Below are 57,671 nucleotides of genomic sequence, written 5' to 3'. Positions count from 1 at the left end.
AGCGCTAGTTTTTATAGCGGATGTCTAGCTTTAAGTGGTAGATGAATTTAAGCTATGTATGCTTTAACTGGCTTGCAGTTAATTGAAAATATTTAGGAATTATCATGGCAATTCGAGTGGCAATTAATGGTTATGGTCGTATTGGACGCATGGTGTTGCGTGCAGTGTATGAGTTAGGTCGTAAAGATATTGAAATAGTTGCGATTAATAGCACAGGCGGTGATGCCGAAAGTAATGCACACTTAACGCGTTACGACAGTGCACACGGCAGATTCCCATTTGATGTAGGCGTCGATGGCGATGACATGATTATCAATAGCCAGAAAATTAAAACATTTTCAACGCGTAACCCAGCTGAACTGCCATGGCGTGACCTAGGTATTGATGTTGTACTAGAGTGTACAGGTGCATTTAATAGTAAAGCTAAAGCACAAGTGCATATTGATGCAGGTGCAAAAAAAGTATTGTTATCAGCACCAGGTGATAAAGATGTTGATGCAACCGTGGTATATGGTGTGAACCATGATGTGATTAAAGCAAGCCATACTGTCGTTTCCAATGCTTCATGCACCACCAATGGTCTTGCGCCGATGGTAAAACCTTTGAATGACAAAATTGGTATCGTTAATGGTCTGATGAACACGATACACTCATACACCAATGACCAAGTGTTAACAGACTCACATCACTCAGATATGCGTCGCGCACGCTCTGCCACAACCTCATTGATTCCTACTAAGACTGGTGCAGCAGCAGCAGTTGGTTTGGTGTTGCCAGAGTTGAATGGCAAGCTAGATGGATTCGCGATTCGCGTACCAACTATCAATGTGTCGATTGTTGACTTAACATTTACACCATCACGCCCGACGACTAAGGAAGAAGTAAACCATATCATGCATGAAGCGGCTAATAGCGGCGCGCTTAAAGGCATTTTATCTTACAACGAGGCGCCGTTAGTTTCTGTAGATTACAACCACACCAACTTCTCATCCAATTTTGACGCAACCTTAACTAAGGTAACCAAAGATGGCATGTTAGTTAAAGTGTGTGCATGGTATGACAACGAGTGGGGCTTTAGCTGCCGTATGTTAGATAACGTAACAGCTATGATGGCTGCTGAATAAGGAGATTTGTCATGAACGTGATCAAAATGACAGATCTGGATTTAAACGGTAAGCGTGTGTTAATTCGCGCAGATCTTAACGTGCCTGTGGCTGATGGTAAAGTGACCTCAGATGCGCGTATTACCGCTTCAATGGCGACAATCGAGTTTGCCATTAAAGCCGGTGCTAAAGTGATGGTGACCTCACATCTGGGCCGTCCTGAAGAGGGTGTTTACTCAGAAGAAAACTCATTGCAGCCAGTGGTTGATGTGATTTCAGCAAAACTGGCTAAACCTGTGCGCCTGATTAAAGATTGGGTTGACGGTGGCTTTGATGTGGCTGCTGGCGAATTGGTGGTGTTAGAAAACTGCCGCTTTAACAAAGGCGAGAAGAAAAGTAGCGATGAACTGTCACAAAAATATGCGAAACTATGTGATGTTTTCGTGATGGATGCTTTTGGTACTGCGCATCGTGCTGAAGCAAGCACACATGGTGTTGCAAAATTTGCACCAGTGGCAGCAGCAGGCATATTATTAGTGAACGAGTTAGAAGCGTTGACTAAAGCTTTGTTGAGCCCAGCGCGTCCAATGGTGGCGATTGTTGGCGGTAGCAAAGTGTCAACCAAGCTGACAGTGCTGGAGAGTTTGTCTGAAAAAGTAGATCAGATGGTGGTGGGTGGTGGTATTGCCAATACCTTCCTAAAAGCTTCTGGTTTTGAAGTTGGTAAATCATTGTGTGAAGATGACTTAGTGCCTGTGGCGCGCACCTTAATGGACAAAATGTCCCAAAGAGGCGCAGCGGTACCCGTTGCGGTTGATGTGGTCTGTGCTAAGAAATTTGATGCAAATGAGCCAGCAATCAAGAAAGACGTGGCTGATGTAGCTGCAGATGATATGATTTTTGATATTGGCGCGAAATCTGCTAATGAATTAGTAGAGATCATTAAAAACGCAGGGACTGTGGTTTGGAATGGCCCAGTCGGTGTGTTTGAATTTGATCAGTTTGGCGAAGGCACTAAAACAATCGCTGATGCCATTGCTAATACAAAAGCATTTACTTTAGCGGGTGGTGGCGACACGATTGCAGCTATTCAAAAATACGGCATTGAAAGTAAAGTAGATTACATTTCAACTGCGGGTGGTGCATTTTTAGAGTTCTTAGAGGGTAAGAAGTTACCAGCAGTTGAGATTTTGGAATTACGTGCTAAAAGTTAACTAGCCCGAACCTTTAGTGATAAAAGTAATACTTTAAAAATGGGGCTATTCGCCCCATTTTTATTTTGAATGCGTTATTCTTTCAGAAATAAAGGTAAAAGTTTGACATTACGTAAAACAAAAATTGTGGCAACACTAGGCCCATCCTCCACTAGCGAGGAGATGTTGGCACGTATGATTACCGCAGGCGTTAATGTTGTACGTTTAAATTTCTCACACGGTAGTGTAGAAGATCATATTAAACGTGCACAAATTGTACGTAATATCGCCGTCAAACTCGGTCGTCCTGTTGGTGTGCTGTGCGACTTACAAGGCCCTAAGATTCGAATTGGCAAATTCGAGCTTGGTAAAGTCACCCTAAAAACGGGCGATATCTTTATATTAGATGCAGATTGCGAACTCGGTGATCAGTATCACGTTGGTTTAGACTACAAAACCCTCCCGCAAGAGGTGTCAGAGAACGCGATATTGTTGTTAGATGATGGCCGCATTACCATGCAGGTGGATAGAATCAAAGGTAATCAGATCCATTGTGTCGTGCTGAGCGGTGGTGTTTTATCTAATAATAAGGGGATTAACCGTCAAGGCGGGGGCTTGTCAGCAGAGGCTCTAACTAAAAAAGATAGGGAAGACATCAAAACTGCGGTTGCACTAGAGGCGGATTATATTGCGATCTCATTTCCGAAGTCTGCCTTAGATGTTGAGCTTGCAAGAACCCTAGTGCGTAAGGCTGGTGGCACAGCCAGTATCATTGCGAAAATTGAACGCGCAGAGGCCATTAATGATTTAGAGGCAATTATTGATGCTTCTGACGCCATCATGGTGGCACGGGGTGATTTGGGGGTTGAGGTGGGTGATGCCGCAGTCCCTGGTTTGCAAAAGCGTATGATCCGTATGGCACGCGCGCAAAATAAATTGGTCATCACGGCGACGCAGATGATGGAGTCTATGATTACCAGCCCCATCCCGACGCGTGCTGAAGTTTCTGATGTGGCCAATGCTGTGCTGGATGGCACTGATGCAGTGATGCTTTCTGCTGAGACTGCATCAGGGCAATACCCTTTAGAAACGGTAGAGGCGGTACATCGAGTGGCCATTGAGGCGGAGAAGGAGTATTTTAGTCAGCATCATGCACAAAAGCTTGACCAGGTGTTTATTAAAACGGATGAAGCTGTTGCTGCTGCTGCTATTTATACGGCACAACACTTAAAAGTAAAGGCAATAGCCGCGCTCACGCAGTCTGGCAACGCAGCGCAATGGCTATCACGAGCCGATGCAGAAGTGCCCATTTATGCCTTATCGCCAGATAAATTAGCACGTAGAAAATTAACACTACACCGTGGCGTCTATCCATACCCTATTGAGCAAGCAGGTAAAAATAGGGATGAAATCATTGCTGAGATGGAGCAGGTGCTACTCAGGCAGTGCGTCGTGAGTGACGGTGATACGGTGTTGTTAACTTTTGGTGAACCTATTGGGCATCCTGGGGGCACCAACACATTGAAAATCATTAAGATCGGCGAACATAGAAAAGACACATGATGCCAATCTCACTTAATCAGCACGTTAATTAACCAGCGATTACATGAAGTAGTTTGATGTCGGTATTGACTGATTTATTTCAACTTTTTACGATCAATCGGCCTTTTTAGAATTCATCAAAATTAAAGTGCGTTTATAATACGTGCTTAGCTCAACTTACTCATTAATATAGTCATCATTACACATGAATAATCCATTATTAGAAACCAGCATTAAAAGTCTAAAACGTATACACCAAGGTAAAGTACGTGATATTTATGACATCGATGCTAATACCATGTTGTTAGTGAGTACCGACAGGCTCTCTGCATTTGACGTAATTTTGCCTACAGGTATTGCAAACAAGGGTGCAATGCTCACGCAGATGGCAAACTTCTGGTTTGATAAGCTGCAAAACGTGGTGCCTAACCATTTAACTGGTATTGCACCTGCTAGCGTGGTGAGTGACCCTGCGGAAAAAGCACAGTTAGCAAATCGCTCAGTGGTGGTTAAAAAGTTAAAAGCATTACCGATAGAGGCGATTGTGCGTGGCTACTTGGTCGGTAGCGGTTGGAAAGAATACAAAGCCAAAGGTACGGTCTGTGATATCCCGCTGCCAGACGGTTTGCAAGAGGCATCAAAATTACCAGCACCTTTATTTACGCCATCTAGCAAAGCCGCAGTGGGTGAACATGATGAAAATATCAGTTTAGCGCAATGTGCTGAACTAATTGGTACTGACATGGCTGAGCAGGTGGCAAAAGCCGCGATAGCGCTTTACACGCAAGCTGCTGAATATGCACTTACACGCGGTATTATTATTGCTGATACTAAGTTTGAGTTTGGTTTGGATGAAAATGGCGTGTTGCATGTGATGGATGAGGTGTTAACGCCAGACTCATCACGTTTTTGGCCTGCTGAGAGCTATGTCGTGGGTAAAAATCCACCAAGCTACGATAAACAGTATGTGCGTGATTGGTTAGAAGCTAGTGGCTGGAATAAAACGCCGCCTGCACCAGTTTTGCCAGCAGACGTTGCTAGCAAAACCAGCGAAAAGTACATGGAAGCTTTTGAACGACTAACAGGACAGCCATTAACGCTTGAGTAAGCGCTGAATGAAACGATTGGTGCATTAGCCGTGCTAAATAAACTGAAATCATTGGCTAAGCAGCTCAAAAAAGAGCTTGCTGTCTATCGATTAGTGTTAAAACACCCACAAACACCATGGTTGGCTAAATGCCTGTTATGGCTGGCTGTGGGTTATTTATTGCTCCCGTTTGATCTTATCCCTGACTTTATTCCAATATTAGGTCAGCTAGATGAGGTGATTATTATTCCAGCACTACTTTATTGTGCACTGTTGTTAATTCCTAAAGCAGTGATTCAAGATTGCCGCGAACAAGTGCAACAAGCTGACGTATCAGGAAATATTTAGGCATCCTACACTTTGTTACGACTTTTTTCTGTGCGTTCTTTGTGGGCTTGCTATAATTGCGCCTCAAAATTCATTAGTAGTATTTATATTTAGGAATAGACCATGTCATTAAACCAAGTGCCAACCGGTAAAGATGTCCCTAACGATTTCAATGTGATTATTGAGATTCCAATGCAGGGTGACCCAGTAAAATATGAAGTAGATAAAGAGAGCGGCGCAATTTTTGTTGACCGCTTCATGGGTACTGCAATGCAATACCCAACCAATTACGGTTACGTGCCACACACATTATCGGATGATGGCGACCCTGTTGATGTATTGGTGATGACACCAGTGCCGTTGATTCCTGGTGTGGTTGTGCGTTGCCGCCCACTAGGCGTGCTATTGATGGAAGATGAAGCTGGCCTAGATGCAAAAGTGTTGGCTGTGCCTGTTGATAAAGTGTGTGGTTTATATGGTCACTTGAAAGCACATACTGATGTGTCAGAATGGCGCTTGAACATGATTGCCCACTTCTTTGAGCATTACAAAGATTTAGATAAAGGCAAATGGGTTAAGATCAATGGCTGGGGTGATATCGAAGCAGCTAAACAAGAAATCTTAAACAGTGTAGAGAATTACAATAATGCACAAGTTAAACCAGCGTTCTAAGTAATATAGTACTGGGTAATATAGCACTGGCCGGACAAATAAAAAGGCAGCTTAGGCTGCCTTTTTTGCGTCTAACAGAGATTAAGCGGTGACAACACCAAATAATTTGCCTACGCCTGCAGTCGCAGCCATGGCGATTACGCCCCAGGATGCCACGCGTGCAATACCAACAGTCATATTTGCTCCGCCAGCTTTTGCGGCAAGCCCACCAAGTGCTGCTAAAAAGCCAAGTGATGTGGTGGCCACGTAAGTGGCTGTATTAGACTCTGGCGCAAAGTATGTGACCAATAGCGGCAATGTTGCACCCACCGCAAAGGTGGCTGCAGAGGCAAGTGCCGCTTGTGTTGGTCGAGCGTTCATGGTTTCTGTAATGCCAAGCTCGTCTCTGGCATGAGCACCAAGTGCATCATGCGCTGTGAGCTGAACAGCGACTTCGTGCGCTAGCTCTGCCGTTAGGCCGCGCTGCATATAAATGCCAGTTAATTCTTTCAGTTCGCTCTCGTGGTCATTTGCCAGCTCCAAGCGTTCGCGCGCGAGGTCTGCTGTTTCAGTATCAGCCTGTGAGCTAACCGAAACATATTCACCGGCTGCCATCGACATGGAGCCTGAAACTAAGCAAGCAACACCAGTCATCAGTATGCTGTCATTAGCTGCACCAGCAGCGGCAACGCCGATGATAAGGCTGGCTGTAGAAATAATGCCATCATTGGCACCCAGCACTGCTGCACGTAGCCAGCCAATACGATGTGAGCGATGAAATTCAGAGTGCCGCATGAGAACCTGCATGTAAAGTGAAGTTAAACGTAATGTTACTGCATTACACGAATGCTGGAATTATTTAAATGCATCCTTTGTGCTAGCGGTTCTTAATCATCATAAAAATATGATTGAATGATGAGGTTTAATTTAACGATGCAAAAAGGCGACCTAAGTCGCCTTTTGTGAGTAAGTGCTTATAATAATGGCACTTACAGTAGTGGTACTATCAGTAAAGCTACAATATTAATAATTTTAATGAGCGGGTTTACCGCAGGGCCGGCAGTATCTTTGTACGGGTCACCCACCGTGTCGCCAGTCACCGCGGCTTTATGCGCATCAGACCCTTTGCCGCCGTGGTTGCCATCTTCGATGTATTTCTTAGCGTTATCCCAAGCGCCGCCGCCGGTACACATTGAGATAGCGACAAATAGCCCTGTGACAATCGTCCCCATCAACAGGCCGCCAAGTGCTACCGGGCCTAATAGCAGGCCAACGGCAACAGGTGCTGCCACTGGTAAGAGTGATGGAATCATCATTTCTTTAATGGCCGCGGTAGTGAGCATATCCACCGCTTTGCCGTACTCTGGTTTTGCTGTGCCCTCCATAATGCCTTTGATATCACGGAACTGACGGCGAACTTCTTCAACCACTGCACCAGCGGCACGGCCAACTGCTTCCATTGCCATGGCAGCGAATAAAAATGGAATTAAGCCGCCAATAAATAAGCCAATAATTACCATTGGGTCACTTAAATCAAACTTAACATCAATACCCGCACCTTCAAGTTTGTGCGTGTAGTCTGCAAATAACACTAAAGCGGCTAAACCCGCTGAGCCAATCGCATATCCTTTAGTGACTGCTTTAGTCGTGTTGCCAACAGCGTCCAATGGGTCGGTGACTTCTCGCACGCTGCTTGGTAACTCTGCCATTTCAGCAATGCCACCTGCGTTGTCAGTAATCGGGCCATAAGCATCTAAAGCCACGACGATACCTGCCATACTCAACATCGAAGTTGCCGCAATCGCAATGCCGTATAGGCCACCTAAATGATACGCAGACCAAATGGCAATACAGACTGATATCACTGGCCAAGCGGTAGACTTCATGGAAATGCCAATACCTGCAATAATGTTAGTCGCGTGTCCAGTGGTGGAAGCTTGTGCCACGTGTCTTACTGGTGCGTAGTCTGTACCTGTGTAATATTCTGTAATCCAAACCAAGGCTGCGGTTAACACCAAGCCTACCGCGCATGCGCCAAATAGTTGGTTGGCAGAAATAACTAAGTCACCTGCAGTTAACCCATTAGGGAACATCTTAGTCGTTACAAAGTAAAATGCGCCTAAAGATAGCAGGCCTGCAACAGCTAGTCCTTTGTATAAGGCAGGCATTACGTTTTTCATGCCCGGAGATGCTTTCACAAAGAAGCAACCAATGATAGAGGCAACAATAGAAACGGCGCCTAACATAAGCGGGTAAAGCACACCGCTTGCACCCTCAGTAGTAATGAGTAAGCTACCTAATACCATCGTCGCAATAATCGTCACTGCGTAGGTTTCAAATAAGTCTGCTGCCATGCCGGCACAGTCACCCACGTTATCGCCTACATTGTCTGCAATGACGGCCGGGTTGCGTGGGTCATCTTCTGGGATGCCAGCCTCAACTTTGCCTACTAGGTCAGCGCCTACATCGGCGCCTTTAGTAAAAATACCGCCACCTAAACGCGCAAATATGGAAATAAGAGATGAGCCAAATGCAAGGCCAATCAAAGGATCTAAGTCGGTTGCATTTTCACCACCTAAATAGGCGTAAAAGCTCGTCACACCTAATAAGCCTAAACCTACAACTAGCATGCCTGTAATCGCACCGCCTTTAAAAGCCACATCAAGTGCGGGAGCAATGCCTTTGGTGGCAGCTTGGGCGGTGCGGACGTTTGCCTTCACAGAAACGTTCATGCCAATAAAGCCACACGCGCCAGATAGCACTGCACCTAAAACGAAGCCAATCGCCGTGGGGAGGTTTAGAAACGTACCGATTAAAATGGCTAGTATTACGCCAACGATGGTGATGGTTTTGTATTGACGGGCCAAGTATGCGGCAGCCCCTTGTTGAATTGCACTTGCAATTTCTTGCATACGTGCATTGCCTGCTGGTAAACCTGAAATCCACTTACTCATTACTGCACCATACAGTACCGCCAATATCGCGGCGCCTATGGCAATCATTAGTTCGACTGACATGACTTCTCCCTATCTAAATTTTTATTAAAACTACAAAATAAAACTAGTGTGAAAACGAAACCAAGTGCTAAACATCTGTTGCAGGTAAAGCTTAAGTTGAGGTTTAATGCTCCTTGAAATTTGTAAATAAATTGTAACTTAACCTCATTATTGCATTATTAGGCTAGGCGAACAATAGCGCTAGCCGATAACTTCTATCTTGATAAGAACAAGCTACTTGCCTGCGTTTTTGAGTAATTTAGCTAATGAGTCGCCCAGCGTTGTACCAGAGAGTTTCACCTCTAGTTTATGTAGCTGATTAATGGCCTCGGGGCTGAGCGATTTTGTGGATTTAGGGACAGGGAGCGGGCTAGATTTTGCTTGCACTTTTACCCGAATTGCAGTAACTTCGTACCCTTGCTTTTCTAGCCTAATCAATAAGCTAGGGATTAAAAGTTTAATTTTTGCAGCAACCGCGTTGTTGTTTGCATATACTGTGAATTGATTGTTCTTGATGCTGCTGATATGGCTAAATTGTGCCATGTTCTCAGGTGCGATTTCCGCCCAAAGTTTTTGGGCCGCCTGTGATTCCAGAGTTCGTTGATTGAGCTCATTTAACTCGGGTTGCTTAAGTAATGTATTAAATCTTTGCATAGTGCGATTGTAAAGTGCTTGCAGGGATTAGGGGTAGTATGAATATCATTTTGGTCTCAAATAATATGGCAAAAGCCAGAACGCTCTCAATACTGCAAGTCGGTATGATCGTGTTTGCACTGGTAATGTTGCCAGTGCTCACTGTGCTTATGTTCATTGTGCCACAGGAGTCAGCGCCGCAAAAGGGTGTTAAGTCATTGATCCCACATCATTTGCGTTTTTCTTTTAACAACCCACAAAAGCATCTTGATGCCTATGCAGTGCAGTTGGGCGAAATGCAAGCACGCATGATGCGCTTAGATGCGCAAAGTGAGCGCTTAGCCAAGCTTGCTGGCGACAAAAAGAACATCCGAAATAACAAGGCAGAGCCTTCCACAACGCCTAAGCCAAATTATGGCCCAACATCAAGCCTAGAGCCTGCACTCGCTGCGCCTATCCTTAATGTGACAACAGGTGCCAATCAGGGTGGGCCATTGGTGCAAAGTGCACCGCTGACTGAGGTTGAGCTACAAAATCAGATTGCCGATTTAATGGCACAAATTGAGTTTAAAACAGAATATTTAAGTGAGATAGAAGCAAAACTGCTACAACAGAGTGTGTTAAAAAACACGTTGCCTAATAGTAGCCCGGTGGATGCTGCGTTTAATTCCTCTAGTTTTGGCTGGCGGCTGGATCCTTTTAATGGGCATCGGGCGTTTCATGAAGGATTAGACTTTACTGCGTCCACAGGGACTGCGATTTACGCGGCAGCGGGCGGCATTGTATCAACGTCAGAGCAAACGCCTGATTATGGTAAAATCGTTAAGATTGATCACGGGTCTGGCCTAGAAACACGTTATGCACACGCGTCAACATTGTTGGTTAAAGTGGGTCAGCGCGTGGCAAAAGGGCAAAAGATTGCAGAAGTTGGTAGTACCGGTCGATCTACAGGGCCACATTTGCATTATGAAATCAGATTAAACGGTAACCCTCTGGACCCAAGAAAATATCTTAGTGCATCGCGCTAATGATGAGCCCTTGAAATAATAAAAATAAACCCCATTAAATTCTTTATGACTTATTACCTCGCAGCCATTTCAAGTTTACAATCACACTCTTAATTTCAATTATTACTCAATTAAAGTTGTTTATCCTCTAGCGGAAAGTCTTTCATTTCATGATATCTACGTTGTTCAAAAAATTATTCGGTAGCCGTAACGATAGGCTGGTTAAGCAATATGCACAGAAAGTAGAGCAAATTAATGCATTAGAGCCGGTGATGCAGGCATTAAGTGATGATGAGCTACGCGCGAAAACAGAAGAGTTTAAGCAACGTTATACCAATGGCGAGTCTTTAGAGAAGCTTCTTCCAGAAGCGTTTGCTGTCGTGCGCGAAGGTGGGCGCCGTGCCTTGGGCATGCGTCACTTTGATGTGCAGCTCATCGGCGGCATGGTGCTGAATGCAGGAAAAATCTCAGAGATGCGTACGGGTGAGGGTAAAACCTTGGTGGCGACCTTGCCTACCTACCTAAACGCTATCACAGGTAAGGGCGTACACGTCATTACTGTGAATGATTACCTTGCAAAACGCGATGCGGAATGGATGGGTAAGCTATATAACTTTTTAGGCTTATCAATCGGTATTAATTTATCGCAGATGCCGCATGATGCAAAGCGTGATGCTTATGCCGCAGACATTACTTACGGTACTAATAATGAGTTCGGTTTTGACTACCTGCGCGACAACATGGTGTACAGCCGTGAAGAGCGCGTACAACGTGGTTTGAATTATGCGTTGATTGATGAGGTGGATTCGATTTTGATCGATGAAGCGCGTACACCGTTGATTATTTCAGGCCAGGCGGATGACAGTGTTGCCTTGTATAAACAAATCAACGATGTTGCTGCCAAACTGATTCCACAAACAGAAGAAGAGGGCGAAGGTGACTTCTGGGTAGATGAAAAAGCACAGAATGTAGTGATGTCTGAGCAAGGCCATGAGCACGCTGAGGCGATATTGGCTGAGGCTGGTTTGTTGGCTGAGGGCTCAAGTTTGTATGAGGCTTCTAACATCACGTTAGTGCATCATTTATACGCTTCACTACGTGCGCGTAACCTTTACCATCGTGACCAACACTATGTGGTGCGTGACGGTGAAATCGTGATTGTGGATGAGTTCACTGGCCGTATGATGTCTGGCCGCCGTTGGTCTGATGGTTTGCACCAAGCAGTAGAGGCCAAAGAAGGCGTTGAGATTCAAAAAGAAAATCAGACGTTGGCTTCAATTACTTTCCAAAACTACTTCCGTATGTACAACAAACTGTCTGGTATGACAGGTACCGCAGATACTGAAGCTTATGAGTTTAACCAAATTTACGGTTTAGAAACCGTTGTCATCCCAACACATCGTCCAATGCAACGTAAAGATGCAATGGATAAGGTGTATAGAACGTCTCGCGAAAAATACGAGGCAGTGATTTTAGATATTAAAGATTGCCAAAGTCGCGGACAACCAGTGTTGGTGGGTACCACGTCAATTGAGAACTCAGAGTTGATTTCTAATTTGTTGACCGAGGCGAAGCTAGAACATCAGGTATTGAATGCGAAGCAGCATGAGCGCGAGGCACACATTATTGTGCAGGCTGGTCGTCCAGGCGTGATTACCATCGCGACCAATATGGCTGGTCGTGGTACGGATATTGTGTTGGGCGGTAATCCTGAGCCTGAAATTTCAGCAATCCATGCAGATGAAACATTATCTGATGCACAAAAAGCGAGCAAAGTGGGTGAAATCAAAGCTGCTTGGCAAGTGGTGCATGATGCTGTGTTAGCTTCAGGTGGTTTACATATTGTAGGTACAGAGCGTCATGAATCACGCCGCGTCGACAATCAGTTACGTGGTCGTTCAGGTCGTCAAGGTGATGCAGGTTCTAGCCGCTTCTATTTATCTTTAGAAGACCAATTGTTAAGAATTTTCGCCTCAGACCGCGTTTCAGCGATTATGGGTAAACTTAATATGCCAGATGGTGAGGCGATTGAGCACCCATGGGTCACGCGTGCGATTGAAAATGCACAACGTAAGGTTGAAGGCCGTAACTTTGATATTCGTAAGCAATTACTTGAATTTGATGATGTGTCTAACGACCAGCGTAAAGTGATTTATGAGCAACGTAACGAATTGCTTGAAGCGGTTGATGTCGGTGATACGATTAAAGCGATGCGTGAAGATGTGCTTGCCGCGACGATTTCTACCCACATTCCACCAGATAGCGTTGAAGAGCTATGGGATGTGCCTGCGTTGGAGCGTGAGTTAAAAGCTGATCTTGGTTTAGAGATAGCATTGCAAAAAATGCTGGAAGAAAACCCAGACCTACATGAGGAAACATTGCGTGAGCGTATATTTGCCGCGGCAAATGAGGCTTACCAAGCAAAAGAAGAGCTTGCTAGCCCAGATATCTTACGCCAGTTTGAGCGCTCAGTGATGTTGCAAAGCTTGGATAACCACTGGCGTGAGCATTTAGCCGCGTTAGATCATCTGCGCCAAGGGATTCATTTACGCTCTTATGCGCAAAAGAACCCTAAGCAAGAATACAAACGCGAGGCATTTGAGCTGTTTGAAGGTTTGTTAAATACCATTAAATCAGAAGTCACTAAAGTCACTATGTTGGTACAGGTGAAAACTGAGGCTGATGTAGAGGCAGTAGAAAAACCAGTCGAAGTTGAGAATGTACAGTATCAGCACGCAGATTATCATGAAGCACTTGCTACTGAAGTGCCTACAGATGATGCTGAAGCATCGCAGCAGCCGAATGTGCGTGATGGCGTTAAAGTGGGGCGTAATGACCCATGCCCTTGCGGATCTGGCAAAAAATACAAACAGTGCCACGGCGTATTAAGTTAAGAATAGGGTTAGACATGTCAGAAAATACAGAAGAAATTCAATCCCCTTGTATTGGGGTATGTAGCATCGATGATGCGACAGGTTTTTGCCATGGCTGTTATCGCACGAGAGAAGAAATTAAAGGTTGGTGGAACATGGCGCCAACCGAACAAAAAAACCTGCTATCAGTGATTGAAACGCGACAAAGTGAGACAGTTAGTTTTGATGACTAAGTAGAGTTAGCCCTTTCATGAGATATCATAATTGAGCACCATATTTCTCAGTCACTCCCATGCAGACAAGCCGTTTGCTAGACGACTTGCCGCTGATCTCCGCAAAGCAGGGCACGCCGTATGGATAGATGAGGCTGAAATTAACATAGGTGACTCACTGATCGAGAAAATTCGTGAGGGTCTCGATCAAGTCGATTTTGTCGCAGCAATAATCACTGCAGCTTCTGTTACCAGTAAGTGGGTAACACGTGAGCTCGATATTGCATCAAATAGAGAAATTGAAGAAAACCGGATTGTGGTATTGCCTCTATTGGTTGAGTACGTAGAACTTCCTGGTTTTCTAAAAGGCAAGTTCTATGGTGACTTCACTGACATGTCGCACTACGATGAGGTGTTTGAGTTGCTGCTTCGTAAGCTTGGCTCGACAGCAGCTTCATTAAGTCCACCTATTGATGAACTCACCCAATTAAGAGCTCAACTTAGTGCAGCTAAAGCCGCTGTCACAGAGCATGAGGCAGCATTGCATGTACACGAAACGCTTGCTCTTCGAGGCAAAAGTGAAAAGCTTATTGATACAATTGCTGCTGCAAATAAAAAGTTTCCATTTCATGCACCAATCAATTTCACGCATGCGTTCGAGGTTGGAAACACTCCAGTAACTCTTGATTACCTATTATGGGCAATAGCAAAGTCCGAACGAAAGGGAGCTCATCCTCTTGAAGCTTTACTCACACTTGATAACAAGTGGCCCGAAGTTCATGCAATGCTAAGTGCGTATGAAAGCATCCTGTCTGTACCCTAGGGCTAACCCATCATTCAAGTGGGACGTCTAACGGTGTTCCTTAATTCAAACCTTCGAGCTGGCTTTCTGATTAAAGTTTTGTACCAAGAATCACCCCTTGATCCCTTAAGTCTTCTAAAATCCCCAATCCAAATTGTATGATGAGTTGTGGTTGGGGATGCTTTAACTCCTCTGCAAGCAGTTTAAGCGCTTGCTCTGCTACCATGCCTTCTTGCTGACATAATGTCAGTAATCTAAATGTTATCGGGTTTAGTTCTATAAATTTAATATCGTCCTCGATGTTTCGATACACTAACAGCTGCGTAGGCTCTTTAGCATTAGGTTTGTGCTTTGGAGAAATCTTGTGCACCGCATAATCATATTCCAATAGTTGCATGGCATTGGTAAATACAATCTTGTGCTTAGCTAGGTCGCCATTTGAATCTATATTGATAGCCTCGTCTACCATGTTCGGTAAAGTACTGAGATACAGTTCTATCCATTCGTAATGGCATAGTGCCTCTAAGTAAACAGGAGGTGGCTTAAATGAAGTCAGGTTTTTCTGTTTCAAAAAGCTTAAAAACTCTTGTGGAATCTTGCGAAAGAGTGGAGTATCTGCGGCGTAATCTTTCAAAAAAGTTTGTACTAGTGTTAACCAAATGCGTTTGCCAACTGTTTTGCGTGCAACAGGAAAGCATGCAGAAACAGACTCAAACAGGTTGTTGAATACAATTTCGTCATACACCGCCATGCGCTCGGGTGCCACGCCAGCAGGAATCGGCTGATGTCGTGGGTCACGTATGCGTGCGGTGAAGGCTTGCTGATAGCATTGGAAGTTTAGTAGATTATCTGTCATTGCAAGGTGCCAATCACATTCAAAGTGTAAGCTGTGCTAATGTTTGCGGGTTAGCTCTGACTGTGCCTTTAATGGCCTGATGTTGTAAGTCTGCAATCTTGTCTACTTCTTTCATCAATACCTCTAAGGCAGGAATGTTGCTGTCGCGTTCCAATAGTGTAGGAAACACGCCAAATAAATCATAGGCATTTTCAAGTAGCGCCCAAACTGGGTCGATGACATTTTCGCCATGTGTATCAATGAGTAAATCTGGTGATTGTTGATAATGCCCTGCGATATGGCTATACACAATACGTTCCTGCGGTATTTCGCGCAGGAATGAAAGCGGGTCAAAGTTGAAGTTCACGCTGTTAACGTAAATGTTGTTAATGTCTAAGTGTAAAAGACAATCAGCTTCGCTTAATACTGCGTTAAGAAAAGTCAGTTCGCTCATTTCTGAGATGGGGGCGGCAGCATAGAACGAGGCGTTCTCTATGCCAATGCGGCGACCAAGTATCTCTTGCGTTTGACGGATGCGTTTTGCAACGTAGTGTACCGCTTCTTCGGTAAACGGGATGGGTAACAGGTCATATAAATAACCCTGCTTACCTTGGTAGGCATCCGTGCAATAACTTAAGTGTTCAGTGTAAATGTCGATGTTGTAGTGGTCTAGGAACTGCTTAACCTGATGTAAAAAATTAATATTCAGCGGGCTGATGCCACCTAGGGATAAACACAGGCCGTGACATACGATAGGGTAGCGTGCCGCAAACCAATCTAACTGCTTGGTTGCTTTGTTGCCAGCTTCAATCCAGTTTTCTGGTGCTATTTCAATAAATTGGATATTAGAGATTAATGTTTGATGATAAAGGGATTGAATCTGGGGTATCAGCTCTCGCTTTAACCCCAGACCAGCGCCATGAATTTGACTACGATTGAGCATTCGCAATATTCAGATTTAGCGGTGCTTATTTCTTTTCACCACCACATGAACCTTCTTTAGCTTTTTCACCACCACAGGAGCCTTCTTTCACTTTTTCTGCGCTACCACACTTGCCGGTGCCGCATTTGCCGTCTTTCATTTTCATTGCTTTAGCTTTTTCCTCGGTGCCACATTTGCCAGTACCGCATTTGCCATCGGCTGCTTTTGCATCATGCGCGTCAGCAACTTGGTAGCCGCTTGCGAGTGATTTTAATGCAAACGGATTTTCTGCCGCATTGACTGTGGTAGCTGCAACAGAAAGGGCTAGTGCGCTACCAATAGCAAGAGAAAGTGTTTTGTGTGTTTTGTTCATTATCGTTTCCTTTAGATTAAATAATTACCAACTGTGTTTCAACCAACGAACGTTACTGAGACTGTTGATCAGACCTTACCTTTTCAACGATTCTCGCTTTTGCATCTAATGGGAGATGTATAGCGCTATTATTTTCTATGTTAGTTCTAATCTTACGCAGCCCAATCAATAATAAATTCAGCTGCTTCCTGAATCGATTGCATGCACCGCACATCATAAGATGCAGTCTGAGTTGCATAAGTTCATACCAAGACAAAGGACGGTCTAAAGACTGAGAGATAAGTTGACTGGCTTGTTTGCAGGTAAGCATATGATAAACCTAACCTTTAACCCAATTCATCTCTAAACATTTTCTTAATCCCATCCTAGCTCTATATAACATTACCCAAGCATTGGTCGGGGTAATATCCAGCTCCTTACAAATATTTTCATTCTCCATTTCATGCACGTCGCGTAACATGAAAATAGCTTTCAGCTTCTTAGGTAGCTTTTGCATGCATGCATCCAATACGCTTAGAAATTGACTTTGTTCTAACGCATGGTCGGGCATGTCAAAGGATTGCGGTTTATCTAGCCAATGGCCAGTTTTATCAAAGAAGTCGTCCATGCTTTCATCAGACGCATCTAAGTCGATAATGTCAGAGATGGGCTGTTCGCGTATGAGTTTGCGCTGAATATCAATGATTTTATGTTTGAGTATGCCGGTGAGCCATGTGCGTATCGATGAATCACCTTCAAAGCTATTGTTCTTGATGGCTGCCAACATCGTTTCCTGCACAGCGTCTTCTGCTTGGTGGGTATCTTTTAAACGCGCTAGGGCAAACCGATATAAGTAGTCACCATGGTCGTTGAGCCAATCGTTGACATTGCTGCTCATATTAAGTCGCCGCCTTTTGTTGTAAAAGACCCAAGTAGTGTGCTGAGTCCAGCGGTGTGTTGTTGCGTTGAGATTGCCAAATAGTTTCCGCGAGGCATTCCAATATATCGTGTTGTGCCATGTGCTGATCACCATGTTTCAGTTTTAACTTTTCATAAATCTCGCTAATGCCAATTGGCTGGTTAATCGATATTTGCTCAATGACTGATAAGTGTAAGCTCAAATGCAGAAATGGGTTTGTTTCCCCTTGTTCTGGAAAGTATTGCTGTTGCATATAGCGTTCAGGCGCATCTAGTATGGTGTGATACTCAGGATGCATTTGCATGACTTCAACTGCGATTTTTTCTAAGTCAGAAAGTGGGGCGTGCTGTTTAAATTTAGCCCACGCGTCAAACAAAAACTGTCTGGCCTGGTCGCGGCTGGGGTTGTATAAACTCATAAGATACCTATAGCGCCGAAAATAATGAAAGAACGGTAGAGTATGGCAGTAGTTGGTTCTGCCCGTCGATGCAGGTAATCTCGCCGTTACCATAAAAGCCTAATAATGGCATATTTGGAAACCGCTGCGTAATGACTCTAAGGTCGAGATCTTCTCCGTTATACAGATATGGGCCTCGGCCTAGACAAGAGAATAACAAGCCAAAGTCTGGTGTGCTGCCTAATTCTGTTGTCAGCGTATCTGCTGTTAGTGCCATGTCGGTTTCAGCCGTGTTTGCATCGCGTAGTGCCCAGCTTACATAATGACCAACAGGCAGGGCGTGTGCTAGCGTAATGCTACCATTTTTCTCATCACAGCTAATGATGGAGGTTTGGTGGTATTTTCCCTCAGAAATTGCCTCTGCACTATCGGCATAAACTGCCATCAATAAATGCAGTGGAAATGGCTCTTCGGTTTTGTGATGATGCTTCCAAGCTTTTTGTAATGTTCTTAGCGCTTTTTGTTTACCTAATATTTCTAGGTCAAACTGCTTGCTTGCATGCACTTGCTTGGGCTGGCTGAGTAACATTAAGCCGTGAGAGGCTTTTGTGGCCATTTTAACGCCAGATAGAAACATCTCGATGTGGCCTTTTACATCACCTTTTGCATTTTGCCATACGGAGAATGGGCCATGCCCTGTTGCGTCGCCAGATATCCCGCCATAACGGATATGATGATTGAGCCATGTGCTGTTAATCGCGCTGGGGGCAGCCATGGTAAGGAGCGGCTGTCCGGCATCGTTATGCTGAGCCAGTGCTAACTGTATGTCACCCCCAAACACCATGGCAGCAGCAGCGGGCGTATCAAGTACCCAGTCTTCTTCAGTAAAAATACCGGTAGCTGAGCAGCCAGTCACTTGCGTACAGCCAGCCGCTTTTGCCGCAGCCATAATGGCGGCTTGGGGGTTGCTCGCAAATTCTGAGGTTAGCAACAGCAACACGCCATTTGCCGTGCTGATGCCGGCTTTGCCCATTGCATTGTTAACAGCCTGACTAGCCAAGGCTGGTAACGCTTGGCGGCCTAGTACAATGCTGGTAGCGACTTTCATCTTTTTGCGGGCTCTGCGGTGTGTGGCAAGTGATACTCTTTTGCCTGATATTCACATAGGTCTTCTATGCAGCATTCGGCACATTTTGGTTTGCGCGCAGTGCATACGTAACGGCCATGCAGAATAAGCAGGTGATGCGCATCCTGCATGAATTCTGCTGGAATCGTTTTAATGTATTTCTTTTCGACGTCTAGAACAGTTTTGCCTGTAGCCAGCTTGATGCGGTTACCTAGCCTAAATAAATGTGTATCCACTGCAATGGTGGGTTCGCCAAATGCCGTATTTAAAACGACATTAGCTGTTTTGCGGCCAACGCCCGGCAATGCCTCTAAAGCAACACGGGAATGCGGCACTTGAGATTGATGTTGGTTGATCAGTATCTGACAGGTGGCTAAAACGTTCTTGGCTTTAGCGTGATACAGACCGATGGTTTTAATGTAACTTTCTAGGTTGATTAACCCAAGTGCCAAAATGCTTTCTGGTGTGTTAGCGACAGCAAAAAGTTTGTCGGTCGCGAGATTAACACTTTTGTCGGTCGCTTGGGCTGAGAGCATTACGGCAATCAGCAGCTCAAAGTGACTACTGTAGTTCAACTCTGTTGCGGGGTTAGGAATCGCTATCTGTAGGCGTTTAAAAATCTCTAAGCGTTTTTCTGCATTCATAGGGTGCGCCTGACAGACTAAGCGTTAAGCGCAGGTTGAAGTTCAGATGTTGTCGCATGACCTTCACGTGTACTGTCTTTTGCTTTATTTCTGATATCAATCCAGTTACGAGCCGCAATGAGCATGCCCAAGCCTAAAAAAGCTCCCGGTGGAAGCACCGCCAGTAAAAATCCATGGTAATCAGGAATAACTGTCAGCACAAATTGCTTGGCTGACGGACCAAACACTAAATCTAAACCGGAAAATAAGGTCCCTTTGCCTACAAGCTCACGCATTCCACTGAGTAATGCCAATACTAACGTTAATCCAATGCCCATCATGAAGCCATCTAAAATCGATGGTATAGGCGCATTTTTAGCGGCAAATGATTCCACACGTGCCAGCACAATACAATTAACAACGATTAAAGGGATGAAAATCCCTAAAACTTTATGTAATGGATGTGCAAATGCATTGATAGATAAGTCGATGACGGTGACAAGTGCTGCAATCACCAAAATAAAGACAGGTACCCGAATTTCATTCGGTACATATTTACGCACAGGTGAGATAGCACCATTGGCAGCCGCCATCACTAATACAGTGGCTAAGCCAAGGCTAACACCGTTTACCACCGAGGTGGTCACTGCCAGAGTTGGGCATAGGCCTAATAACTGGACAACACCAGGATTTTGTTTCCAAATCCCGTTGAGGGTGATTTCTTTATAGATGCTCATGTTCCATCCTTACCTTGCAGTGTGTTATCTGCAGTGTTGTTTTCTAATAGTCGTGCTTTATTCTCATTAAAAAACTGTAGTGCTTTAGCAACGGCTTTTACAATTGCACGCGGGGTGATGGTTGCGCCCGCCATGTATTCAAACTTTCCGCCGTCTTTTACCACTGCCCAATCTTTGGCAGCGGTTTTAGCCAAAGATTCATTGCTGAATTGCGTAATCCAGTCGTCCCGCTCGATATCAATGTAATCCCCTAGGCCGGGCGTTTCTTTATGCGCTAGTACGCGCACTCCGCTAATAGAGCCGTCAGCACGAATTGCAATCAGCAATTTAATATCGCCTGCATAACCGTCATGCGCAATTGCTTCTAAAATGACCCCCACAGGCTCATTACCTAATTTAGCGATGTTAGCCTTGCTAGCGATTCGATTGCCCAGAAGCTGGTTGGGAGGAATCAGCAGTTCTGTTTTCAATAAATCATTGTCGTATACGTGATGGGGCAATATTTGTGAAAAAAGTGCTAAGCGCGCCTCTGCTTCGCTCGCTTCAATCGGTGCGCGCGTAATCATGAAGATATAAGCCAGTATCGCAGTGCCCACTAGTGTAAATGCAGCGAGCGTGCTCGCTGTTTTTATTGTGTGTTTAAGTAGCGTGTCTGCCATTGTTGTTCCTAGTGCTTATGTCCAAATACACGTGGTTGTGTGTAAGCATCTATCAACGGTACGCACATATTCATGATTAATACTGCAAAGGCAACGCCGTCTGGATAGCCTCCGTATACGCGAATTAAATAAGTGAGTACAGCAACACCAGCTGCAAAGTAGAGTTTGCCTCTTGGTGTAGTGGGGCCGCTCACTGGATCGGTAATGATAAAGAAAGCGCAAAGCATGGTTGCACCGCTCATGAGATGGAATGCGGGATTGGCGAAGTGAGCAGGGTCAATGATGTTAAATATTAAGGAAATGAAAGCCAGCGCCCCAATAAATGCAGTGGGTAGATGCCAGGAAATAATCCGTTGCTGCATTAAATATAGACCACCCAGTAGATAGCTCCCAGTGACTATTTCTCCGCCTGTTGCACCAAACTGACCAAAAATAGGTGCTTGCGCAATGTCTGTCACTTCGTGTTTAAGCATCAGTTGTGTTTTTAAATAATCTAAGGGTGTGGCTGAAGTTACCGCATCCAGCTGGACGCCTGCCGGTAAGCTATTGCTGAATATTAACTTTACTTGGTCTAACGCATTTAACGGGGCATCAGCCAGCGTCAACGGCGCAGGCCATTTGGTCATGATGACTGGAAAAGAAATCAGTAACACTGCATAGCCGACCATTGCAGGATTAAATGGGTTGTAGCCTAATCCGCCATACAGCTGTTTGGCGATGGCGATGGCAAAAAATGTACCCACAACCACTAGCCACCAAGGTGCAAGAGGCGGCAGTGCCAGCGCCAGTAGCCATGCTGTGACAACCGCACTTAAATCGGCAAGGCTAGGGGCGATAGGGCGTTGCCTGATTTTTAGAATCGCAGCCTCAGTCACCAATGCCGTGATTGTGGCTAGCGACAATGACACTAAAACTCCAGCGCCATAGACCCATAGGTAAGCAATAATGCCCGGCACAAGCGCAATCAATACTTTTAGCATAATGACGCTAACAGTAGGTGCGTCGGTAATGTATGGTGAGCGATTCAAGCGTTTTATCCTAATAACAGTAAAGTAAGTATAGCCATTAGTCAGTGTCTTTATTTTCAACCATCTGCTTTACTTTCGCACGTATGGTTTCAATCTCAGTGATTTTAGCCTTAACTTTAGGGCTGAGGTTGTCGGTGTTTTTTGGCGCAACCCCTGCTTGAGCCGCTGCTAGCTTTTGAGCCTTGGCACGCTCAATGGCGGCTGCAATCAATGCTTGCTTGTCTTTTTTTGCCTGTTCGTCACTGATAGGTGCAGAAGGCTCAGGTTTGTTTTCAGTAAGTGCTGGTTCGAGGTTCTCTTCACTGCTTGTCTTTGTTGCGTTAGTCTGTGAAGCTGCTAACTTAAGTGCTTTTGCTCGTTCTATGGCGGCCGCAATCGCTGCTTTTTTGGCATCATCTGCCTCAGTGCTGCTTGCAGGTCTTTCTTTATCTGTTTTTTCGGCCTTGGCACTATCATTTTTTGCGCCGGCGGCACGCTCTGCATGTTTTTGCGCACGTTCCAGTTTTTCGCGTTCTATACGCGCTAATCTAAAGTCATTACGCTCACGCGCTAAGTCCGCTGCTTCTTGTGCTTTATCTGCTGCGATAATCTCACTTTTTGCATAACGATAATATTGCACTAATGGAATATTGCTTGGGCACACATAAGTGCAGCAGCCGCATTCAATACAATCAAATAAATGGTAATCGCGCGCTTTTTCTAAATTATCTGACTTAGCAAACCAATAAAGCTCTTGTGGTTGCAGGTTCACTGGGCAAGCATCTGCGCAGCGTGTGCAACGTATGCAGGGCATGGCAGGCGGGGGAGGCGCAAATAAGCTTGGGCTAGCAGCAATGATGCAGTTCGCCGCTTTGGTGACCGGCACATCAATGCTTGGTAAGTCAAAACCCATCATCGGGCCACCCATCACAAAATGTGTGGTGTCTGTTTTGGCACCGCCAGCAGCAGCAATCAAAAACGGCATGGGGGTGCCCAGCAATACTTCAAAATTCTGAGGAGTTTCAACATTGCCTGTTACTGTTACTACGCGGCTGACACTAGGTTCACCAAATGTGAAATAACGATAAATAGCCAATACGGTTGCCACGTTAAATACTTGGATTCCCACCTCAGTGGAGCGTTTGTGGTGCGGTACTTCAACGCCTAATAATAGATGAATGAGTCTGCGTGCATCGCCACTAGGGTATAGCGTTGGTACTGTTTTTACTGTTGCATTGGCTAATACCTGGCTGGCTGAGGTCATCGCGTTAGTGGCGTCAGGCTTGTTATCTTCAATACCAATCATCACTTTAGCCGCACCAAGTAAGTGCTGTGCTATCTCAACGCCTTTGATGATTTCATCTGCACGCTCCCGCATCAGCATGTCATCACAAGTGATGTAAGGCTCGCACTCTGCTGCATTAATGATTAAGGTATGGATTGCTGACGCACCATCTTTACGTAGTTTAATGTGCGTGGGGAAGGTGGCACCACCTAAACCTACGATACCAGATGAACGTAAACTAGTAATCAGCTCGTCGAGGGCTGTGTTTTTCCAATCAATAGGCGTTAATGGCTTCCATTGATCTTTACCATCGGGTGTTATTGTCACGCACATGTCTGGCAGGCCAGAGGGGTGCGGAATCACGGCTTCATCAATCGCGGCAATCGTACCTGACGTCGGCGCATGGATGGCAGCGGACACCGTACCTTCTGCCTCGGCAATCATCTCTCCTTTTAAAACATAATCACCTATGTTGACTTTGATTTTAGGAATGTAGCCTACATGTTGGCGTAGTGGTAAGGTCAGTGTTTCCGGAATCGCAAGTTGTGAAATCGGGCGCGTTGTTGATTCATGTTTGTGTCCGTCTGGGTGTACGCCACCATGAAACTTATAGACGTCACTAGCATTGCCTGAACTTGCATGGTCTGAAGTGAGGCCTTTCATGAGCTTACTGGCAAATTGAATGATGCTATTCATGATGATGTCTTACCATGACTCGCAGGCAAAGCCTTGATTGGAAATACTGGATACTTCCATTTCCAGTTATCAGGTGTTTCAGCTACAGGTTCCATCGTAATGCAGTCAACCGGGCACGGTGCTACACATAATTCGCAACCAGTGCATTCTGACGCAATAATGGTATGCATATGTTTAGCTGCCCCTAAAATTGCATCCACCGGACATGCCTGTATGCATAAAGTGCAACCAATGCAGGTGGCTTCATCAATAAAAGCCACAGATTTTGGTTTAGGTACGCCATGTTCAGCATTAAGCGGCTTATATTCGACACCTAACAAATCAGCCAGTGCATGGACGCCCGCATCGCCGCCGGGCGGGCACTGATTAATGTCGGCCTCACCGTTAGCAATCGCAGTGGCGTAAGGTTTGCAACCAGGGTAACCGCATTGTCCGCATTGGGTTTGGGGTAGGATGGCATCAATACGCGCGACCAACGGATCTCCCTCTACTTTAAAAAGTAGTGCCGCAATGCCTAACAAAATGCCGAGCACTAAAGCCAGTCCAAGCATGATGTAGATGGAGGTTAATAACATATCGCTATTTTTTGATGATTGATTAAATTAAATGGCTTGTACTTGTTTTTTATTTTTGTCTTTATATTTTGTCTTGTATTTTAATGGCTAGTCATGCTGATTAATGTGGCTGGGTTAGCACCAAAAATTTATACAAAACTTGATTGTTTATTCAAGTGTTTAGTATTTATCTAAGCCCATAAACCCCATAAATGCCAAACTCATTAACGCCGCAGTAATCATCCCAATTGCAGAGCCTTTAAATGCAGCAGGCACGTCTGCACCCTCTAATCGCTCGCGCATAGAAGCAAATAGAATCAGCACTAATGAAAAACCAAGAGCACCGCCTAGTCCAAAAAATAGAGATTCCAAAAAGCTATGGCTTGCCTGCGCGTTCAGCAATGGAATACCTAGGACTGCACAGTTTGTTGTGATAAGCGGTAGAAAAATACCTAAGCCTTGATGCAGCGTGGGAAAGTTCTTTTCCATCACCATTTCAGTGAGCTGCACTACACCGGCAATAATGACAATAAAAGATAATGTGCGTAAGTAAAATAGTCCGTTGGGTTCTAACAGGTAGTAATTAATTCCCCAGCTGGTCATAGAGCCAATGCTTAACACCAGAGCCGTCGCGCCAGCCATGCCGATAGAGGCTTCTAATTTTTTAGAAACACCCATGAATGGACATAAGCCAAGAATTTTCACCAGCACGATATTATTTACAAATACAGTGCCGACTAAAATCATAATATAGTGATGAAAATCAAAGGACATATTTTAAATATGGGCTTTCAACGATAGTTCCTGAGATTATACCGTGTTTGCTACTGAGGCAAGCAGTTAAAGCCACGCTAGCTATGTGTTGGATACATAAAAATATCAATAAGTTTTAACTTCATTTTTTGACTAGCAGTTGTCGATGCTGGCCAGTGTGTAATGATGGTTGTTGATGAGAGTGTTTTTTAATAAATCTGTCATGATTTCAGTATAGGGTGTCGCGTGAATCGATACGGCGATGCATCTCTGTTTGGCCTCACGATGCATCGTGCGGACTTGAAATGATGAAGATTGAACTTTAAGATTAAAATAACAGTGGACAAATGTTTCTGACAATTCATCATCAAATCAAAAATGTGCGTAATAAATAAAGAAAATTGTAGAACATTCAGGTTAAAATATAACATTATGAATCAGGTAGATTTCCTATGTTGCAAGGCAGTTTAGTTGCTATTGTTTCGCCCATGTTTGAAGACGGGCGTTTAGATATCCCATCTTTAAAAACATTGATTGATTATCATATTGATCAAGGGACAGATGGTATTGTAATTGTTGGCACTACAGGGGAGTCTCCTACTGTAGATTTTGAAGAGCACTGCTTGCTTATTCAAACAGCCGTCACACAAGTAAATGGCCGCGTACCAGTCATAGCAGGTACTGGTGCTAATTCAACAAAAGAGGCTATCGTACTGACTCAAAAAGCCAAAGAGTTAGGCGCAAATGCTTGTCTTTTGGTTGCGCCTTATTACAACAAACCTACACAAGAGGGTTTGTATCAGCATTTTAAAGCCGTTGCCGATGCCGTAGCTATCCCACAAATTCTTTATAATGTGCCAGGGCGTACTGGCTGTGATATCAGTAATGATACTGTGTTACGTTTAGCGACACATGCCAACATTGTTGGCATCAAAGACGCTACCGGCGGTATTGAGCGTGGAACTGATTTGCTATTGCGAGCTCCAAAAGAGTTCGCAATTTACAGTGGCGATGATGCAACTGCATTGTCCTTGATGTTGTTAGGTGGGCATGGCGTGATTTCAGTGACCGCCAACGTAGCGCCTAAATTGATGCATGAAATGTGTGTGTCTGCATTAGCTGGTGACGTAAAAGTAGCACGTGAAATTAATGCCAAACTCTTTGGTCTGCATCAAAAATTATTTGTTGAGGCAAACCCAATCCCGGTTAAATGGGTCTTGTCAGAGATGGGTATGATTAAAACTGGCATTCGATTACCAATGGTAACTTTATCAGCCCAATATCATGAAGTTTTGCGTAAGGCATGTGAGCCTGCACAAATTTTATAACGAACAATAGAGTTTTAAAACGAGGTTTGAATGAAACAAGTTAATTTTAACTCGGGCGCTGATCGTCTAAGTGTAGTGCGTAAAGCAAAGTCTGTCGTCTTGCCTTTATTTTTAATGGTAAGTTTAAGCGCTTGTGATTCTATTCCTTTTATAGATACCACATCAGATTATAAAGGTGCTGGTCGTTCACGTCCGCTAGAGGTGCCGCCAGATTTAACCGCAAGCCCAGTGAGTGATGCTTATGCTGTTCCTGGCAGTGCGAGCTACTCAAGCTACAGCCAGGCGCAAGACGGGCAGGAAGCTGGCGTTGAAAAAGTATTACAGTCGCCAGAGGGTGTGCGTATGGAAAAATCAGGCACGCAGCGCTGGTTGGTCGTCAATGCACCAGCAGAAAAAATATGGCCGGTTATTCGTGATTTTTGGACAGAAATGGGCTTTGCTGTTCGTGTAGAAAACCCACAAATCGGCGTGATGGAAACTGAGTGGATTGATTCTGACGCGATCAAAAAGAATGAGACGATTGGTACGCTTGATAAGTTTGATAAATGGCTAGATAAGTTATCAGGCTTTGCTGATAAGAAAAAATTCCGTACCCGATTAGAGCATGGTGCTAATACAGGCACAACAGAGATTTTCATGACGCATCGCTCAGTGGTTGGTGCGCCTGACGATGGAAAAAATCGGATCAGAACACAATTAGGTGAAATTGAAACCGGCTATAAAGCAGATACTGCGACTAACCCTAGAGGTGATGCCTTTGATGCGGAGTTAGATGCTGAACTATTGCGTCGCTTAATGGTGAAGTTAGGCGTTGAGGAGCAGAAATCTCAAACGATTCTAGCCGATGCTGCTACGACTAAACACGCAGAAGTCGTTAAGGAGGCAGATGGTAGCGCAAGGCTATTGCTCACTGATCAGTTTGACCGCGCATGGCGTCGTGTGGGCTTGGCGCTTGATCGCGTTGGTTTTGTCATTGAAGATAGAGATCGCTCAAATGGGCTGTTCTTTGTGCGATATGCAGATGTTGATATTGATGATACACCTAAGAAGAAGAAAGGTTTATTTGAAACGCTTAAATTCTGGGGTGATGATGACTCGAAAGAGCCTGAGACAGCTGCTAAAAAAGAAGATAAGAGCGTTGTTGATAGCTTAAAGTTCTGGGGCAGTGATGACAAACAAAAAACTAACCCTGATCGTCAATATCGCATTAAAGTGAGTGAAGCTGAGTCTGGCTCAGTTGTCACCGTTGTAGATAAAGACGGTGCGCGCGTACGCACCACAACGGCAAACAGAATTATTGCATTGATGTATGAGCAGTTGCGATAAGTAAGATCTGGGCGGCTTTAATAGGCCGCCTTTCTTTATTTCAGTCATGTTATTAAAGAAGCCTACGAAAGAGTAGCCTTCTTGCTGCCTTTTCGTGTTTTATCTGTCCTGCTCTTCACCTATCTGTTTTTATTGATGCGTGAGTTTATTTAAGAAAGTCTAAAAATGCGCTTTGCTTCGCTCGGTAGTGGTAGCGCTGGCAATGCGCTAGTCGTGGAAGTGAACAATACGCGGTTGATGCTGGATTGCGGGTTTAGTATTAAAGAAGCAACCAGCCGCCTTGCCCGTTTAAATTTAAGCCCAGAAGATATTGCTGGTGTTGTGGTCACACATGAGCATGATGATCACGCTGGAGGCGCTTTCAAGTTTGCTGCAAAGCATAATATCCCCGTTTGGTTAACTTATGGTACGCTCAAAATGGCCGAGCGTTACTTTCCTAATCAACACAATCTGCAACTTAACGTGATTGATAGCCATACTTTGTTTAGTGTGGTTGATGTTCAAGTGCAGCCATATCCCGTACCACATGATGCACGAGAGCCCGTGCAGTTTGTATTTAGTGATGGTCAGCATCGTTTAGGTGTGCTGACGGATGTAGGGCGCACAACGGCACATATTGAGCAGCAGCTTAGCGGATGTGATGCGCTGGTGCTGGAGTGTAATCATGATGGCAATATGTTGCGTAACGGGCCTTATGCCGCGTCTTTAAAGAAGCGTGTAGGTGGTGAGTGGGGGCATTTAGAAAATGCAGCCGCTGCCGATTTACTCACCAAGTTGGATCGCTCTAGATTGCAGCATCTGATTGCTGCACATTTAAGTGCAAAAAATAATACGCCGTTACTGGCAAAGTCAGCGTTGGCTAATGTTGCTGGGTGTGAGCTTGATTGGATTGGCGTGGCGGATCAGGTGCTGGGGTTTGATTGGCGACAGATTAGCTAGATACCAGATTAACTAGTTATTTGTATAGCTAGATTTTTATATTGGGCTTGTCATGTGAGGTTGATGCCGGTAGTTGAGATTGCATAAATAGCAGGCATAAAAAAGCCGACTTACGTCGGCATTTTTAATAATTATTGATTAAACAATAAATTATTGTGCAGCAGCAGGAGCAGCTTCAGCAGCAGGTGCAGCTTCAGCAGGAGCAGCTTCAGCAGCAGGTGCAGCTTCAGCAGCAGGTGCTTCAACTGGAGCAGCTTCAGCAGCAGGAGCTTCAACAGCTGGTGCTTCAACAGCAGGAGCTTCAGCAGCTTTTTCACCACAAGCAGTAACAGCAAGAGCCAACAATGCAGCTAATAAAATAGAACGTGTCATTTTAAATTTCCTTAAGAGTTTAACTGGTTAAAAAACTGTTTTCGATACTACTCAAAAATTGACTAATTAGCTATATCGAGTGGCGCAAATTCTAGCAGGAATTAAAAAAAAAAACACTACATTTCAAAGATTAACGTTAAATATAGTAAAAAAGTTCCTGCTTTTGTTGATGTTTTCAAAAAATGATTATTCCACACGAATTAAAATTTGATTATTTTCGGAAGAGCGCCCACTGCCACTGCTTAAAATTGACCGACTTACTTCATCTTTTTCTTGCATGATACCCCCGATGTTGACCCATTCGTTACGATACACCAGCACTGTCGTTGTGAGCTGTTCGAACTCTAATCTGCCATGTTGTTTAAGTCTTGAAAATGTGGGGGTAATCTCAAGCTCCACTTGCTTTCCTATGCTGCGTGCCCGCACTGTGAATCCTGTCCCTATTTCTATAAATTCAGTGTTGGTTTGGGCTATAGCATAGCGCTGAGTAAGTAACACCCACTCGCTGGTATATGGAATAGATTCACCTACGCTGATATAAGCTGGTGCGCCATCTGTCACCTGAATAAACTGTTCGCTACTTTGCTGTGATCTGGTTTGATTGTTTTCTAAATTGATGTTGACGCCGTCTCTGCTACGCCTCGCATCATTACCCGTTTCTATTGCTACGTTACCGATGCGGGTGCGCCCTCTGACAGAAGTATTGTTGCTTGTCCCTGTTATGTTGTTTTGACGTTTAACCCTAATCTTTAAATTTTCACGTGCGGTGTCAAGTGTCGCGATTATTTGTTCAACCTCAGCCATGGTTTTACTATCGGTACGGACGATGAGCTGGTTTTGTATGGCAGAGGTCGTGCCATTGTTGCCTACAATAACCTCAATGCTAGGTAATATATCCTCGGCAAAGCGATGCTGTAGCGTGAATATTTTAAACTCTGATGCGGCAATACTCACCAGTGAAATACCGAGCGCAATGACTGCCCATAATAGTTGCTTGAAAGTGAATTTCGATATCATGTTGATGTCCTTACAGAACTGCCTCACAAGCCCAATGGAGTAATGCTAACGATGTCTTCAATCGCTTCTTTTAATTCATCAAATCTTGTTGTTAAAGCCTTAACAGATGCAACATCGTCATAGGCGTATTTAAAACGCGCTTGGTCGATATGAATGCGCTTAATGTAGTGTTTGCCATCAGCAAGGATAAAACAGTCTTTTGCGTGCTTGGCTGATTGATTGGTAACGTGTACGCTCATCTTGTGCCCAAAGGTTTTAAGTAGATTAAGAAGCCTTGGGCATTGATGTTGTAAATGGGTGGTATCTTGCAAGATAATTGTTAGGCGGCTTGCGATATGTTGACTTAGGAATTTTTGTAATAACTCATATCTGGCTATGCTTGAGAAGTCGCCGTGACCTAAGTCTTGGTCGAAAATTAAAAGCTCGTGTTCGGCACTTTGTATAATGAGATTGATTGCCTCATTATACAAATGTTCCCCAACGATGATTTGATTAGGCGTCAGTGTTTGGGTCTCGTCCATAGTTTCAATAGTAATCGCTATGCTTTGTTAAAGTAAAGATAGCCAGCCATGTACCAATCATGCAGTTGCGCTATCAATGTTTTATCAATCTCGCCAAACTGTTTAATCTCTGCTGCGGTTACTTTGCGGTCATCCGCCAGTGCTGTTAGTAATGGCGTCCATTTGGCTGAGGAGGTGATAGACTCACCATTTAAATAAAAATAGTGGTCAGTGAATAGCATTTGGCTTTTTAAGTCCAAGCTAATGCCATACTGCATCAGGTTCTCATTAAATTTTGGCAGAGATATTTTTTTATTAGGATTAAAAATAACGTCTGCTTTGGGTTCGGATAAATAGGTGCCCAAAAATGCTGCCACATGTTGCTCTGACCATTGAATCGTTTTTAATATGTTGGCTACTTTGCTAATCATGCTGTTGCTAATTTCAGCAGGATGCATTTGCAGGCTGAGATCTGCATCTTGATAGATGCCTGGTAAAGCATTGTCCTCTTTATTCAAGTTGTCTTGCATAAAGCCCAGAAACTCTGTGGCTAGCTCTTGCACTTTAGGCGCACGAAAGCCAATAGAATAAGTCATGCAGTCTATGCCATCATCAGATACGGCAATCCCCCAATGCGCTAAGTGCGGAGGCAGATAAAGTAAGTCACCAGCTTCAACTAGCCACTCTTGGGCTGTGTCAAAGTTTTTTAAAATGCGTAGTGGAGCATCTTCTACCAAGCTTAAATCGGTTTGCTCACTGATGCGCCACAATCTTTTACCTTGGCCCTGTAACAAAAAGACATCGTAACTATCAAAGTGTGGACCTACGCCACCGCCATCTGGTGCGTAACTTACCATGAGGTCATCTAGTCGCGCATGTGGAATAAAATTGAACTGGCTTAGCAGTTCGGCGGCTTCAGGTAAGTGATGGTTCACACTCTGTACCAGCAAGGTCCAACGGTGCTTTTGGTCTGATTTTTCAGGTAAGTTTGCGAAGTCATCCTCATCAAATGGGCCATGCGTTGCGTGCCATTTCCCTTTAATTTCTTCTACGATGCGTGATTGCACTTCCTCTTCACATGCTAAACCAGCAAGCTCTTCCGGGCTTAATAGGCCTTTAAAGTTTGGAATAGCATTCTTAATCAGTAAAGGTTTTTTATGCCAGTAGTGCGTTAAAAACTCAGTCGCTGTGATGCCGCCAAGTATTTGTAGAGGTTGGTTGTGATTGTTCATGTGCGGATTTAATTAAAAACTCAGTCGATAATTATGCCATTGCATTACTATACAGGTGAGTATATATTAGTAAAAAAATGTAAAAATAAACCAATCTGTTGCAATCTAGTATCTCGAATCATCGCTATATTATTTTTAAGGATTATTAATGATGAACGCTCCTGCTGACTCTTCTGTTCAAACATTTCATGGTGGATGCCCGCATGATTGCCCAGACACCTGCTCAATGGTGTACACGGTTAAAGATAAAAAGCTAATTTCAGTGACAGGTAATAAATCTCACCCGATGACGCGTGGCGGCTTGTGTGTGAAATTAAAAGATTACGAAAAGCGCCACTATCACCCAGACCGTTTGCTTTATCCGTTAAAACGCACTGGTGCTAAGGGTAGTAAGCAGTTTAAGCGCATCTCTTGGGATGAGGCGCTAGATGAGATTACGATTAAGTGGAAAACGATTATTGATACAGATGGGCCGCATGCCATTATGCCGAATAGTTACTTGGGCAATCAAGGGTTGGTGCATGGGCTAAATGGCGGAGATGCATTTTTTAACCGTATGGGTGCAACTGTGTGTGAACGCACGTTCTGTGGTGAAGGTTCTTGTACCGCATGGTTGCTGACAGTAGGCCCGACCGCGGGGGTAGACCCGGAAAGCTTCGCGCACGCTAAGTATATTGTCATTTGGGCGTGTAACTCAGTGAGCACTAACTTACATCATTGGCACATCATCCATGAGGCGCAAAAACGAGGTGCAAAAGTTGTGGTGGTGGATTCTTATGCGTCTAAAACTGCCAAAGAAGCCGATTGGCATATTGCGCCTAAACCAGGTACCGATGGTGCGTTAGCCATGGCGATGATGAATGTGATTATTAGTGAGGGTTTAGTCGACAAAGACTATGTTGATCAGTACACCGTAGGCTATCAAGAGCTGGCCGAGCGTGCTAAAACTAGAACGCCAGAATGGGCAGCAGAAATTACCGGCATTCCAGCGGATGATATTCGGAAATTTGCACGTGAATACGCAACCACACCGCCAGCCGCAATCCGCCTAGGCGTTGCACTAGAACGAAGTTACGGTGGTAGCCAAGCGATTCGTGCTGTGACAAGTTTGCCTGCGCTAATTGGTGCATGGCGTCATGTAGGTGGCGGAGCATTACAGTTTCCAGTTTGGGAGCATCCTTATAAATTTGACGTGATTTCACGTCCAGATTTAATTCCTGAAGGAACGCCCGTGGTGAATAACCTGCAATTAGGTCGCGCACTTACAGGTGAGTTAGACCTTAAAACACCGATTAAATCGATGATGGTATGGAATACCAATCCGCTCACGCAAGCACCGGAAACCGACAAAATAGTCAAAGGATTAGAGCGCGAAGATCTATTCTTGGTCGTTGCTGAGCACTTTATGTCGGACACCGCGGCTTACGCAGATATTCTATTGCCAGCCGCGATGGGTGCAGAGATGGAGGACATGGTGCTCTCATGGGGGCATTTGTACCTGACCTACAATGAAAAATGTATAGACCCACCAGGTGAAGCGATTCCGAATAACGAGATTTTTAGACAATTAGCCAAGCGCATGGGCTATACCGATGATAATTTCCAGTGGAATGATACCGAGTGCTTAGAGAATTATGTAGATTGGAGTTCACCTACCTGTGATGGTATCGATTTGGACTATTTACGCCAGCATGGTTTTGCACGATTAAAAGCTTTCGGTGATAAAGACACACGCGCACGTCATGCCAAAGGTGAGTTTCCTACCCCTACTGGCAAGTGTCACTTTTTAGTGGAAGGTGCAAAAAACTTTGTGGCAGGGCCTTTCCGCCAAATGTATGATGGTTTTCAACCGGGTGAAGATTTAGATAGCTTGCCAGATTACGTGCCCTCACGTGAAACGCCGGCAACTAATCCTGAACTCGCAGCTAAGTACCCTTTGAATATTATTTCACCTAAGAGTCATGGCTTTTTAAACTCATGCTATGCCAACGTCACAGAAAAAATTAAGGGTCAAGGCGAGCAGTTTGTGATGATTAATCAGCTAGATGCCACAGCGCGTAATATTAAACAGGGTGATGTGGTGAAGGTGTTCAATGACCGCGGTGCGTTTGAAGGCGTAGCGAGAATATCTGATGATGTGAATGCAGGGATTGTGGTGGCGACGCTTGGTTATTGGCGGCAGTTGAATAATGGTACGGTGAATTGTATTAGTTCGGCGGAGTTTGGGGATATGGGGCACTCGACAACGTTTAGTGATAATTTGGTGGAGGTGGTGCTAGCGTAGTATTTAAAAAGAGGCAGTTCAACTGCCTCTTTTTAAAAGAATTAGAAGATTATTTTCTTATTTTTATGAAATTTTGCTATGCGAATGCTTAGGTATAGAAATTTTATAAATGTCCACCTGTGTGGCAGGAAAAGTTTTGAATAAAGATTTGATGCAGATACTGATTAAGTATTAGTGACCTTGGTTAATCGTCGCTCTCGCGCGACTAGCGAGTTTCTTTCTTTTGCTTAGCCAAAAGAAAGAAGCCAAAGAAAAGGCTACCCTCTACCACTTGTTCCCTCGCATCACATATTTAACAGGGGCAAGCGGAAACTCGCCAATAAAAACTATTGGCTCAAACAGCCGCTTGCCTAAAGCTCCTGTTAAGTATGTTCTCCTCGGCGCGGTAGCAAGGGGGTAACGTCAAAATCAAGTGATGCTTCATCGTTGTTTGTTATATTTATAGCTCTCTCAGTTCCGTCATTCCCGCGTAGGCGGGAATCCAGTGGCTTTGATGAACTTTGGAGATAGCGGGTAATGCAGTAAAATCACGTTATGAATATTTACTCTCTCGCACGTCCTTTATTATTTCAGTTTGATGCTGAATCTGTTCACGACTTTACTTTTAAAAGCTTAAAAACTGCTGAGCGGTTAGGGGCTTTAAAGTTGTGTGCATCTCCGCCTATTTGTCAGCCTCGCATGGTGATGGGGATTACGTTTCCTAATGCGGTTGGTTTGGCGGCTGGGTTAGATAAAAATGCTGCGGTGATTGATGGGATGGCGGCATTGGGCTTTGGTTTTATTGAGGTGGGTACTGTCACGCCTAGGCCACAACCAGGTAACCCTAAGCCACGTTTATTTCGCGTGGAAAAAGCGCAAGGCATTGTTAACCGCTTTGGTTTTAATAACTTGGGTGTAGATAACCTGATAGAAAATGTTAAAGCGGCTAAATATAAAGGTGTGCTTGGCATTAATATCGGTAAAAACTTTGATACGCCAAATGAAAAAGCAGTGGATGATTATTTGATTTGCATGCGTAAAGTGTACGCATATGCGAGTTATATTACTGTCAATATCTCCTCACCTAACACTAAAAACTTACGCGCTTTGCAAGAAAAAGAGGCGCTGTCCGATTTGCTTGGTACATTAAAAGCCGAGCAATTGAAATTGGCTGAACAATTTGGCCGTTACGTGCCTGTTGCTTTAAAAATTGCACCAGATTTAGAACTAGCACAGGTGAATGAAATTGCAGATTTGTTGATGGCGCATAAAATTGATGCGGTCATTGCAACCAATACAACACTGTCTCGTGAGGCTGTACAAGGGCTAGCAAATGCTGCGGAAACAGGTGGATTGTCTGGTGCGCCAGTGCGAGATAAATCGACTGTAGTGATTCAGCAATTATCACAGCGTCTGCAAGGCGCTTTACCCATTATCGGTGTGGGCGGTATTTTGAGCGGTACTGATGCCATAGAGAAAATTGCAGCTGGCGCCAGCTTGGTGCAGTTATATAGTGGACTAATCTACAAGGGCCCTCAGTTGATTCGTGATGTAGCACAGGCGCTTGGTTAGTGATTTAGCTTCTGTTTTAACATGATATTACCGATTTTATATTCCTATCGCCGTTGCCCTTATGCCATGCGTGCGCGTATGGCATTGAAGTATGCTGGTATTGCAATAGAAATACGTGAAATCTCATTACGAGATAAGCCAGCACATTTATTACAAGTATCCCCTAAAGGTACCGTGCCTGTACTAGTGTTACCAGATGGCACAGTCCTTGAGCAAAGCCTAGACATTATGCATTGGGCTTTACAGCAGCGTGACATTGACGGATGGCTATTGGCTGATCGTGAACAAACACAGCAACTCATTGCAGAAAATGATACGAGTTTTAAACATGCTTTAGACCGTTACAAATATGCGATTCGATTTCCTGAGCAATCAATGGAAGATTATCGGTCACAAGGTGAAGTTTTTTTGGCTAAGCTGGAACAGCGGCTGACTCAGGCAAGCTTTTTGATGGGTGAGCAAGTCAATATGGCAGATATTGCAATATTTCCTTTTATTCGCCAATTTTCTGCTGTGGATACTGATTGGTTTGAATCAATGCCATATATCAGGCTGAAAGCTTGGTTGAGCTTGATGGTTGAGTCTGGTTTGTTTAATAGCATTATGGGCAAGTACCCAGTGTATTTAGATGCTGTTAATTAGATTCAATCTTCCAGCCGGGCAGACGCCACTCGAAGTAAATCGCTAATATCCGCAGTAATGTCATGAGTGATGCTGGGATAAAGATACAAATCCAGGTTGCAAGGTTAAATTGGTTAAGTAACAACACCAGCAAGCCACCTAAAAATGCAATGACTGCATACGGCTGGTAATCACTGAATGCTTTGGGGATTTCATTGCAAAAGATATCTCTCAGCACGCCGCCAAATACCGCAGTCATCACTCCCATTAATGTGCAGACGATAACAGGCAATTGTTGTTGTAAGGCGATTTGGGTGCCTAATGCGGCATATAGGCCTAAGCCAAGTGCGTCAGGGATAAGAATAGCGCGCTCTGTGAGCTGAATATGTTTATTGCGCATGAATAGCATAGCGAGCATGCATAAAAACAGCATGAGCCATATCCAGTTGGCATGGTCCACCCAAAAGAATGGGCGTCGATCAAGCAATACATCTCGCAATGTCCCGCCACCGAATGCGGCCGCACCAGTCACGACAAACACACCAAAGGCGTCTAACTTTTTTCTAGCGCCTGCAATCAGCCCAGAAAGTGCAAACGCCGATGTTGCACAAATTTCAATCACCACTTGTAATGTAGATGCCCCGACATCAACCATAGATGGAATACCTTAATAGCAAGTGGTAGCTGTGCTTACTACCAATAAACCAACAGATGAATAAACCAAGCTGTATCGTGAATTATTAGACGATACAGCTTGTAACGGCGCAGCTTGTCAGATTAAGTCGTTGCTAAGTCCTTAGCTTCGTCCTGATTGTTTTCTTCAAAAATCAGTTTCACTTCATCTTTGTCATCAATATCAACATGTACGTTACCGCCGTTCGCTAGTTTGCCAAACAGCAACTCGTCAGCAAGCGCCTTGCGAATAGTGTCTTGAATCAACCTTGCCATTGGGCGTGCTCCCATGAGTGGGTCAAAGCCTTTTTTGCCGAGGTGTGCTTTTAGTGCCTCACTGAATGTGGCTTCAACTTTTTTCTCATGCAATTGGTCTTCAAGCTGAATCAAGAACTTATCAACGACACGAATAATAATGTCTTGTGACAACGCGGTGAACGAGACTGTAGCATCTAGTCTGTTACGGAACTCTGGTGAGAATAAGCGTTTGATATCTGCTTGCTCATCTCCAGCTTGTTTCGCAGTTGTAAAGCCCATATTCGATTTAGAAAGACCTTCAGCACCAGCATTGGTGGTCATGATGATCGTCACATTTCTAAAGTCTGCTTTGCGGCCATTATTATCTGTCAGCGTGCCGTGATCCATCACTTGCAATAAGATATTGAAAATGTCTGGGTGTGCTTTCTCAATTTCATCCAATAACAATACGCAGTATGGATGTTTGGTAATCGCTTCGGTCATTAAACCGCCTTGCTCAAAACCTACATAGCCTGGAGGCGCACCAATTAGGCGTGAAACTGCATGGCGCTCCATGTATTCACTCATATCAAAGCGAATCAGCTCAATGCCCATAATGTAAGCCAGTTGTTTTGCGACTTCGGTTTTACCCACACCGGTAGGGCCGCTGAACAAGAAGCTACCAATCGGCTTGTTGTTTTGCCCCAAGCCACTGCGTGCCATTTTAACGGCAGAAGACAGCGCATCGATGGCTTTGTCTTGGCCAAATACCACGGCTTTCAGGTCGCGCTCTAGTGTTTTCAGCGCATTGCGATCATCTGAAGAGATATTTTTGGGCGGAATACGCGCAATCTTGGCAATAATGTCTTCAATTTCCTTGTTGCCAATCACTTTTTTCTGTTTAGATTTCGGCAAAATACGTTGCGCAGCACCAGCTTCATCAATCACATCAATCGCTTTGTCTGGCAGGTGACGGTCGTTGATGTATTTGGCTGATAGTTCAGCTGCAGTGCTTAACGCAGCAGCCGTGTATTTCACGCTATGATGTGACTCAAAGCGTGATTTCAGTCCTTTAAGAATCTCGATGGTCTCAGCAACGCTAGGTTCAACGACATCTACTTTTTGGAAGCGACGAGATAGCGCGTGGTCTTTTTCAAAGATGCCACGATACTCTTGGTAGGTGGTTGCGCCTATGCACTTGAGTGAGCCGTTAGATAATGCTGGCTTCAATAAATTACTTGCATCCAGTGTGCCGCCACTAGCTGAGCCTGCACCAATTAGCGTATGAATTTCATCGATGAATAGAATAGCCTCAGGCTTCTCTTCTAATTGTTTCATCACCGCTTTTAGACGTTGCTCAAAGTCGCCACGATACTTTGTACCAGCTAGTAATGCGCCCATATCAAGTGAGTACACCACTGCATTGGCAAGCACATCAGGAATGTCTTTTTCTACAATACGGCGAGCTAAACCTTCAGCAATCGCAGTTTTACCAACGCCAGCTTCACCTACAAGCAGTGGGTTGTTTTTACGGCGACGGCATAAAGTTTGTACGACACGCTCCAGCTCTGATGCACGACCGATGAGCGGGTCAATCTTACCTGCTGCCACTTGTAAATTCAGATTGAGTGTGTAGTTCTCAAGTGCGCCATTCGGTGCGGCTTCTGCGTCAGCCTCTTGCTCGCTACCCTCAGGTTTCGCTGTTTCACCAATTTTTGAAACGCCGTGCGAAATAAAGTTAACAATGTCTAGGCGGGTGATGCCTTGTTGATGCAAGAAAAACACGGCATGAGAATCTTTTTCACCAAAAATAGCGACTAGCACATTGGCACCAGTGACTTCTTTTTTGCCAGAAGACTGAACATGCAGCATGGCGCGTTGAATGACGCGCTGAAACCCTAGCGTAGGTTGTGTATCAACATCATCTTGCCCAATCACAGTTGGGGTGTGTTCTTCAATGTATTGATTTAATTCGGTACGTAATGTTTCTAATTTTGCCCCACACGCACGCAGAACTTCCGCCGCGGTTGGGTTATCAATCATTGCCAGTAGCAAATGCTCAACCGTGATGAGCTCGTGACGCTTTTGTCTTGCGTCCATAAACGCCATGTGCAAACTAACTTCTAATTCCTGCGCTATCATCTCGGTACCTAACTTTCTTTTATGTATCTCTCTTACATTTATGCCATTTCAATGATGCACTGTAATGGATGTTGCGACTTTCTTGCATGGCTAACGACTTGATTCATCTTTGTTTCTGCGATGTCCTGTGGATATACACCACATACACCAGCGCCCTCAGTATGTACTTTGAGCATAATTTGTGTTGCTTGTTCACGGCTTTTGTTAAAAAAATGCTCAATGACCTCAACAACGAACTCCATCGGTGTGTAATCGTCATTCAGCAGTAGCACTTTAAACATGGGGGGCAATTTTGGTTTTGCAGCTTCAGGCTTAAGTGCTGTGTTACTTTCGTGCGGTTTATTTGCCATAGTATGAATCTATTTTGAGCCAAACTGTAAAAAATTCAAGTGTAATTTGATGTATCTTGATGTGATCGTACTACGTTGCTGTAATAGTCAATTGTAGAGACTAAGGGAATATTTTGACGCTTTTCACAATTCTGTCTTGAGTTTGCAGTATTTCGAGTCGGTGTGAGCCAATTTTAAAGCTAGTGTTAGGCTCAGGAATGTCTTCAAAATGTTCAAGAATCAAACCATTGAGCGTACGCGGACCATCCAAAGGTAAATCAAGATTTAATTTTTTATTGAGGTCACGCAATGTGCTGGTGCCATCTGCCAGCCAGCTGCCATCTTCTTCTTGATGGTAGCCACTGCGTCTTGAAGGTAGCTGTGTGCTAAAGTCGCCAATAACCTCCTCTAAAATATCTTCCAGCGTGACTAAGCCCTTTAACTCACCGTATTCATCAACCACTAGTGCAATACGTTCGTGATTTTCTTGGAACTGCTGAATTTGCGTAAATAGAGGTGTGCCAGATGGTATGAAGTAAGAGTCATCAATTATCTCAAGTAATGCTGCCTTATCAAAATCATCTCTTTGATGATGTTCACGTAGCTGGTTGATTACCTTACGCACTTGCAAAATACCAATGATCTCTTCCGACTCGCCTTGTCGCACAGGTAAGCGCGTGTGCTGCGTATTGGTGATGTGATTCAAAATATCATCGATTGATGCGTCAAAATTAATGCTTTCAATCATGGTGTGAGCCGTCATGACATCGTCTACCGTGATTTTTTCTAGCTCAAATAAGTTTAATAAAATTGTGCGGTGCTTCTTCGGCATAAAGTGCCCCGCATCTGTCACTATGCTGCGCAGTTCATCCATGGTGAGCGACTGGGTTGGCGCATCAAAGTTAACTTTGACTCTAAGGACGCGTAATAAGCCAACCACGAATAAGTTAACAAACCATACAATAGGGTACAGCGCTTTAAGCAATGGGTACAAAATATAGCTGCAAAAGAACGCAAGCTTCTCTGGGTATGCTGCTGCAATTACTTTTGGTGAGATTTCACTAAACACTAAAATGGCAAATGTCACCGTCATCGTGCCAAACATGAGTGTCCACTCCCCCTCACCAAACAGTTCTACAACGATAATCGTGACTAAGGTGGCAGACGCAGCATTGGCAAAGTTATTGCACAACAGAATAACACCTAACAACTTATCAGTCTTTAGTAGCAAAAATGTTGCGAGTCGAGCGCCTCTATGTCCTTGGTTCGCTAAATGTTTTAAACGATAGCGATTCACAGACATCAGGCTGGTTTCAGCCAGTGAGAAAAATCCAGAAATTAAAAGCAGAACGGCAAGCGCGCCAAGCTGCCATGAAATAGGTATGTTGTTCAAAGTATTATTTGATTGTTACTACGAAGATGTAGTGTATACGTGATGGGGTGCTAGAGGCAAGTGTTGTGATTTTTCAGGGGCTTAGTCGACGGCTTGGTAATTAGCGTAGCGTCGCATAATCTAATGTTGCTGTTGTTTTGATGTTGTTGCTGATTCGATAAAACGTTGGGGTAGGTGATTTAAACCGCTACAACATCATATTTCAGAAATATAAGTCGCTGTAGCGGTCATTGCGGTTGGTTTAAGCAAATTCTGATGGGTCTGGTTCAGCGGTAGGCTCTTTCTTCTCGCCTTCTTTCTTTTCAACATCGCTCATTAAGTTGGCACGGCTGATACCTAACCACATGGCGATTGGGCAAGCTACTAATACTGAAGAATAAATACCAAACAAAATACCAATAGTAAGTGCCAATGCAAAGTTATGTAGTACTTCACCACCAAATAGCAACATAGACAATACCATGAGCTGTGTTGAAAAGTGGGTAATGATAGTGCGCGACATGGTGCGCGTAATGGCGTTATCAATCACTTGAGTCACGCTAGCTTTACGCATTTTACGAAAGTTCTCACGTACTCGGTCAAATACCACCACAGATTCGTTCACAGAGTAACCTAATACTGCGAGTACCGCGGCCAGTACTGTCAGGTTAAATTCCCATTGGAAGAATGCGAAAAAACCTAAGATGATAATCACATCATGCATATTTGCGATAATAGCTGCAACGGCAAAGCGCCATTCAAAACGCATAGCCAGATAAATCATGATACCAGCGATAACCAAGAGTAAAGCTAGTGAGCCTTTTTCATATAGTTCATCACCTACTTGCGGACCCACAAACTCAATCCGGCTCATCTGTACTGTGCTATCTACGGCCTTTAGTGAACCAATCACTTGATCTGAAAGTTGTGAGCCTGTGAGGCCTGCTCTTACCGGTAAGCGAATCAGTACATCACGACTAGTACCGAAATTTTGTACTGTAGCGTCTTTTAATCCGATGCCGTCAATCGTTGTGCGAATCTTATTTAAATCTGCGGCGTGCGGATAGTTCACTTCAATCATGGTGCCGCCAGTGAAGTCTACGCCAAAATTCAAACCTTTTGTTGCCAGGAAAAAGATGGCAAGGACGAATGTAATCATTGAGATGGCTGTCGTTAGGCGGCCATAACTCATGAACGGGATGTCTTTTTTTACTCTAAAAAATTCCATAGTGTTTGCTCTATTTTTTGACTGAGGGCGCTAGTTAACTGGAGCGCTTAACCAATTGAAAGGTGTGTTGTTTTGCGACGGCTACCATAGACCCAGTTAACAATCGCACGTGAAACGACCACGGCACTGAACATAGAAGTCAGAATCCCAAGTACATGCACTACGGCAAAGCCTTTAACTGGGCCTGAGCCAAATAAGAACAGCGCAATGCCAGCAATCATTGTGGTCACGTTGGAGTCTAGAATCGTATCCCAAGCGCGATCATAACCAATATGGATTGATGCTTGAGGCGTATTGCCGCTGCGCAACTCTTCTCGAATACGTTCGTTGATCAATACGTTAGCATCAATCGCCATCCCTAGGGTTAAGGCTACAGCCGCTAAACCAGGTAAAGTGAGTGTTGCTTGCAACATTGACAATACAGCAACCAACAATAGTAAGTTGATGCCCAGTGCTAATACTGAAAAACCACCAAATGCCACATAGTAAATGATCATGAATACAGCAATCGCTGCAAAGCCCCATAAAGTAGAGTGCATGCCGCGTTTGATGTTTTCTTCACCCATGCTAGGACCAACAGTACGCTCTTCAATAATATCCATTGGTGCAGCCAGCGCGCCAGCACGTAATAGTAAAGAGATGTCCGTGGCTTCTTGAGTGTTCGCCATGCCTGAAATCTGTACGCGGCCGCCACCGATTTCTTCATTAATGACAGGTGCTGTCACTACTTCAGTGTTGCCTTTTTCAATCAGTAAAATGGCCATGCGTTTACCCACGTTTTCACGTGTCACTTGTTGGAACACACGAGCACCGCGAGCATCTAGCGTCACATTAACGACAGATTGCCCAGTTTGGTTGTTAACGCCAGGACCTGCATCGGTGATGTAATCGCCAGTGAGCACAACGTTCTTTTTCACTAGTATGACACTACCTTCGCGGTCTTTAAAGGCATCTGTACCAATAGGCGCTTGACCTTGTGCTGCTTTTTCTAAGGTCATGGCGTCAGATTTTTCTTCATCAACTAAACGGATTTCAAGCGTAGCGGTACGACCTAAAATCTCTTTCGCTTTCGCTGTATCTTGTACACCAGGTAATTGAACCACTACGCGGTCTGCACCTTGTTGTTGAATGATTGGCTCTGCAACACCTAGCTCGTTAATACGGTTGTGCAATGTTTGAATATTTTGTTTTAGTGCAAACTCCTGAATACGTTTTTGCTCAATGGCGTTGAGTGAAGCGCTCAATAGCATGTCCTCACCATTGATACTATCTTTAAGTGTAAGGTCAGGATATTGGTTACTGATGATTTTCTTTGCTTTAGTAAGTTCAGAAGCGCTGGTGAAGCGAATCTGTACCGTTTGGCCTTCACGCGTTACGCCCGCGTAAGAAATACGCTCTTTACGTAAAGCGGTTCTAAAGTCACCCACAAAACGTTCAGCAGCTTTGTCTAAAGCAGCTTTCATATCCACTTGCAAAAGAAAGTGCACCCCACCACGTAAATCTAGGCCTAAGTACATTGGTCTTGCGCCAATGCTACGTAGCCATTCTGGTGAGCGAGATAATAAGTTTAGCGCCACCGTGTAGTCACTGCTCAAGTTTGCTTGCAATAGGTCTTTGGCTTTGATTTGCGTGTCGGTATTTGCAAAGCGAGCTTTTACGCCGCGTGCATCTAAATAAATGCCATCGTAAGCAATTTTTTCTTGCTTAAGAATCTGCTCTACTTGCGCTAGTAAAGCAGGGTCAACTTTACTTGTACTTTTTGCAGGCGTGACTTGAATAGCAGGCGACTCCCCAAACATGTTAGGGATGGTGTAAATCAGCCCCATCAGAATCATGAAGACAACAAAAATGTTTTTCCACAGCGGGTAGCGGTTCATAGTCAGGCTCTAGTCAACGGTTTGCATTACTTTTAGTAGGGTGCAAATTGTTTAATATATTTGTAGATAAATACTTTTAATTAAATACTTTTAATCGTACCTTTTGGTAATGCGCTTTGTATTGCATGCTTCTGAACGGTAATTTCAGTATTCGGTGCAATTTCAACAGTGACAAAAGTGTCGGTAACTTTAGTGATTTTGCCAACAATGCCACCAGAAGTAACCACTTCATCACCTTTTTGCAAGGCGGCAATCATATTACGTTGCTCTTTAGCTTGTTTCATTTGAGGACGAATAATCATGAAGAAGAACAGCAAGAAAATCACGACCAGCGGTAAGAAGCTGGTGAAGTCTGTGGCAGGCGCTGTTGCAGCATAAGCATTTGAAATAAACACGATATAACTCTCTTAAAAAATAAATTTAAAAATGAATAAACTTAGGAATAGTGTAAAAATTAGCCTTTAATTCTAGCACATACTCCATTTGAATGTAGATGGTGCAGATTTGAGTTCAGTGAAATCAGGACAAACTTCTACGCTTTACAGCAAACTCTTGTTTAAAGGTTTCAAACGTTCCACTTTCAATCGCCCCACGCATGCCGCCCATGAGTTGCTGATAGTAGTGCAGGTTGTGTATGGTGTTTAGACGTGAGCCTAAAATTTCACCGATTCTATGCAGGTGATGCAAGTATGCTCGGGTGAAATTGCGGCAGGTATAGCATGCGCAGTCTGCATCAAGTGGGTTAGTATCGTTTTTATAGCTCGCATTTTTAATCTTAACGTCGCCATATTGGGTAAATAGCCAGCCATTGCGTGCGTTACGAGTAGGCATTACGCAGTCGAACATGTCAACGCCTTGCGATACAGCTGCGACTAGATCTTCAGGAGTACCTACGCCCATTAAATAACGAGGCTTGTCTTGCGGCATTTTAGGTGCGGTATGTGCCAAAATGCGCAGCATGTCTTCTTTGGGTTCACCAACTGAAAGGCCGCCAATCGCATAACCATCAAATCCGATTTGCTCTAAGCCTTCACGCGAAACATCACGTAACTCTTCATGCATGCCACCTTGTATGATGCCAAACAACGCATTCGGGTTGCCTTCGTGCGCTTGTTTACTGCGCTTTGCCCATCTTAACGAAAGTTGCATAGAGATATCGGCTTCTTTAAGGGTAGCTGGGTAGGGTGTGCACTCGTCAAAAATCATGACGATATCGGAATTTAATACACGCTGAATCTTCATGGACTCTTCTGGCGTCAGAAAGCATGAGTCGCCATTGATAGGCGAGCGGAACTTAACACCTTCTTCTGATATCTTGCGTAAATCGCCTAGGCTCCAAACCTGAAAACCGCCAGAGTCTGTGAGTATCGGTTTGTCCCATCCCATAAATTTATGAAGGCCACCATGGGCCGCAATGACCTCTAGCCCTGGGCGTAACCATAGGTGAAAAGTGTTGCCTAGTACGATGTGTGCATCGATTTCTGTGAGTTCTAACGGCGACATCGCTTTGACTGTGCCATACGTGCCAACTGGCATGAACGCAGGGGTTTCAACTTTGCCGTGCGCTAATTCTAAAGTGCCTCGGCGTGCGAGACCATCTTGTTTGTGTAAGGTAAATTGCATGGTGGAGCTAAAATATTTTGAATGTCGCGATACTAACATAATATGTTTAGTTTGTAGGGTGGACTGTTTGCGTATGCTTATACAAGCTTAACTATTTGAGTCTTAGTGAAAACTATTTTCATAGAATATACTCAAAGGTTAAGTGCAAAATTAATAACGGAGGATAATATGAAAAATACGATGATTTTAGGTTCATGCTTGCTGGCGTTTGTTCTTGGCGGATGCGCCAATATGACTGAGACGCAAAAAGGTACTGCTAAGGGTGCTGCGATTGGCGCTGGCGCCGGTGCTGTGGTCGGCGCGATTGCGGGCAAAGGCAAAGGTGCTGCGATTGGTGCTGCAGTAGGTGCTGGTGTGGGTGCGGTAGCGGGTAACGTATGGACCAAGCGTCAGGAAGAACAAAAAAGGCAAATGGAAGAAGCCACAGCTGGTACTGGTGTAGGCGTGACGCAGACTGCGGATAATCGTCTGAAATTGGACATTCCTAGCGATATTTCTTTCGACGTGGGCCGTGCAGATATTAAGGCAAACTTTAGAGCTGTGCTTGATACTTTTGCTGCTAGTTTGGTGAAGAATCCAGCGAGCAACGTGACCGTCATCGGTCATACGGATAGCACTGGTAGTGACGCTGTTAATAATCCGTTATCGTTAAATCGTGCAGCGAGTGTTCGTGATTACGTTGCAGCACGTGGTGTACAGTCTAGCCGAATTGCGATTGATGGCAGGGGCTCTCGTGAGCCTTTAGTAGCTAATGACACGGCTGCGAACCGAGCGAAAAATCGTCGCGTAGAGATTTTTGTCGCAGAGCCAGCTAATTAACAGTTAATTTAATTTGTTGATTAAAGATTAATTATTGAAGTACTAAATTGAAGTGCTAAATAAAGCCGACAAATATGTCGGCTTTATTTTTATTGGCGAGTGAATACTGACGATAAAGTTAAAAGTGAGTTTATTAAAGGTGTAAATTATTCAAGGCTTAAACCAGTAAGCCCCGAAATTTGATTTTAAGTATCACCGTAGGCTTTGTTATACTAATCAAAATTAAAAAATTATCATATATAAAGGTATGATACAAAACATGATTGAATATAAGCAAAAACCATCTCGTCGTAATCCAGAATCGCCATCTTTGCGTGAGCGTGGCATTTATTTATTACCCAATTTATTCACTACGGCTGCGTTATTTGCTGGTTTTTATGCGATTGTGCAGGCCATGAATGGCAACTTTGAGCTTGCCGCAATTGCTATTTTCATTGCGATGGTGATGGATGGTCTGGATGGTCGTGTCGCACGTATGACGAATACACAGAGCGCTTTTGGTGCGGAATACGATAGCCTGTCTGATATGGTCTCATTTGGTGTGGCGCCTGCGCTTATTTTGTACGTTTGGGCGCTTAAGCCTTTAGGTAAGCTTGGTTGGCTTGCTGCTTTTATCTATTGCGCATGTGCTGCACTTAGATTGGCGAGATTTAACACTAAGCTGGATGATGTCAATCAAGATAAGCGCTATTTCCAAGGTTTACCTAGCCCTGCTGCTGCGGCTTTACTTGCAGGGTTTGTATGGGTATCTTATGAGTATGGTGTGAGTGGTCGCGATGTGTTTTTTGGTGTGCTTAAAATGAAGTGGATGGCATGGTGCATCACTGTGTTTGCTGGCGCTTCTATGGTGAGTGACTTGCGCTATTACAGCGGTAAAGATATTAACTTAAAAGCTAGCGTGCCGTTTTTTGTGATTTTAGGCATTATGTTAGCGTTTGTACTTATTTCATACAGCCCGCCAGAAGTGTTGTTTTTGATTATGGCCGTGTATGCGCTCTCTGGATATGCAATGTGGTTACGAGGCAAGTTTACGTCAATGACAGTGCCCAAGTAATTGGTCATGTTACGTAAGATTTATTTATCATCATGATAAATAAATTCAAATACTTAAGCACTTGCGAAACGCCTTAAAAAACATTATATTGCTAGTACTATGTTCAATTTAAATATTACATTTACTCAATACGCACTTCATCTTCATGCAAGTGCGGATCTGCTACGCAATTTATCTGCGTTACGTCTTCTTAGTTTCCTGCGCTAGTGCGCAGACTAAACACACTCAAAATTTAAGTATTACTTCGCGCATCCACTATTAGGTGAGTTGCCAGCTACTAGCCTGTTATTTAAAGCGGTGATAGGCTGAAATAAAATAAAACTAAGGTAATTATCATGACACAAGACCAAATTATAATTTTTGATACGACATTGCGTGATGGCGAGCAGAGCCCAGGCGCAGCAATGACTAAAGAGGAAAAAATCCGTATTGCACGCCAGCTTGAGAAATTGGGCGTTAACGTGATTGAGGCTGGTTTTGCTGCGGCGAGTCCAGGTGATTTTGATGCGATTCACGAAATTGCAAAAATCATTAAAAATTCAACAGTCTGCTCATTAGCACGTGCTAGCGAAAATGACGTGCGTCGTGCTGGTGAGGCGATTAAGCCTGCGGCAAAGGGACGTATTCATACCTTTATTGCCACCAGCAAAATCCATATGGAAAATAAACTCCGTATGACAGAAGACCAAGTGGTTGAGCGTGCTGTGCAGGCTGTGAAATGGGCATTGGAATATACAGATGATGTTGAGTTTTCAGCCGAAGATGCAGTACGTTCAGACATGGATTTCTTGATTCGTGTGTTTGATGCTGTGATTCAAGCCGGTGCAAAAACGATTAATGTGCCAGATACCGTAGGCTATTCTATTCCTGCGCCATGGGGCGAGCGTATGCGTGAGTTGATAGCTCGCGTGCCTAATAGTAATAAAGTGGTGTGGTCAACACACTGCCATAATGATCTTGGCATGGCAGTTGCGAACTCATTGGCTGCGGTCATGGGCGGTGCGCGTCAAGTTGAATGTACGATAAATGGCTTGGGTGAGCGCGCAGGTAATGCAAGCTTGGAAGAGGTGGTCATGGCGGTGAAAACACGCAGTGACATTTTCAATTTAACGACAAGTATTGATACGACGCAAATCGTACCAACCAGCAAATTGGTTTCTTCTATTACTGGGTATCCTGTACAGCCTAACAAGGCGATTGTGGGTGCAAATGCCTTTGCGCATGAGTCTGGAATTCATCAGGATGGCGTGTTGAAGCACCGTGAGACTTATGAAATTATGCGTGCTGAAGATGTTGGTTGGAACGCAAACAAATTAACCTTAGGTAAATTGTCTGGCCGTAATGCATTTAGAACGCGCTTGAAAGAGTTGGGCATTGAGCTTGAAACCGAAGATTTGTTAAATGCAGCGTTTGCACGCTTTAAAGATTTGGCAGACAAAAAATCTGAAATCTTTGATGAGGATTTGCATGCCTTGGTGAGTGATGAGTTTGTTTCAGAAGCCACAGAGAATTATAAGTTGGTGTATTTACAAGTCGCATCGCAAACTGGAGAGGTGCCGCATGCCTTGATCACCGTGAGCGATAACGGTAGCGAGAAAAAGGCTGAAGCTGATGGCGGTGGCCCTGTGGACGCGTCGTTTAAGGCGATTGAGCTAATTGTAAATAGCGGCGCTGAATTGTTACTTTACTCAGTCAATAATATTACTAGCGGTACCGATGCCCAAGGTGAAGTGACCGTGCGCCTTTCAAAAGGCGGGCGTATCGTGAACGGGCAAGGTGCGGATACTGATATCGTTGTGGCCTCTGCGAAAGCTTATTTGAATGGCTTAAATAAGTTGCATAGCAAGTCAGAGCGTGCGCACCCACAAGTATAGTTTTGTCTTAATTCGGGCGAATGAGCAGACGTGGTTTTGGCAGATTAAACGCCAGCTAAACTAATAGTGCTGAGTCGCCCGCTTTATCTTAAGCAAGGCTTGAAGAGGGGCTTAGTGATCTGCTAGATTCTTTAAAGCGTGTGAGTGTATGGAGCATTATTCTACTCATATGATTCATTGCTAAGTATCTCTATGTTGTCTAGGCTGAAATGGTCAGGGTTCATTTATGAGTACTGGTGCACTTTTTAGATTGCTACTTTGGCAGGACAACTTTTTTGGAAGATCGCTAAATTCTAGCAGCGTAAAAATATGCATTTAAATATGAGTCGACAATCACTGATGATTGTATTGGCGTTGTTTTGTACCTATTTTATTTGGGGCTCAACGTACTTGGCCATTCGCTTTGGGATAGAGAGTTTCCCGCCATTTTTGATGGGTGGTGTACGCTTTACTGTCGCAGGCGTCGTTTTATTTGTGGTGATGCGTTATTTAGGCGCAGCGATGCCATCTGCACGTGAATGGCTTGGCGCTGGTGTGGTTGGTTTGTTGTTGCCCGCATTGGGTAACGGTACGGTGTGTTATGTACAACAGACGGTGTCTTCAAGTGTTGCTGCATTGTCTATTGCAACTGCGCCTATTTGGATGGCAATTTTTTCCTCTATTTGGGGGCATAAAATTATCCCTAAAGAGTGGCTAGGTATCGCTATCGGTCTAGTTGGCATTGTGTTGCTGAATTTAGGTGGCAGTTTCGATGGCGATTTTATGAGTGCATTTCTGTTGATATTTGCTGCCGCAAGTTGGTCATTTGGTTCGGTGTGGGGTAAGCATTTATCGATGCCGGAAGGCTTGATGGGGGCGGCTTGTCAGATGCTTGTAGGTGGATTGGCATTGCTGATAGTAAGCGCTTACGCTGGCGAATCTTGGCCGGCAGAGGTGTCGCCAAGGTCTTGGGGGGCTTTAGTGTTTTTAATCGTATTGGGCTCGCTTATTGCATACAGCGCATACCAATACTTGCTTAAAACCGTGCGCCCATTAGTGGCTAGCAGCAATACCTTTGTGAACCCAATCGTGGCGTTTGCTGTAGGGATATGGTTTGCTTCTGAGCATGTGACCATGATTGAAATGATTGCACTAGGTGTGATTTTAGTAGGTGTTTTCTTAGTACTTTCTGTAACGAACAATAAAGATATTTAATATGAAACAAGATGTAGACTCGAAGCAAGACCTAGATTCTAAACAAAATTTAGCACTGTTTGATTTGGATAATACTTTGCTTGCTGGTGATAGTGATTATAACTGGGGCATGTTTCTGATTAACGAAGGCCTGTTGGATGGCAAAGCACACCAGGAACGTAATGATCAGTTTTATCAAGATTATAAAAACGGTAATTTAGATATTTATAAATTTCTTGAGTTTCAATTGAAGCCATTAAGTGAGCATTCAAAGGCATTTCTAGATACCTTGCATCTGAAATACATGGAAAAAGTCATTCGTCCAATGATGACTAAGAAAGCACAAGACTTAGTGGATACACATAAAGCAGCAGGGGATTTGTGTGTTGTAATTACGGCAACTAATAGTTTTGTCACCAAGCCAATTGCGACTGCGTATGGTATTGAGCATTTAATCGGTACAGATCCAGAGATGGTAGATGGTCAATACACAGGTGGAGTGCAAGGTGTGCCGAGTTTTCAGCAGGGTAAGGTAACACGCATTAACGACTGGTTAAAAGCACGTGGTCAGCAATTAGGTGATTTTAGTAAAAGTTACTTTTATAGCGATTCACACAATGATTTGCCATTGATGAAGTTGGTGACTAATCCAGTGGCAGTTGATGCAGACCCTACGCTTACAGCCTATGCGGTACAACACCAGTGGCCTCATATTAGTTTACGTAACTAGTTGCACCAGAATCTCTAGTTTTGTATCTAGATCTATTGGAGATTAGCTTTGCTGGGGTGTAAGCACTTGCGTTTAAAGCCGTGTATCAATACGGCTTTAAACGGACTAGTGACCTAGCAGTATCTGTGAAACAAATTTACTGCCGATATAGGCCAGTAACAGTAAGATAAACCCAGCTAAGGTCCAGCGAATAGCTTTGAGCCCGCGCCATCCATATTGATATCTGCCAAATAGCAAGCCTGCATAAATAAACCAGCTGGCAATTGAGAAAATAGACTTGTGGTTAAACTGCATTGGCTTGTGAAATAACTCCTCAGAAAACCACATGCCGCTCGCCAACGTGACGGTGAGTAGAATAAATCCAACACCAATCATTTTAAATAATAGACTTTCCATCACCATTAATGGCGGAAAGTTTGGTAGTTTAATCAAGGTGGTTTTATGGTGCAGATTGCGTTCAGCTATTGCCATTAATAATGCATGAAGCGCTGCGAATGTGAACAAGCTGTAGGCAATCATCGCTAGCCAAATGTGGGCGAGAAAAAGATGGTTGTCTGACTCTGGCAGGAAGTGCGTTTCTGTGAAAAACGCAGGCAATAAAGAGAATAGCGCGGCAGGCGGAAGCACAAATGCCTGAAGACTATAAAGTTGATAGTTGCGGTCTGTGACCCAGTACACCAACACGGTTAGCCATAGAATTGCCGAAATTGACTGATAAAATCCTAAATTAAACCCTACTGAAAAAATACTTTGATGGAGTAACCACCCATGAATCAGCAATCCTAAAGCAATCATCGCAGAATGCAGCTTTAGCGCATTAAGCCTGATGACAGCATTGCTCGCCGGCGCTTTGGCCTCGCGCCAAAAGTCAATAGCAACGGCCATGTAGATGAAAGCAACGATAAAGTAAGGGATTAGTTTTTGCATAGTGCAATTATGGCGCAATTAGGATGTAAATATAATAGCTGATTTTAATAAATATATGCTTTGTGTCATGGTGGATGAATTTAAGTGTTCAGCCTATGATATACGTAGTGACCATAGGGCTACTGTGAGTGAGTATTTGCCTGCGTCTTTGATTTAAAAAATGTATTGATAGGACAGGCCTATCGCTTGATGTAAAATTAAACCTTAGATTATTAGTAAGAGTATAAACATGCTAGAAAATTTGACTGGGCGCTTGCAAGGCGTCATTAAAAATTTACGTGGGCAAGCGCGCTTAACTGAAGAAAATATAGCAGATGCGATGCGTGAAGTGCGCATGGCTTTGCTAGAGGCTGACGTTGCTTTGCCTGTAGTAAAAGACTTTATTGCCGCCGTTAAATTGCGTGCACAGGGTAAAGAGGTCTTGCAAAGCTTAACCCCTGGTCAGGCCGTGATTGAAGTTGTGAGTGATGAATTGACGTCGCTCATGGGTAAAGCGAATGAGGGTTTGAATTTAGCCGCAGTGCCCCCCGCGATTATTTTGATGGCAGGCTTACAAGGCTCAGGTAAAACTACAACGTCCGCAAAGCTGGCAAAGTTATTAAAAGAGCAAAAAAAGAAAGTGTTGTTAGCCAGCGCTGATGTGTACAGACCAGCAGCGATTGAGCAACTTAAAACATTGGCGAAACAGCTGGAGATCGAGTGTTTTGATAGTAACGCTAATCAAGCGCCAATTGATATTGCCACTGCCACCTTGGATTTCGCAAAGCGTGGCTATTATGATGTGGTGATTTTCGATACGGCGGGTCGTTTAGGTATCGATGAAGCCATGATGGCTGAGATTAAAGCATTGCACACCTTTTTAAACCCGATTGAAACCTTGTTTGTGGTCGATGCGATGCAGGGGCAGGATGCGATTAATACGGCGAAGGCTTTTGGCGATACTTTACCGTTAACTGGCGTTATTCTAACGAAGCTGGACGGTGACTCACGCGGTGGTGCGGCATTGTCAGTGCGCCATGTGACCGGTAAGCCAATTAAATATATTGGTGTCAGTGAAAAAGTGGATGGTCTTGAGCCATTTTACCCAGATCGTATGGCATCGCGTATTTTGGGCATGGGCGATGTGCTAGGCTTGATTGAGCAGGCGCATAAAAATGTTGATTTGGCTGAAGCACAGAAACTGGCTGATAAGGTTAAATCTGGTAAAAACTTTGATTTAGATGATTTTAAGGCGCAAATGTTACAAATGCGCAAAATGGGTGGCATGGGTGCATTGATGGATAAGATGCCATCACAAATTGCAGGCATGGCGGCCAAAGTGAACCCAGATGATGCTGATAAAAGCATCCGTCGTATTGAAGGTATTATTAATAGCATGACCCCGCTTGAGCGTCGTAAACCTGAACTGATTAAAGCAACACGTAAAAAACGTATTGCAGATGGTTCTGGCGTACAAGTACAAGAAGTGAACCGTTTATTGAAGCAGTTTGAAGAAACACAGAAGATGATGAAAATGTTTAGCAAGGGCGGCATGGCAAAAATGATGCGTAGCATGGGTAGCTTAATGGGCGGTAAACTGCCAGGAATGCGTTAATGTGTTAGCTTGGGTGAATCGGCGCGAATTTGCTAAGCCTTGTTAAAACAGTCTCTTACGAAAAGTCGTAGATTTTTTTACAAAATAATTAAGTTATTTGTGAATTTTTCATTGACCAGCCTGATAGTTTCTATATAATGGCGACCTTTCGTAAGTAACAAAATTAATTACGAAATGAATGGGGTGTTAGCTCAGCTGGTAGAGCAGCGGACTTTTAATCCGTTTGTCGTGGGTTCGATCCCCGCACACCCTACCAAGATATATAAGGCTTAATCAGAAATGATTAAGCCTTTTTCTTTTGTATTAACGTTTCATTGAATATCATTATCTAGTCCCTACAGTTTTTAATTTGGTTGCTCAACATTAGTGAAACCTGATAATACGAAATCTGAGCTACATCCGCGTAATCGCCATCGTGCACGCTACGACTTTGATCAGCTTGTTCAGGCTAGTTCAGCATTGGCTCCTTATGTAAAGCTGAACAAATATGGCGATGCTTCTATCGACTTTTCTAATGCTCAGGCGGTTAAGGCACTTAATCAGGCATTGCTCAAACAGTTTTACGAGGTGCTTGTTTGGGATATTCCCAAGCAGTATCTTTGCCCACCGATTCCTGGTCGTGCGGATTACTTACATTACATTGCCGATTTACTAAGCAGATTGAATGCCGGTGTTGTGCCGCAAGGTCAATCCGTTTGTGTGTTAGATATTGGGGTGGGCGCCAACATGATTTACCCGCTGCTAGGTACACGTGAATATGGGTGGCAGTTTGTAGGGGCTGATATAGATGCTAAGGCTTTAGATAACGCGCAACGGATTGTGGATGGGAATGCGCTTTCTAGCCACATTGAGCTACGGTTGCAGACGGCACCAACGTCTATCTTTAACGGCATCATCAGACAAGGAGATAAGTTTGCACTGACAATGTGCAATCCACCTTTTCATGGATCCTTAGAAGAAGCGCAAGCTGGCACAGAGCGCAAGTGGCGCGGTTTAGGCAAAGAGCTTGCTAAGCATCGTTCGAGTCACAAGTCTTCCGTATTGAATTTTGGCGGACAAAACGCAGAGTTATATTGCGACGGTGGTGAAGAAGCCTTTGTGACCGCCATGATTAATGAAAGCCAGCACTATGCAAAACAATGTGTGTGGTTTACTACGCTCATCTCAAAAGCAGCTAATCTGCCCAGCGTTTATCGAGCACTTAAGAAAGTAAATGCGTTAGAGGTCAGTACGATTGAAATGTCGCAAGGCCAAAAGAAAAGCCGTATCGTTGCCTGGACATTTTTAAATGCCAGCCAGCAACATGCTTTGTTATTTTGATGGTATTTGATTTAACTTCTGTATAACCAAGGACTTCATTGATGCGCATGTGCATCAAATAATTTAAATTTAATCGAGCTTGTACGCTTATATTGAGTTTGCGCTTATTAGGCGCAGTAGTAAATTTTTAATAAACAGCTTATCCGTAGATGGCCATATACGTTAATATGCCCTCTCATTTTGTCTGGTGTGCCTTTAAGGGGGAGTAATGCATTTTATTGAGCTGATTCATAACACCGCCTTGTTAGTCGCGCTCACGACGGTTTACCAAATCACATTGTCTCGTCATGAAAAGAATCCATTAACGCACACCTTACTTTTTGGATTCTTATTCGGCATTGCCGGTGTCGTTGGGATGATGACGCCTGTGCAATACAGTAATGGCTTGATTTTTGATGGTCGCTCAATCATTTTGTTTGTTGTCGGTATGTTTGGCGGTCCCATTGCTGGATTGATTAGTGCCTTGATGATTGGTGCATATAGAATATGGCTAGGCGGCGCTGGCGTTTATGTAGGGGTGGCTGTTGTCATTGTCTCCACGTTAATAGGCGTTGCCTTTTACTATTATCGAAAAAGCGTTGGTGGCTCGCTGAAGGTTCTTCCGTTGATGGGGGCTGGCTTCTTGGTACATGCCATCATGTTGCTGTTGTTCTTGTACCTGCCAGGTGGCATTGGTGTTCAGGTCGATAAAGAACTGGGGCCAACCATCATGTTGTTTTATCCAGTTGCAACGATGTTGGTTTGCCTGCTTTTTCAGGACTATGAAGAAAAAGAAGTTAGCCGTGGTGAGTTGCACCGCTTGGCATACTATGACTCATTAACTGGGCTACCAAATCGTTCGCTGCAGATTGATCGTCTTAATCATGCTTTATCGTTATGTAAAAGTAGTGGAGATAAAGGCGCGCTTATCTTGTTGAACTTGGATCGCTTTAAAACGTTGAACGATGCGCGCGGGCATGCTGTTGGTGACATGTTGTTGTGTTTAGTGGCGGATAGGCTCAAGCCACTTATCGAAGCTGAGGGTGCATTCGCCAGAATGTCTGCCGATGAGTTCGCTGTGTTAATCAACAATCATTCAAGTAATACCGTCGATATTGATTCCGCTGCGTATCAGCTGGCAGACCGGATTAGAATCGCGCTAAAATTTCCGATGCAACTGGATGAAGATGAGGTCGCAGTTTCAAGCAGTATCGGTATTACGACTTTTCCAGTCAATGCAGAAGATAAAGCCGGTGATGTATTTCGCCGCGCAGATACGGCAATGCATCGTGCTAAACAGAATGGCGGAAATCAGAGCATTCTGTTTGAGCAATCTATGGCCAGTGTGGCTGAGCAACGCTTTAAGATTGAGCGTGAGCTACGGATGGCGATACCTGCTGGTGAGCTCATGTTATACCTGCAGTCGCAAGTGAATGCTGCAGGCATGGTTGTAGGTGCGGAGGCATTGGTTAGGTGGCAGCATCCGGAGCGAGGGCTAGTGCCACCTTCTTTATTTATTCCTGTAGCTGAAGAAACCGACTTGATTGTTGATGTTGATGTGTGGGTGCTGACGCAAGCCTGCCGAATCTTGGCAGGGCAAGATGTCTACAGTTTGCCGCTTAGAGTCTCCGTTAATATTAGCCCAAGACATTTTCGTCAGCGTGGTTTTGTGACCAGCATTAAAAAGATTCTTGCTGATACTGGCGCTGACCCAACGCACTTGACGCTCGAAGTGACCGAGGGCTTGGTGATAGATAATATTAGTGAAGTGATTGCCAAAATGACGGAACTTACTTTACTGGGGATTCACTTCGCTCTTGATGATTTTGGTACAGGTTATTCTTCACTGAGCCATTTAAAGCGACTGCCTATTCATGAGTTGAAAATAGATAAAACCTTTGTTCAGGATGCGCCAAATGACCCAGATGATGCGGCTTTAGTGGAGTCTGTATTGGCGATTGCTAAACACATGAAGCTAAATGTGGTGGCTGAAGGGGTTGAAACCAAAGAGCAGGCAGACTTTTTGAATGCAAGAGCAGAGGTTATTCACCAAGGTTATTTGTATAGCAAGCCTGAGCCTTCAAGTAGCTGGATAAAAAAACTAGTCAAACAATAAGCCTGATTCAAACAATAAATCTAGTTCAAACCCTCAATGGGAGTTGTAACTTGCTGAAAAATGGTGAGTTACAGAATCACTTTTTATAAAAATAGGTGAAACACCAAAAATAGTGCAAACTTACACCTAGTTTTATATCTAGGT

54 protein-coding genes and 1 tRNA gene are annotated in these 57,671 nt (G+C 44.2%); 25 read left to right on the top strand and 30 right to left on the bottom strand.

Annotated elements, in window-relative coordinates; genetic code table 11:
• Window positions 1–104: 104 nt before the first annotated feature.
• From gap to ppa, 6 genes are all read left to right on the top strand, one after another.
• A complete protein-coding gene (gene gap / locus FG24_RS02185; RefSeq protein ID WP_036300501.1) occupies window positions 105–1,124 on the top strand; it encodes a type I glyceraldehyde-3-phosphate dehydrogenase in 1,020 nt (339 codons plus the stop codon).
• 11 nt (window positions 1,125–1,135) lie between these two features.
• Window positions 1,136–2,317: a phosphoglycerate kinase gene (locus tag FG24_RS02180; RefSeq protein ID WP_036300496.1), complete on the top strand. Its 1,182-nt coding sequence runs from the start codon at window positions 1,136–1,138 to the stop codon at window positions 2,315–2,317.
• Between the two features lie 102 nt (window positions 2,318–2,419).
• On the top strand, window positions 2,420–3,859 hold the full coding sequence (gene pyk / locus FG24_RS02175; RefSeq protein WP_036303858.1) for a pyruvate kinase: 1,440 nt from the start codon (window positions 2,420–2,422) through the stop codon (window positions 3,857–3,859).
• A 184-nt stretch (window positions 3,860–4,043) separates the two neighbouring features.
• Window positions 4,044–4,946: a phosphoribosylaminoimidazolesuccinocarboxamide synthase gene (locus tag FG24_RS02170; RefSeq protein WP_036300493.1), complete on the top strand. Its 903-nt coding sequence runs from the start codon at window positions 4,044–4,046 to the stop codon at window positions 4,944–4,946.
• Between the two features lie 30 nt (window positions 4,947–4,976).
• Entirely contained in the window at window positions 4,977–5,273 is a 297-nt protein-coding gene (locus FG24_RS02165; RefSeq protein WP_036300490.1) for a YkvA family protein, read from the top strand.
• Window positions 5,274–5,375: 102 nt separating this feature from the next.
• Window positions 5,376–5,924, top strand: a complete 549-nt coding sequence (gene ppa / locus FG24_RS02160; RefSeq protein ID WP_036300488.1) for an inorganic diphosphatase — start codon at window positions 5,376–5,378, stop codon at window positions 5,922–5,924.
• An 81-nt stretch (window positions 5,925–6,005) separates the two neighbouring features.
• Here ppa and FG24_RS02155 read toward each other — a convergent pair whose 3' ends face one another.
• The 3 genes from FG24_RS02155 to FG24_RS02145 form a co-directional block, all read right to left on the bottom strand.
• On the bottom strand, window positions 6,006–6,698 hold the full coding sequence (locus tag FG24_RS02155) for a VIT1/CCC1 transporter family protein (protein WP_036300487.1): 693 nt from the start codon (window positions 6,696–6,698) through the stop codon (window positions 6,006–6,008).
• A gap of 194 nt (window positions 6,699–6,892) precedes the next feature.
• Entirely contained in the window at window positions 6,893–8,920 is a 2,028-nt protein-coding gene (locus FG24_RS02150) for a sodium-translocating pyrophosphatase (protein ID WP_036300484.1), read from the bottom strand.
• A 213-nt stretch (window positions 8,921–9,133) separates the two neighbouring features.
• Complete coding sequence (locus FG24_RS02145; protein ID WP_036300482.1) at window positions 9,134–9,553, bottom strand: DciA family protein; 420 nt, start codon at window positions 9,551–9,553, stop codon at window positions 9,134–9,136.
• Between the two features lie 38 nt (window positions 9,554–9,591).
• On the opposite strand from FG24_RS02145, the gene FG24_RS02140 reads away from it, so the two are divergent.
• From FG24_RS02140 to FG24_RS02125, 4 genes are all read left to right on the top strand, one after another.
• On the top strand, window positions 9,592–10,560 hold the full coding sequence (locus tag FG24_RS02140; protein WP_036300480.1) for a M23 family metallopeptidase: 969 nt from the start codon (window positions 9,592–9,594) through the stop codon (window positions 10,558–10,560).
• A gap of 149 nt (window positions 10,561–10,709) precedes the next feature.
• Window positions 10,710–13,433 (top strand): preprotein translocase subunit SecA, encoded by a 2,724-nt coding sequence (gene secA, locus FG24_RS02135; protein ID WP_036300478.1) that lies wholly within the window; start codon window positions 10,710–10,712, stop codon window positions 13,431–13,433.
• Window positions 13,434–13,447: 14 nt separating this feature from the next.
• Window positions 13,448–13,645, top strand: coding sequence for a DUF1289 domain-containing protein (locus FG24_RS02130; protein WP_036300476.1), 198 nt, complete (start codon window positions 13,448–13,450; stop codon window positions 13,643–13,645).
• A gap of 31 nt (window positions 13,646–13,676) precedes the next feature.
• Window positions 13,677–14,447, top strand: a complete 771-nt coding sequence (locus tag FG24_RS02125; protein WP_036300473.1) for a toll/interleukin-1 receptor domain-containing protein — start codon at window positions 13,677–13,679, stop codon at window positions 14,445–14,447.
• 70 nt (window positions 14,448–14,517) lie between these two features.
• Here the strand turns inward: FG24_RS02125 and FG24_RS02120 are convergent, their stop codons facing one another.
• From FG24_RS02120 to rsxA, 14 genes are all read right to left on the bottom strand, one after another.
• Window positions 14,518–15,282 (bottom strand): HvfC family RiPP maturation protein, encoded by a 765-nt coding sequence (locus tag FG24_RS02120; protein WP_036300471.1) that lies wholly within the window; start codon window positions 15,280–15,282, stop codon window positions 14,518–14,520.
• Window positions 15,283–15,301: 19 nt separating this feature from the next.
• Entirely contained in the window at window positions 15,302–16,204 is a 903-nt protein-coding gene (locus FG24_RS02115; RefSeq protein ID WP_036300468.1) for an HvfB family MNIO-type RiPP peptide maturase, read from the bottom strand.
• 25 nt (window positions 16,205–16,229) lie between these two features.
• Window positions 16,230–16,556, bottom strand: a complete 327-nt coding sequence (locus FG24_RS02110; RefSeq protein WP_036300466.1) for an HvfA family oxazolone/thioamide-modified RiPP metallophore — start codon at window positions 16,554–16,556, stop codon at window positions 16,230–16,232.
• Window positions 16,557–16,608: 52 nt separating this feature from the next.
• Window positions 16,609–16,866: a zf-HC2 domain-containing protein gene (locus FG24_RS02105; RefSeq protein WP_036300464.1), complete on the bottom strand. Its 258-nt coding sequence runs from the start codon at window positions 16,864–16,866 to the stop codon at window positions 16,609–16,611.
• A 9-nt stretch (window positions 16,867–16,875) separates the two neighbouring features.
• Complete coding sequence (locus FG24_RS02100) at window positions 16,876–17,433, bottom strand: sigma-70 family RNA polymerase sigma factor (RefSeq protein ID WP_036300462.1); 558 nt, start codon at window positions 17,431–17,433, stop codon at window positions 16,876–16,878.
• A gap of 1 nt (window position 17,434) precedes the next feature.
• The gene (locus tag FG24_RS02095; RefSeq protein WP_036300460.1) at window positions 17,435–17,872 is read right to left on the bottom strand and encodes a DUF1841 family protein; all 438 of its coding nucleotides are present in this window, start codon (window positions 17,870–17,872) and stop codon (window positions 17,435–17,437) included.
• 7 nt (window positions 17,873–17,879) lie between these two features.
• Complete coding sequence (locus FG24_RS02090; protein ID WP_036300458.1) at window positions 17,880–18,959, bottom strand: FIST C-terminal domain-containing protein; 1,080 nt, start codon at window positions 18,957–18,959, stop codon at window positions 17,880–17,882.
• Entirely contained in the window at window positions 18,956–19,621 is a 666-nt protein-coding gene (gene nth, locus FG24_RS02085; protein ID WP_036300455.1) for an endonuclease III, read from the bottom strand. The genes FG24_RS02090 and nth overlap by 4 nt, the downstream gene beginning before the upstream one ends.
• Window positions 19,622–19,638: 17 nt before the next feature.
• Window positions 19,639–20,337, bottom strand: a complete 699-nt coding sequence (locus FG24_RS02080; RefSeq protein WP_036300452.1) for an electron transport complex subunit E — start codon at window positions 20,335–20,337, stop codon at window positions 19,639–19,641.
• Entirely contained in the window at window positions 20,334–20,996 is a 663-nt protein-coding gene (gene rsxG, locus FG24_RS02075) for an electron transport complex subunit RsxG (RefSeq protein ID WP_036300449.1), read from the bottom strand. Before rsxG ends, FG24_RS02080 begins: the two co-directional genes overlap by 4 nt.
• An 8-nt stretch (window positions 20,997–21,004) precedes the next feature.
• The gene (rsxD, locus tag FG24_RS02070; RefSeq protein WP_036300447.1) at window positions 21,005–22,024 is read right to left on the bottom strand and encodes an electron transport complex subunit RsxD; all 1,020 of its coding nucleotides are present in this window, start codon (window positions 22,022–22,024) and stop codon (window positions 21,005–21,007) included.
• A gap of 37 nt (window positions 22,025–22,061) precedes the next feature.
• Complete coding sequence (gene rsxC / locus FG24_RS02065) at window positions 22,062–23,984, bottom strand: electron transport complex subunit RsxC (RefSeq protein WP_036300444.1); 1,923 nt, start codon at window positions 23,982–23,984, stop codon at window positions 22,062–22,064.
• Window positions 23,981–24,559 (bottom strand): electron transport complex subunit RsxB, encoded by a 579-nt coding sequence (gene rsxB, locus FG24_RS02060; RefSeq protein WP_036300442.1) that lies wholly within the window; start codon window positions 24,557–24,559, stop codon window positions 23,981–23,983. Before rsxB ends, rsxC begins: the two co-directional genes overlap by 4 nt.
• A gap of 159 nt (window positions 24,560–24,718) precedes the next feature.
• Window positions 24,719–25,312: an electron transport complex subunit RsxA gene (gene rsxA, locus FG24_RS02055; RefSeq protein ID WP_036300441.1), complete on the bottom strand. Its 594-nt coding sequence runs from the start codon at window positions 25,310–25,312 to the stop codon at window positions 24,719–24,721.
• A gap of 431 nt (window positions 25,313–25,743) precedes the next feature.
• Here rsxA and dapA point away from each other — a divergent pair, with 431 nt between their 5' ends.
• From dapA to FG24_RS02040, 3 genes are all read left to right on the top strand, one after another.
• Window positions 25,744–26,619, top strand: a complete 876-nt coding sequence (gene dapA / locus FG24_RS02050; RefSeq protein ID WP_036300438.1) for a 4-hydroxy-tetrahydrodipicolinate synthase — start codon at window positions 25,744–25,746, stop codon at window positions 26,617–26,619.
• Window positions 26,620–26,649: 30 nt separating this feature from the next.
• Window positions 26,650–27,945 carry an outer membrane protein assembly factor BamC gene (gene bamC / locus FG24_RS02045; RefSeq protein WP_036300436.1) on the top strand — a complete coding sequence of 432 codons (1,296 nt, stop codon included), beginning with the start codon at window positions 26,650–26,652 and terminating at the stop codon, window positions 27,943–27,945.
• A gap of 165 nt (window positions 27,946–28,110) precedes the next feature.
• Window positions 28,111–28,884, top strand: a complete 774-nt coding sequence (locus tag FG24_RS02040; protein WP_036300434.1) for an MBL fold metallo-hydrolase — start codon at window positions 28,111–28,113, stop codon at window positions 28,882–28,884.
• 150 nt (window positions 28,885–29,034) lie between these two features.
• Here FG24_RS02040 and FG24_RS02035 read toward each other — a convergent pair whose 3' ends face one another.
• From FG24_RS02035 to FG24_RS02020, 4 genes are all read right to left on the bottom strand, one after another.
• A complete protein-coding gene (locus FG24_RS02035; RefSeq protein WP_036300431.1) occupies window positions 29,035–29,256 on the bottom strand; it encodes a hypothetical protein in 222 nt (73 codons plus the stop codon).
• 186 nt (window positions 29,257–29,442) lie between these two features.
• Entirely contained in the window at window positions 29,443–30,273 is an 831-nt protein-coding gene (locus tag FG24_RS02030; RefSeq protein ID WP_051901395.1) for a nodulation protein NolW, read from the bottom strand.
• Between the two features lie 23 nt (window positions 30,274–30,296).
• On the bottom strand, window positions 30,297–30,794 hold the full coding sequence (locus tag FG24_RS02025) for a hypothetical protein (protein WP_036300429.1): 498 nt from the start codon (window positions 30,792–30,794) through the stop codon (window positions 30,297–30,299).
• 17 nt (window positions 30,795–30,811) lie between these two features.
• Window positions 30,812–32,005: a cupin domain-containing protein gene (locus FG24_RS02020; RefSeq protein ID WP_036300427.1), complete on the bottom strand. Its 1,194-nt coding sequence runs from the start codon at window positions 32,003–32,005 to the stop codon at window positions 30,812–30,814.
• Between the two features lie 151 nt (window positions 32,006–32,156).
• Here FG24_RS02020 and FG24_RS02015 point away from each other — a divergent pair, with 151 nt between their 5' ends.
• The 3 genes from FG24_RS02015 to FG24_RS02005 all read left to right on the top strand — a co-directional run bounded on the left by FG24_RS02015 (window position 32,157) and on the right by FG24_RS02005 (window position 36,482).
• Window positions 32,157–34,289 (top strand): molybdopterin-containing oxidoreductase family protein, encoded by a 2,133-nt coding sequence (locus FG24_RS02015; protein ID WP_036303855.1) that lies wholly within the window; start codon window positions 32,157–32,159, stop codon window positions 34,287–34,289.
• Between the two features lie 534 nt (window positions 34,290–34,823).
• Complete coding sequence (locus FG24_RS02010; protein ID WP_036300424.1) at window positions 34,824–35,840, top strand: quinone-dependent dihydroorotate dehydrogenase; 1,017 nt, start codon at window positions 34,824–34,826, stop codon at window positions 35,838–35,840.
• 21 nt (window positions 35,841–35,861) lie between these two features.
• Window positions 35,862–36,482, top strand: coding sequence for a glutathione S-transferase (locus FG24_RS02005; RefSeq protein WP_200876861.1), 621 nt, complete (start codon window positions 35,862–35,864; stop codon window positions 36,480–36,482).
• Here FG24_RS02005 and FG24_RS02000 read toward each other — a convergent pair.
• The 8 genes from FG24_RS02000 to tgt form a co-directional block, all read right to left on the bottom strand.
• Entirely contained in the window at window positions 36,475–37,116 is a 642-nt protein-coding gene (locus FG24_RS02000) for a trimeric intracellular cation channel family protein (protein WP_036300422.1), read from the bottom strand. The genes FG24_RS02005 and FG24_RS02000 overlap by 8 nt on opposite strands.
• Window positions 37,117–37,238: 122 nt before the next feature.
• On the bottom strand, window positions 37,239–39,512 hold the full coding sequence (gene clpA / locus FG24_RS01995; protein WP_036300419.1) for an ATP-dependent Clp protease ATP-binding subunit ClpA: 2,274 nt from the start codon (window positions 39,510–39,512) through the stop codon (window positions 37,239–37,241).
• A 38-nt stretch (window positions 39,513–39,550) separates the two neighbouring features.
• Window positions 39,551–39,862 carry an ATP-dependent Clp protease adapter ClpS gene (clpS, locus tag FG24_RS01990; RefSeq protein WP_036300416.1) on the bottom strand — a complete coding sequence of 104 codons (312 nt, stop codon included), beginning with the start codon at window positions 39,860–39,862 and terminating at the stop codon, window positions 39,551–39,553.
• Window positions 39,863–39,962: 100 nt separating this feature from the next.
• Window positions 39,963–41,234: an HlyC/CorC family transporter gene (locus FG24_RS01985; protein WP_036300413.1), complete on the bottom strand. Its 1,272-nt coding sequence runs from the start codon at window positions 41,232–41,234 to the stop codon at window positions 39,963–39,965.
• A 241-nt stretch (window positions 41,235–41,475) separates the two neighbouring features.
• Entirely contained in the window at window positions 41,476–42,441 is a 966-nt protein-coding gene (gene secF / locus FG24_RS01980) for a protein translocase subunit SecF (protein WP_036300412.1), read from the bottom strand.
• A gap of 47 nt (window positions 42,442–42,488) precedes the next feature.
• Window positions 42,489–44,318 carry a protein translocase subunit SecD gene (gene secD / locus FG24_RS01975; protein WP_036300409.1) on the bottom strand — a complete coding sequence of 610 codons (1,830 nt, stop codon included), beginning with the start codon at window positions 44,316–44,318 and terminating at the stop codon, window positions 42,489–42,491.
• 80 nt (window positions 44,319–44,398) lie between these two features.
• Complete coding sequence (yajC, locus tag FG24_RS01970; RefSeq protein WP_036300406.1) at window positions 44,399–44,713, bottom strand: preprotein translocase subunit YajC; 315 nt, start codon at window positions 44,711–44,713, stop codon at window positions 44,399–44,401.
• Between the two features lie 124 nt (window positions 44,714–44,837).
• The gene (gene tgt, locus FG24_RS01965) at window positions 44,838–45,941 is read right to left on the bottom strand and encodes a tRNA guanosine(34) transglycosylase Tgt (protein ID WP_036300403.1); all 1,104 of its coding nucleotides are present in this window, start codon (window positions 45,939–45,941) and stop codon (window positions 44,838–44,840) included.
• A 168-nt stretch (window positions 45,942–46,109) separates the two neighbouring features.
• Here tgt and FG24_RS01960 point away from each other — a divergent pair, with 168 nt between their 5' ends.
• The 5 genes from FG24_RS01960 (at window position 46,110) to FG24_RS01940 (ending at window position 51,591) form a co-directional block, all read left to right on the top strand.
• Complete coding sequence (locus tag FG24_RS01960) at window positions 46,110–46,760, top strand: OmpA family protein (RefSeq protein WP_036300402.1); 651 nt, start codon at window positions 46,110–46,112, stop codon at window positions 46,758–46,760.
• A gap of 259 nt (window positions 46,761–47,019) precedes the next feature.
• On the top strand, window positions 47,020–47,814 hold the full coding sequence (gene pssA, locus FG24_RS01955) for a CDP-diacylglycerol--serine O-phosphatidyltransferase (RefSeq protein WP_036300401.1): 795 nt from the start codon (window positions 47,020–47,022) through the stop codon (window positions 47,812–47,814).
• A 335-nt stretch (window positions 47,815–48,149) separates the two neighbouring features.
• On the top strand, window positions 48,150–49,688 hold the full coding sequence (locus tag FG24_RS01950; protein WP_036300399.1) for a 2-isopropylmalate synthase: 1,539 nt from the start codon (window positions 48,150–48,152) through the stop codon (window positions 49,686–49,688).
• A gap of 309 nt (window positions 49,689–49,997) precedes the next feature.
• On the top strand, window positions 49,998–50,882 hold the full coding sequence (yedA, locus tag FG24_RS01945; RefSeq protein ID WP_036300396.1) for a drug/metabolite exporter YedA: 885 nt from the start codon (window positions 49,998–50,000) through the stop codon (window positions 50,880–50,882).
• Between the two features lies 1 nt (window position 50,883).
• A complete protein-coding gene (locus FG24_RS01940; RefSeq protein ID WP_051901394.1) occupies window positions 50,884–51,591 on the top strand; it encodes an HAD family hydrolase in 708 nt (235 codons plus the stop codon).
• Window positions 51,592–51,696: 105 nt separating this feature from the next.
• Here the strand turns inward: FG24_RS01940 and FG24_RS01935 are convergent, their stop codons facing one another.
• Window positions 51,697–52,518 carry a cytochrome C assembly family protein gene (locus tag FG24_RS01935; protein ID WP_036300395.1) on the bottom strand — a complete coding sequence of 274 codons (822 nt, stop codon included), beginning with the start codon at window positions 52,516–52,518 and terminating at the stop codon, window positions 51,697–51,699.
• 229 nt (window positions 52,519–52,747) lie between these two features.
• On the opposite strand from FG24_RS01935, the gene ffh reads away from it, so the two are divergent.
• The 4 genes from ffh to FG24_RS01915 all read left to right on the top strand — a co-directional run bounded on the left by ffh (window position 52,748) and on the right by FG24_RS01915 (window position 57,527).
• Window positions 52,748–54,112, top strand: a complete 1,365-nt coding sequence (gene ffh, locus FG24_RS01930; RefSeq protein WP_036300393.1) for a signal recognition particle protein — start codon at window positions 52,748–52,750, stop codon at window positions 54,110–54,112.
• A 180-nt stretch (window positions 54,113–54,292) separates the two neighbouring features.
• Window positions 54,293–54,368 (top strand) — tRNA-Lys (locus FG24_RS01925).
• A 110-nt stretch (window positions 54,369–54,478) separates the two neighbouring features.
• The gene (rlmF, locus tag FG24_RS01920) at window positions 54,479–55,432 is read left to right on the top strand and encodes a 23S rRNA (adenine(1618)-N(6))-methyltransferase RlmF (RefSeq protein WP_036300390.1); all 954 of its coding nucleotides are present in this window, start codon (window positions 54,479–54,481) and stop codon (window positions 55,430–55,432) included.
• Window positions 55,433–55,640: 208 nt separating this feature from the next.
• Window positions 55,641–57,527 carry an EAL domain-containing protein gene (locus FG24_RS01915; RefSeq protein ID WP_036300389.1) on the top strand — a complete coding sequence of 629 codons (1,887 nt, stop codon included), beginning with the start codon at window positions 55,641–55,643 and terminating at the stop codon, window positions 57,525–57,527.
• Window positions 57,528–57,671 lie beyond the last annotated feature (144 nt).

The organism is Methylotenera sp. L2L1, assembly GCF_000744605.1.
GTDB lineage: Bacteria > Pseudomonadota > Gammaproteobacteria > Burkholderiales > Methylophilaceae > Methylotenera.
The sequence above is the reverse complement of the archived record's forward strand: the minus strand, read 5'-3'. Positions and strand labels throughout refer to the sequence as shown.

Coding starts and splice junctions, on each gene's coding strand:
- gap (WP_036300501.1), top strand. CDS start 105: ATGGCAATTCGAGTGGCAATTAATGGTTATGGTCGTATTGGACGCATG.
- FG24_RS02180 (WP_036300496.1), top strand. CDS start 1,136: ATGAACGTGATCAAAATGACAGATCTGGATTTAAACGGTAAGCGTGTG.
- FG24_RS02170 (WP_036300493.1), top strand. CDS start 4,044: ATGAATAATCCATTATTAGAAACCAGCATTAAAAGTCTAAAACGTATA.
- ppa (WP_036300488.1), top strand. CDS start 5,376: ATGTCATTAAACCAAGTGCCAACCGGTAAAGATGTCCCTAACGATTTC.
- FG24_RS02155 (WP_036300487.1), bottom strand. CDS start 6,698: ATGCGGCACTCTGAATTTCATCGCTCACATCGTATTGGCTGGCTACGT.
- FG24_RS02150 (WP_036300484.1), bottom strand. CDS start 8,920: ATGTCAGTCGAACTAATGATTGCCATAGGCGCCGCGATATTGGCGGTA.
- FG24_RS02145 (WP_036300482.1), bottom strand. CDS start 9,553: ATGCAAAGATTTAATACATTACTTAAGCAACCCGAGTTAAATGAGCTC.
- FG24_RS02140 (WP_036300480.1), top strand. CDS start 9,592: ATGAATATCATTTTGGTCTCAAATAATATGGCAAAAGCCAGAACGCTC.
- secA (WP_036300478.1), top strand. CDS start 10,710: ATGATATCTACGTTGTTCAAAAAATTATTCGGTAGCCGTAACGATAGG.
- FG24_RS02130 (WP_036300476.1), top strand. CDS start 13,448: ATGTCAGAAAATACAGAAGAAATTCAATCCCCTTGTATTGGGGTATGT.
- FG24_RS02120 (WP_036300471.1), bottom strand. CDS start 15,282: ATGACAGATAATCTACTAAACTTCCAATGCTATCAGCAAGCCTTCACC.
- FG24_RS02115 (WP_036300468.1), bottom strand. CDS start 16,204: ATGCTCAATCGTAGTCAAATTCATGGCGCTGGTCTGGGGTTAAAGCGA.
- FG24_RS02110 (WP_036300466.1), bottom strand. CDS start 16,556: ATGAACAAAACACACAAAACACTTTCTCTTGCTATTGGTAGCGCACTA.
- FG24_RS02105 (WP_036300464.1), bottom strand. CDS start 16,866: ATGCTTACCTGCAAACAAGCCAGTCAACTTATCTCTCAGTCTTTAGAC.
- FG24_RS02100 (WP_036300462.1), bottom strand. CDS start 17,433: ATGAGCAGCAATGTCAACGATTGGCTCAACGACCATGGTGACTACTTA.
- FG24_RS02095 (WP_036300460.1), bottom strand. CDS start 17,872: ATGAGTTTATACAACCCCAGCCGCGACCAGGCCAGACAGTTTTTGTTT.
- FG24_RS02090 (WP_036300458.1), bottom strand. CDS start 18,959: ATGAAAGTCGCTACCAGCATTGTACTAGGCCGCCAAGCGTTACCAGCC.
- nth (WP_036300455.1), bottom strand. CDS start 19,621: ATGAATGCAGAAAAACGCTTAGAGATTTTTAAACGCCTACAGATAGCG.
- FG24_RS02080 (WP_036300452.1), bottom strand. CDS start 20,337: ATGAGCATCTATAAAGAAATCACCCTCAACGGGATTTGGAAACAAAAT.
- rsxG (WP_036300449.1), bottom strand. CDS start 20,996: ATGGCAGACACGCTACTTAAACACACAATAAAAACAGCGAGCACGCTC.
- rsxC (WP_036300444.1), bottom strand. CDS start 23,984: ATGAATAGCATCATTCAATTTGCCAGTAAGCTCATGAAAGGCCTCACT.
- rsxB (WP_036300442.1), bottom strand. CDS start 24,559: ATGTTATTAACCTCCATCTACATCATGCTTGGACTGGCTTTAGTGCTC.
- rsxA (WP_036300441.1), bottom strand. CDS start 25,312: ATGTCCTTTGATTTTCATCACTATATTATGATTTTAGTCGGCACTGTA.
- dapA (WP_036300438.1), top strand. CDS start 25,744: ATGTTGCAAGGCAGTTTAGTTGCTATTGTTTCGCCCATGTTTGAAGAC.
- bamC (WP_036300436.1), top strand. CDS start 26,650: ATGAAACAAGTTAATTTTAACTCGGGCGCTGATCGTCTAAGTGTAGTG.
- FG24_RS02040 (WP_036300434.1), top strand. CDS start 28,111: ATGCGCTTTGCTTCGCTCGGTAGTGGTAGCGCTGGCAATGCGCTAGTC.
- FG24_RS02035 (WP_036300431.1), bottom strand. CDS start 29,256: ATGACACGTTCTATTTTATTAGCTGCATTGTTGGCTCTTGCTGTTACT.
- FG24_RS02030 (WP_051901395.1), bottom strand. CDS start 30,273: ATGATATCGAAATTCACTTTCAAGCAACTATTATGGGCAGTCATTGCG.
- FG24_RS02025 (WP_036300429.1), bottom strand. CDS start 30,794: ATGGACGAGACCCAAACACTGACGCCTAATCAAATCATCGTTGGGGAA.
- FG24_RS02020 (WP_036300427.1), bottom strand. CDS start 32,005: ATGAACAATCACAACCAACCTCTACAAATACTTGGCGGCATCACAGCG.
- FG24_RS02015 (WP_036303855.1), top strand. CDS start 32,157: ATGAACGCTCCTGCTGACTCTTCTGTTCAAACATTTCATGGTGGATGC.
- FG24_RS02010 (WP_036300424.1), top strand. CDS start 34,824: ATGAATATTTACTCTCTCGCACGTCCTTTATTATTTCAGTTTGATGCT.
- FG24_RS02005 (WP_200876861.1), top strand. CDS start 35,862: ATGATATTACCGATTTTATATTCCTATCGCCGTTGCCCTTATGCCATG.
- FG24_RS02000 (WP_036300422.1), bottom strand. CDS start 37,116: ATGGTTGATGTCGGGGCATCTACATTACAAGTGGTGATTGAAATTTGT.
- clpA (WP_036300419.1), bottom strand. CDS start 39,512: ATGATAGCGCAGGAATTAGAAGTTAGTTTGCACATGGCGTTTATGGAC.
- clpS (WP_036300416.1), bottom strand. CDS start 39,862: ATGGCAAATAAACCGCACGAAAGTAACACAGCACTTAAGCCTGAAGCT.
- secF (WP_036300412.1), bottom strand. CDS start 42,441: ATGGAATTTTTTAGAGTAAAAAAAGACATCCCGTTCATGAGTTATGGC.
- secD (WP_036300409.1), bottom strand. CDS start 44,318: ATGAACCGCTACCCGCTGTGGAAAAACATTTTTGTTGTCTTCATGATT.
- tgt (WP_036300403.1), bottom strand. CDS start 45,941: ATGCAATTTACCTTACACAAACAAGATGGTCTCGCACGCCGAGGCACT.
- FG24_RS01960 (WP_036300402.1), top strand. CDS start 46,110: ATGAAAAATACGATGATTTTAGGTTCATGCTTGCTGGCGTTTGTTCTT.
- pssA (WP_036300401.1), top strand. CDS start 47,020: ATGATTGAATATAAGCAAAAACCATCTCGTCGTAATCCAGAATCGCCA.
- FG24_RS01950 (WP_036300399.1), top strand. CDS start 48,150: ATGACACAAGACCAAATTATAATTTTTGATACGACATTGCGTGATGGC.
- yedA (WP_036300396.1), top strand. CDS start 49,998: ATGCATTTAAATATGAGTCGACAATCACTGATGATTGTATTGGCGTTG.
- FG24_RS01940 (WP_051901394.1), top strand. CDS start 50,884: ATGAAACAAGATGTAGACTCGAAGCAAGACCTAGATTCTAAACAAAAT.
- FG24_RS01935 (WP_036300395.1), bottom strand. CDS start 52,518: ATGCAAAAACTAATCCCTTACTTTATCGTTGCTTTCATCTACATGGCC.
- ffh (WP_036300393.1), top strand. CDS start 52,748: ATGCTAGAAAATTTGACTGGGCGCTTGCAAGGCGTCATTAAAAATTTA.
- FG24_RS01915 (WP_036300389.1), top strand. CDS start 55,641: ATGCATTTTATTGAGCTGATTCATAACACCGCCTTGTTAGTCGCGCTC.